General features: G+C 69.4%; 45 protein-coding genes (1 of these 45 running past the window's edge). 33 read left to right on the forward strand and 12 right to left on the reverse strand.

Annotated elements, in window-relative coordinates; genetic code table 11:
- Window positions 1-206 precede the first annotated feature (206 nt).
- Complete coding sequence (locus tag ASE43_RS18735) at window positions 207-3,899, reverse strand: indolepyruvate ferredoxin oxidoreductase family protein (RefSeq protein WP_057161536.1); 3,693 nt, start codon at window positions 3,897-3,899, stop codon at window positions 207-209.
- A gap of 263 nt (window positions 3,900-4,162) precedes the next feature.
- Between ASE43_RS18735 and ASE43_RS18740 the strand changes: the two genes are divergently transcribed.
- The 4 genes from ASE43_RS18740 to ASE43_RS18755 all read left to right on the forward strand — a co-directional run bounded on the left by ASE43_RS18740 (window position 4,163) and on the right by ASE43_RS18755 (window position 5,821).
- Entirely contained in the window at window positions 4,163-4,489 is a 327-nt protein-coding gene (locus ASE43_RS18740; RefSeq protein ID WP_056177237.1) for a cyclic-phosphate processing receiver domain-containing protein, read from the forward strand.
- 63 nt (window positions 4,490-4,552) lie between these two features.
- Window positions 4,553-4,867 carry a zinc ribbon domain-containing protein gene (locus tag ASE43_RS18745; RefSeq protein ID WP_157500099.1) on the forward strand — a complete coding sequence of 105 codons (315 nt, stop codon included), beginning with the start codon at window positions 4,553-4,555 and terminating at the stop codon, window positions 4,865-4,867.
- Window positions 4,868-4,870: 3 nt separating this feature from the next.
- Window positions 4,871-5,209, forward strand: a complete 339-nt coding sequence (locus ASE43_RS18750; protein ID WP_235568821.1) for a hypothetical protein — start codon at window positions 4,871-4,873, stop codon at window positions 5,207-5,209.
- Between the two features lie 93 nt (window positions 5,210-5,302).
- Complete coding sequence (locus tag ASE43_RS18755; RefSeq protein WP_157500103.1) at window positions 5,303-5,821, forward strand: hypothetical protein; 519 nt, start codon at window positions 5,303-5,305, stop codon at window positions 5,819-5,821.
- 215 nt (window positions 5,822-6,036) lie between these two features.
- On the opposite strand, the gene nagA is transcribed toward ASE43_RS18755, so the two are convergent.
- The 3 genes from nagA to ASE43_RS18770 are packed head-to-tail and all read right to left on the reverse strand — an operon-like array spanning window position 6,037 to window position 8,977.
- Window positions 6,037-7,179, reverse strand: coding sequence for an N-acetylglucosamine-6-phosphate deacetylase (nagA, locus tag ASE43_RS18760; RefSeq protein WP_056177226.1), 1,143 nt, complete (start codon window positions 7,177-7,179; stop codon window positions 6,037-6,039).
- Window positions 7,179-8,189, reverse strand: a complete 1,011-nt coding sequence (locus ASE43_RS18765; RefSeq protein ID WP_057161594.1) for an SIS domain-containing protein — start codon at window positions 8,187-8,189, stop codon at window positions 7,179-7,181. Before ASE43_RS18765 ends, nagA begins: the two co-directional genes overlap by 1 nt.
- Before the next feature lie 35 nt (window positions 8,190-8,224).
- Window positions 8,225-8,977: a GntR family transcriptional regulator gene (locus ASE43_RS18770; RefSeq protein WP_056177222.1), complete on the reverse strand. Its 753-nt coding sequence runs from the start codon at window positions 8,975-8,977 to the stop codon at window positions 8,225-8,227.
- Between the two features lie 148 nt (window positions 8,978-9,125).
- Between ASE43_RS18770 and zwf the strand changes: the two genes are divergently transcribed.
- The 5 genes from zwf (at window position 9,126) to eda (ending at window position 15,238) form a co-directional block, all read left to right on the forward strand.
- Window positions 9,126-10,643: a glucose-6-phosphate dehydrogenase gene (gene zwf, locus ASE43_RS18775; protein ID WP_057161540.1), complete on the forward strand. Its 1,518-nt coding sequence runs from the start codon at window positions 9,126-9,128 to the stop codon at window positions 10,641-10,643.
- The gene (pgl, locus tag ASE43_RS18780) at window positions 10,627-11,382 is read left to right on the forward strand and encodes a 6-phosphogluconolactonase (protein WP_057161541.1); all 756 of its coding nucleotides are present in this window, start codon (window positions 10,627-10,629) and stop codon (window positions 11,380-11,382) included. Before zwf ends, pgl begins: the two co-directional genes overlap by 17 nt.
- A gap of 130 nt (window positions 11,383-11,512) precedes the next feature.
- Complete coding sequence (edd, locus tag ASE43_RS18785; protein ID WP_056177216.1) at window positions 11,513-13,345, forward strand: phosphogluconate dehydratase; 1,833 nt, start codon at window positions 11,513-11,515, stop codon at window positions 13,343-13,345.
- 396 nt (window positions 13,346-13,741) lie between these two features.
- Entirely contained in the window at window positions 13,742-14,422 is a 681-nt protein-coding gene (locus ASE43_RS18790; protein WP_057161542.1) for an HAD family hydrolase, read from the forward strand.
- A gap of 168 nt (window positions 14,423-14,590) precedes the next feature.
- Window positions 14,591-15,238: a bifunctional 4-hydroxy-2-oxoglutarate aldolase/2-dehydro-3-deoxy-phosphogluconate aldolase gene (eda, locus tag ASE43_RS18795; RefSeq protein ID WP_056177212.1), complete on the forward strand. Its 648-nt coding sequence runs from the start codon at window positions 14,591-14,593 to the stop codon at window positions 15,236-15,238.
- Window positions 15,239-15,492: 254 nt separating this feature from the next.
- Here eda and ASE43_RS18800 read toward each other — a convergent pair whose 3' ends face one another.
- The 3 genes from ASE43_RS18800 to ASE43_RS18810 form a co-directional block, all read right to left on the reverse strand.
- On the reverse strand, window positions 15,493-16,536 hold the full coding sequence (locus tag ASE43_RS18800; RefSeq protein ID WP_056177210.1) for a LacI family DNA-binding transcriptional regulator: 1,044 nt from the start codon (window positions 16,534-16,536) through the stop codon (window positions 15,493-15,495).
- A 136-nt stretch (window positions 16,537-16,672) separates the two neighbouring features.
- A complete protein-coding gene (locus ASE43_RS18805) occupies window positions 16,673-17,380 on the reverse strand; it encodes a class I SAM-dependent methyltransferase (protein ID WP_057161543.1) in 708 nt (235 codons plus the stop codon).
- Between the two features lie 97 nt (window positions 17,381-17,477).
- Window positions 17,478-18,797 carry a sugar MFS transporter gene (locus ASE43_RS18810; RefSeq protein ID WP_056177206.1) on the reverse strand — a complete coding sequence of 440 codons (1,320 nt, stop codon included), beginning with the start codon at window positions 18,795-18,797 and terminating at the stop codon, window positions 17,478-17,480.
- 432 nt (window positions 18,798-19,229) lie between these two features.
- Here ASE43_RS18810 and ASE43_RS18815 point away from each other — a divergent pair, with 432 nt between their 5' ends.
- From ASE43_RS18815 to ASE43_RS18855, 9 genes are all read left to right on the forward strand, one after another.
- A complete protein-coding gene (locus ASE43_RS18815) occupies window positions 19,230-20,237 on the forward strand; it encodes a glucokinase (RefSeq protein ID WP_056177204.1) in 1,008 nt (335 codons plus the stop codon).
- 137 nt (window positions 20,238-20,374) lie between these two features.
- A complete protein-coding gene (locus tag ASE43_RS18820; RefSeq protein ID WP_056177202.1) occupies window positions 20,375-23,110 on the forward strand; it encodes a TonB-dependent receptor in 2,736 nt (911 codons plus the stop codon).
- A gap of 315 nt (window positions 23,111-23,425) precedes the next feature.
- Window positions 23,426-25,819 carry a family 20 glycosylhydrolase gene (locus ASE43_RS18825; protein WP_157500105.1) on the forward strand — a complete coding sequence of 798 codons (2,394 nt, stop codon included), beginning with the start codon at window positions 23,426-23,428 and terminating at the stop codon, window positions 25,817-25,819.
- Between the two features lie 138 nt (window positions 25,820-25,957).
- Window positions 25,958-26,605 (forward strand): tetratricopeptide repeat protein, encoded by a 648-nt coding sequence (locus tag ASE43_RS18830; RefSeq protein ID WP_235568823.1) that lies wholly within the window; start codon window positions 25,958-25,960, stop codon window positions 26,603-26,605.
- A gap of 267 nt (window positions 26,606-26,872) precedes the next feature.
- Window positions 26,873-28,066 (forward strand): EAL domain-containing response regulator, encoded by a 1,194-nt coding sequence (locus ASE43_RS18835; RefSeq protein WP_057161545.1) that lies wholly within the window; start codon window positions 26,873-26,875, stop codon window positions 28,064-28,066.
- A gap of 10 nt (window positions 28,067-28,076) precedes the next feature.
- Complete coding sequence (locus ASE43_RS18840) at window positions 28,077-30,962, forward strand: ATP-binding protein (protein WP_057161546.1); 2,886 nt, start codon at window positions 28,077-28,079, stop codon at window positions 30,960-30,962.
- Between the two features lie 228 nt (window positions 30,963-31,190).
- On the forward strand, window positions 31,191-32,921 hold the full coding sequence (gene ggt, locus ASE43_RS18845) for a gamma-glutamyltransferase (RefSeq protein WP_056177194.1): 1,731 nt from the start codon (window positions 31,191-31,193) through the stop codon (window positions 32,919-32,921).
- 70 nt (window positions 32,922-32,991) lie between these two features.
- A complete protein-coding gene (locus tag ASE43_RS18850) occupies window positions 32,992-34,677 on the forward strand; it encodes a putative 2OG-Fe(II) oxygenase (RefSeq protein ID WP_057161547.1) in 1,686 nt (561 codons plus the stop codon).
- Between the two features lie 29 nt (window positions 34,678-34,706).
- Window positions 34,707-35,069, forward strand: a complete 363-nt coding sequence (locus tag ASE43_RS18855; protein WP_057161548.1) for a gamma-glutamylcyclotransferase family protein — start codon at window positions 34,707-34,709, stop codon at window positions 35,067-35,069.
- Between the two features lie 210 nt (window positions 35,070-35,279).
- On the opposite strand, the gene ASE43_RS18860 is transcribed toward ASE43_RS18855, so the two are convergent.
- Window positions 35,280-36,545, reverse strand: a complete 1,266-nt coding sequence (locus ASE43_RS18860) for a TCR/Tet family MFS transporter (RefSeq protein ID WP_057161549.1) — start codon at window positions 36,543-36,545, stop codon at window positions 35,280-35,282.
- 80 nt (window positions 36,546-36,625) lie between these two features.
- On the opposite strand from ASE43_RS18860, the gene ASE43_RS18865 reads away from it, so the two are divergent.
- Window positions 36,626-37,249 (forward strand): TetR/AcrR family transcriptional regulator C-terminal domain-containing protein, encoded by a 624-nt coding sequence (locus ASE43_RS18865; protein ID WP_056177185.1) that lies wholly within the window; start codon window positions 36,626-36,628, stop codon window positions 37,247-37,249.
- Between the two features lie 233 nt (window positions 37,250-37,482).
- Here the strand turns inward: ASE43_RS18865 and ASE43_RS18870 are convergent, their stop codons facing one another.
- Window positions 37,483-38,973: an AAA family ATPase gene (locus tag ASE43_RS18870; RefSeq protein ID WP_057161596.1), complete on the reverse strand. Its 1,491-nt coding sequence runs from the start codon at window positions 38,971-38,973 to the stop codon at window positions 37,483-37,485.
- Window positions 38,974-39,091: 118 nt separating this feature from the next.
- Between ASE43_RS18870 and ASE43_RS18875 the strand changes: the two genes are divergently transcribed.
- Window positions 39,092-40,000, forward strand: a complete 909-nt coding sequence (locus ASE43_RS18875; RefSeq protein ID WP_057161550.1) for an AEC family transporter — start codon at window positions 39,092-39,094, stop codon at window positions 39,998-40,000.
- A gap of 73 nt (window positions 40,001-40,073) precedes the next feature.
- Here the strand turns inward: ASE43_RS18875 and ASE43_RS18880 are convergent, their stop codons facing one another.
- A complete protein-coding gene (locus tag ASE43_RS18880; protein WP_057161551.1) occupies window positions 40,074-42,509 on the reverse strand; it encodes a S8 family serine peptidase in 2,436 nt (811 codons plus the stop codon).
- A 482-nt stretch (window positions 42,510-42,991) separates the two neighbouring features.
- Between ASE43_RS18880 and ASE43_RS18885 the strand changes: the two genes are divergently transcribed.
- The 13 genes from ASE43_RS18885 to ASE43_RS18945 all read left to right on the forward strand — a co-directional run bounded on the left by ASE43_RS18885 (window position 42,992) and on the right by ASE43_RS18945 (window position 56,387).
- On the forward strand, window positions 42,992-44,140 hold the full coding sequence (locus ASE43_RS18885; protein WP_057161552.1) for a hypothetical protein: 1,149 nt from the start codon (window positions 42,992-42,994) through the stop codon (window positions 44,138-44,140).
- 165 nt (window positions 44,141-44,305) lie between these two features.
- Window positions 44,306-45,484 (forward strand): hypothetical protein, encoded by a 1,179-nt coding sequence (locus ASE43_RS18890; RefSeq protein WP_235568824.1) that lies wholly within the window; start codon window positions 44,306-44,308, stop codon window positions 45,482-45,484.
- 52 nt (window positions 45,485-45,536) lie between these two features.
- Window positions 45,537-46,166, forward strand: a complete 630-nt coding sequence (locus tag ASE43_RS18895; RefSeq protein WP_056177175.1) for a ParA family protein — start codon at window positions 45,537-45,539, stop codon at window positions 46,164-46,166.
- A gap of 185 nt (window positions 46,167-46,351) precedes the next feature.
- Entirely contained in the window at window positions 46,352-46,828 is a 477-nt protein-coding gene (locus tag ASE43_RS18900) for a histidine phosphatase family protein (RefSeq protein ID WP_056177173.1), read from the forward strand.
- Complete coding sequence (locus ASE43_RS18905; RefSeq protein WP_235568826.1) at window positions 46,825-47,442, forward strand: YceI family protein; 618 nt, start codon at window positions 46,825-46,827, stop codon at window positions 47,440-47,442. Before ASE43_RS18900 ends, ASE43_RS18905 begins: the two co-directional genes overlap by 4 nt.
- Window positions 47,439-49,373 (forward strand): phospholipase D family protein, encoded by a 1,935-nt coding sequence (locus tag ASE43_RS18910; RefSeq protein WP_057161554.1) that lies wholly within the window; start codon window positions 47,439-47,441, stop codon window positions 49,371-49,373. Before ASE43_RS18905 ends, ASE43_RS18910 begins: the two co-directional genes overlap by 4 nt.
- Window positions 49,374-49,838: 465 nt before the next feature.
- On the forward strand, window positions 49,839-50,030 hold the full coding sequence (locus ASE43_RS18915) for a hypothetical protein (RefSeq protein ID WP_056177169.1): 192 nt from the start codon (window positions 49,839-49,841) through the stop codon (window positions 50,028-50,030).
- 234 nt (window positions 50,031-50,264) lie between these two features.
- Window positions 50,265-50,699 carry a hotdog fold thioesterase gene (locus tag ASE43_RS18920; RefSeq protein ID WP_056177167.1) on the forward strand — a complete coding sequence of 145 codons (435 nt, stop codon included), beginning with the start codon at window positions 50,265-50,267 and terminating at the stop codon, window positions 50,697-50,699.
- 67 nt (window positions 50,700-50,766) lie between these two features.
- Window positions 50,767-51,573, forward strand: a complete 807-nt coding sequence (locus ASE43_RS18925; protein WP_056177165.1) for a lysophospholipid acyltransferase family protein — start codon at window positions 50,767-50,769, stop codon at window positions 51,571-51,573.
- 77 nt (window positions 51,574-51,650) lie between these two features.
- On the forward strand, window positions 51,651-52,640 hold the full coding sequence (locus tag ASE43_RS18930) for an alpha/beta fold hydrolase (protein ID WP_056179725.1): 990 nt from the start codon (window positions 51,651-51,653) through the stop codon (window positions 52,638-52,640).
- Between the two features lie 284 nt (window positions 52,641-52,924).
- The gene (locus ASE43_RS18935; protein WP_057161555.1) at window positions 52,925-54,997 is read left to right on the forward strand and encodes a tetratricopeptide repeat protein; all 2,073 of its coding nucleotides are present in this window, start codon (window positions 52,925-52,927) and stop codon (window positions 54,995-54,997) included.
- 82 nt (window positions 54,998-55,079) lie between these two features.
- The gene (locus tag ASE43_RS18940; RefSeq protein WP_057161556.1) at window positions 55,080-55,703 is read left to right on the forward strand and encodes a YbhB/YbcL family Raf kinase inhibitor-like protein; all 624 of its coding nucleotides are present in this window, start codon (window positions 55,080-55,082) and stop codon (window positions 55,701-55,703) included.
- 90 nt (window positions 55,704-55,793) lie between these two features.
- Window positions 55,794-56,387, forward strand: a complete 594-nt coding sequence (locus ASE43_RS18945; protein ID WP_057161557.1) for an RDD family protein — start codon at window positions 55,794-55,796, stop codon at window positions 56,385-56,387.
- A gap of 53 nt (window positions 56,388-56,440) precedes the next feature.
- Here ASE43_RS18945 and ASE43_RS18950 read toward each other — a convergent pair whose 3' ends face one another.
- Both ASE43_RS18950 and ASE43_RS18955 read right to left on the reverse strand, forming a co-directional pair.
- A complete protein-coding gene (locus ASE43_RS18950) occupies window positions 56,441-57,253 on the reverse strand; it encodes an META and DUF4377 domain-containing protein (protein ID WP_082607381.1) in 813 nt (270 codons plus the stop codon).
- Between the two features lie 114 nt (window positions 57,254-57,367).
- On the reverse strand, window positions 57,368-57,671 hold the 3' end of the coding sequence (locus tag ASE43_RS18955; protein ID WP_056177151.1) for an undecaprenyl-diphosphate phosphatase. The gene runs 503 nt beyond the window's last position; the window shows 304 of its 807 coding nt (coding positions 504-807); its start codon lies off the right edge, out of view — the gene reads right to left on this strand; the stop codon is at window positions 57,368-57,370.

The following is a 57,671-nucleotide window of genomic DNA, read 5'->3' on the forward strand; positions in this document are numbered from 1 at the left end:
GTCGCTTCGGTCTGCCGCTGCTGGAGCATCTGGATCGCTTGTACGGGCAGGCCGACGACCCGTTGAGCTACTACGCGCCGCCGAGGCTAACCAGAGCGCCGCCCCTGGTCAAACCGGCGCAGGAGCCATGGGCGTGGCCGTCGCCCCACGCCCAAAAGAAAACCCCGCAGCGCGGGGTTTTCTTCTGTTCCGGTGGTGACGACCGCTTATGCCGCCTGCACGATCCGCAGCGGATTGCGGTACTGCTTGATCAGCTCCGCTTCGCGCTCCTTGGCCTTGTGCAGGTGCGCTTCCTTGACGTGACCGTAGCCGCGGATGTGTTCCGGGATCGAGGCGATCTCGGCCGCCAGATCGGCGTTGCCGCTGTCCAGGGTGCCCAGCAGTTCGCCCACGGTGCGCTCGTAGTCGGCGATCAGCTGGCGCTCCATCTTGCGCTCCTCGGTGTAGCCGAAGATGTCGAGCTTGCCGCCGCGCAGCTTGCGCAGCTTGGCCATCCACTTGAACGCGGTGAACACCCAGGGGCCGAACTCCTGCTTGATCAGGCGGCCCTGCGCGTCCTTCTTGGCCAGCAGCGGCGGGGCGAGGTGGAACTTGAGCGTGTAGTCGCCGTCGAACTGCTGCTGCAGGCGGCGTTGGAACTCGCCGCTGGTGTACAGGCGCGCCACTTCGTACTCGTCCTTGTAGGCCATGAGCTTGAAGAAATAACGCGCGACCGCCTCGGTCAGGTCGGTCGAACCCGGCGCCTTGCGCTGCTCGGCCTCGCGCACCTTGGCGACGAAGTCGGTGTAGCGCTTGGCGTAGTTGGCGTCCTGATAGTCGGTGAGGAAGGCGACGCGGCGCGAGATCAGCTCGTCCAGCGAACGCGACAGGCGCAGGTCGTCCAGCGGCAGGAAGGCGACGTTGTCGCTGTCGGCCTGGGCCGGCACGTGGCGCAGTTCGTCTTCGTTGCGGGTCGCGCGCGGGGCCGAGGTGGCGCCCCATTCGTTGCCTTCCCACTCGCCCGGCGCCAGGTGCGGCAGGTCGTGCGGGGTGGCTTCGGCGCGGGTCTGGGCGTTGCGCACCAGGCCGGCGGCCTCGGCCACGGCGGCCGGATCGACCACCGCCAGACGACCCCAGGCGAAGGCGGTCTTGTTCATCTCGATCGCCGCGCCGTTGAGCTCGACCGCGCGCATCAGCGCGTCGAACGCGATCGGCACCAGGCCGCGTTGCCAGGCGTAGCCGAGGATGAACAGATTGGTCGCGATCGCATCGCCCATCAGCGCGGTGGCCAGCTGGGTCGCGTCGACCACGTACGGGTCCTGGCCGCCCAGCGCCAGCTTGATCGCGGCGACGATGTCGGTGGCCGGGAACTGCATGTCCGGACGCGTGGTGAAGGTGCCCGGCATCGCTTCATAGCTGTTGAGCACGACCGCACTGCGGCCGGCACGCACCTTGGACAGCGCCCAGTAGTCGTTGACCACGACCATGTCGCAGCCCAGCACCAGGTCGGCCTCGCCGGCGGCGATGCGCACGGCGTGGATGTCCTGCGGGGTCTTGGCGATGCGGATGTGGGTGGTGACCGCGCCGCCCTTCTGGGCCAGACCGGTCTGGTCGAGCACGGACGCGCCCTTGCCTTCCAGGTGACCGGCCATGCCCAGCAGCGCGCCGATGGTGACCACGCCGGTGCCGCCGACGCCGGTGATCAGGATGTTCCAGGGCTGATCCAGCGCGGGCAGCTGCGGCAGCGGCAGATCGCTGAGGCGGTCCTTGGCGTTGCTGCTCTTCTTCTTCTTCAGGCCGCCGCCGTGCACGGTGACGAAGCTGGGGCAGAAGCCGTTGACGCAGGAATAGTCCTTGTTGCAGTTGGACTGGTCGATCTCGCGCTTGCGGCCGAACTCGGTTTCCTTGGGCAGCACCGACACGCAGAACGACTTCTTGCCGCAGTCGCCGCAGCCTTCGCAGACCAGGCTGTTGACCATCACGCGCTTCTGCGGATCGACCATCTTGCCGCGCTTGCGGCGACGGCGCTTCTCGGTGGCGCAGGTCTGGTCGTAGATCAGCACGCTGACGCCCTTGACCTCGCGCAGGCGCTTTTGCACCTCGTCGAGTTCCTTGCGGTCGTAGAACTCCATCTCGCCCGGGAAGATCTCGCGCTTGCTCCACTTGGCCAGATCGTCGGACACCAGCACGATGGTCTGCACGCCTTCGCTGCGCACCTGGTGCGCGATCTGCGGAACCGACAGGGTGCCGTCGACGGGCTGGCCGCCGGTCATCGCGACCGCGTCGTTGTAGAGGATCTTGTAGGTGATGTTGACGCCGGTGGCGACCGACTGGCGGATCGCGAGCGAGCCGGAGTGGAAGTAGGTGCCGTCGCCGAGGTTCTGGAACACGTGCGGCGTTTCGGTGAACGCCGCCTGGCCCGACCAGGTCACGCCTTCGCCGCCCATGTGGGTGAAGGTGTCGGTGCTGCGGTCCATCCAGGTCACCATGTAATGGCAACCGATACCGCCCAGCGCGCGCGAGCCTTCCGGCACCACGGTGGAGGTGTTGTGCGGGCAGCCCGAGCAGTAGTGCGGCACGCGCGGGAACGCGGCGCGCGGCAGGGCCAGTTCGGATTCCTTCTCCTCCATCCAGCGCAGCACGTCGCGCATGTGTTCGCTGTCGTGGAAGCGCTGGATGCGGCGCGCGATCACGCCGGCGATGCGGGCCGGGGTGAGTTCGCCGGTGGACGGCAGGATCCACTCGCCGCTCTCGTCGTACTTGCCGACGATCGACGGACGCTGGCCGCCGTCCCAGTTGTACATCGACTCCTTCATCTGGCTTTCGATGAAGGCGTGCTTCTCCTCGACCACCAGGATGTCCTGCAGGCCGCGCGCGAACGCGCGCAGGCCGACCGGCTCCAGCGGCCAGGTCATGCCGACCTTGTAGACGCGGATGCCCAGCTCCGAGCAGGCGCGCGCGTCCAGACCCAGGTATTCCAGGGCCTGCAGCACGTCCAGGTAGCTCTTGCCGGTGGTGATGATGCCCAGGCGCGCATTCGCCGAATCGATGACCAGGCGGTCGATCTTGTTGGCGCGCGCGAACGCCTGCGCGGCCTTGACCGCGTACTGGTGCAGGCGCATTTCCTGATCCATCGGCGGATCGGGCCAACGGATGTTGAGGCCGCCCGGCGGCAACTGGAAGTCGTCGGGGGTGACGATCTGCAGCGCCAGCGGATTGACGTCGACCGAGGCCGAGGACTCGACGGTCTCGGCGATGGTCTTGAAGCCGACCCAACGGCCGGTGTAGCGCGACATCGCCCAGCCGACCAGGCCCATGTCGAGGATGTCCTGCACGCCGGCCGGGTTCAGGATCGGCATCATCGCGCTGACGAATTCGCCTTCCGAGCCGTGCGGCAGGGTCGAGGAGCGGCAGGCATGATCGTCGGCCGCCAGCGCCAGCACGCCGCCGTACTTGCCGGTGCCGGCCGCGTTGGCGTGCTTGAACACGTCGCCGGTGCGGTCCACGCCCGGGCCCTTGCCGTACCACATGCCGTACACGCCTTCGACCTTGGCGCCCGGGAACAGATTGGTCTGCTGGGTGCCCCAGACCATGGTCGCGCCCAGGTCCTCGTTGAGGCCCGGGGTGAACTTCACGCCCGCCGCCTCCAGATGCTTGCGCGCGCGCCACAGCTCCAGGTCGAAACCGCCCAGCGGCGAGCCGCGGTAGCCGGAGATGAAGCCGCCCGTGTTCAGGCCGGCGGCCTGATCGCGCAGTCGCTGCATCAGCGGCAGGCGCACCAGCGCTTGCACACCGGACAGGTAGATGCGGCCTTCCTGACGGGTGTACTTGTGGTCCAGTCCGTAGTCCGGGTCGAGGACGCTGTTGGTCAGGGCGGTGTTCGCCGACGAGGGCGAGCTGAGTTCTGCGGTGCTGGTCATGGCGGGCTCTCGCGGCGGTGCCGCGGGTGGGCTGGCGGGGGAGGGACGACGGCGTCCGGCCGGGAGCCGGCGACCGCCGGGTCCGAGCAAAGACTCGGAATTATAGCCTTTGTGCGTATGGCGGCCGCGAGGCGGCCCGCCGCGGCCGCAATGGCCGAGGCGAAGCGGGCCTGCAGGCACGCGCAATGTGGCGGTGGTTTCAACTGAAACCGATTCCGCCCGGCCGCTCGCGTTCGCCGCGCCCTGTCGCTAAGGTCGCGGCCATGCGCGTGTACCTCGACGACGAACGAACGACGCCTGACGGCTGGGTACGGGTCTATTGGCCCGACGAGGCGATCGCCTTGCTGCGCCAGGGCACGGTGACGCAGATCAGCCTGGACCACGACCTCGGCGACGACGCCCGCGGCACCGGCTACGACGTGATCGCCTGGATCGAAGAAGCGGTGGCGCTGGACGGTTTCCGCCCGCCCGCGATCGCGGTGCACTCGGCCAATCCGGCGGCGCGCTTGCGGATGGAGGCGGGGATCGCGGCGATCGTCAGGTTGGCGGCGCAGGCTACGCCCTCATCGAACGACGTGGCGAACCATTGATCGAACCGGACTCGCGCCATGCCCCAAGACCTCTATTGCTGGCGTTGCGACAGGGTCCTGCCGATGCTGACCGACGAAGAGTGGCAGTCGATGGAGCCGTTGCTGATGCGGGTCATCGAGGATGTCCAGCGCCACCGCGTCATTACCGGCGACGGCCTCGCGGCGGCGATGCAATCCGTCGACAGCCTCCGCGCGTTGAGTTTCTACGAGCGTTTGACCGGCTTCCGCGAGGCTAACCCGAATGCGCTATGGCATCACCGCGCGTCGCTGTACGGCCCGCCATGTACGAACTGCGGAAAACCCTTGCGTACGCCGCAAGCGAGTTACTGTCCGGCCTGCGGCGCGAAGCAGTCCAAGCATGTATTCGAGAAGGGCTAAGCCATGAGTCGTCCGCCCATGCCCGCTCACGCAACCGTGTTGTTCGAACTGACCGCGCGCACGCACGCCGGTAACGTCAAGCGCGTGTTGTCCGGTTACCGGCCGCTGTACGCGATCGGGGCCGACGAGTGGACCTCCAGCTATCACGAATTCATCGATGTGCCACATGTGGAAACCGGCGGCCGTGCGCGTGCGGACGTGTGGTTTCTCGCGCCGGAGCAATATCCCGGCACGCTATGGGTGGGTCGCGTGCTGAAAGTGGCGGAGGGCTCACGCGATGTGGGCGTGGCGACGGTGTTGGCGGTGCATCATTCGGTGCTCGTGCGCGATCGCCCGCTGTAAAGAGTAGGCGCTCGGTTCGGCCGCGACGTGGCGCGCGATGGACGGCCGACGTAAGATTCGAGTCGCACGCCGTCTTCGGGGAACGTCTGCGTTATGTCGATACTTGCGACTGTCCTGTTGGCCGCGGGTGCGCTGCCGGCACATGGTGAACTGCCTTCGGGTTGGCGCCCGCCGAACGCCCGCGAGCTTGCCGATCCGATGCTCCAGCAGTCGCCGAACAAATTCACCCGTGCGATCGCCGACTTCAACGCGGATGGCCGGCAAGATACAGCCTTGCTGCTCATCCGCCGTAAGTCCGGCGACGAAGCGCTCTGGGTTCATTTGTCGGATCGGGATGGCGGTTACCACTGGATCAAGCTTGATCACATCAAAGGCAGCGCAAGCCATCCGGATGCCTCCCTGGCGATGGCGATAGACGTGGAGCCGCCGGGCGTCGTCGCGTACGCTTGTTTCGATTACGCGGAAGATTGCAACTTCGGTCCTGATTCGGGCCGACCAAAACTGAAGTTGTCCTCCCCAAGTCTCATGTACTTCAGGCCAGAAAGTGCCGCCTCGCTCTACTTCTGGAGCAACTCGAAACAAAAATTTCTGCGGGTCTGGCTCAGCGACTAATACGCAGTGGTTGGCTTATGAGCATTCCGTCCTGCCGTGAACTTGCGTCGGGTACAAACGGTCTCGTCGTGGGGCCATAGACATCGAGGAACCGCATCCTGCGGGTGCTTGAGGTGCTGGGCCTCTAGCCAATCGAGGCGAGGCGCCGGGTAGGGCGATAGTGCGTTTCGCTGCGCTCAACGCACCCTGCATTCGTCGATCTTGCGCGCGGACGCTTAGGCGCGGCCGCCGATCCAGGTGCCGGTAACCCGCAAGGCTTCGTCCAGCACCACCAGATCCGCGCGATAACCCGGCGCGATTCGGCCCAGTTCGTGGCCCAGGCCGAGGAACTCGGCCGGATAGGTCGAGGCCATGCGGCAGGCCTCGTCCAGCGGCAAGCCCAGGCGCTGCACGGTGTTGCGCACCGCGCTGGCCATGTCCAGCGCGGAACCGGCCAGCGTGCCTTCGGCGGTGCTGCACTTGCCGTCGCGGCAGGTCATGGTCTGGCCGTAGAGCACGAAGTCCTCGCGCTCGCCGCCGACCGGCGGCATCGCGTCGGTGACCAGCATGATCTTGCCGCGCGGCTTGGCGGCGATGGCGATGCGCAAGGATGCATCGTGCACGTGTTCGCCGTCGACGATCACGCCGCACCAGCTGTTCGGGTCCTCGATCGCCGCGCCGACGCCGCCGGGTTCGCGGCTGCCCATCGGCGTCATCGCGTTGAACAAATGAGTCACGCCGCGCACGCCGTGGGCGAAAGCCGCGCGCAGGCGTTCGTAGTCGGCGGCGGTATGGCCGGCGCAGACCAGCACACCGCGCGCGGCCAGGGCCTGCAAGGTGGCATCGTCGAAACGTTCCGGCGCCAGCGTGAGCATGGTCTTGCCGACGCCCAGCGAGGCGATGCGGTCGAGTTCGTCCGCATCCGGGGTGTGGAACTTGTCGGGGTTGTGCACGCCCTTGCGCGCGCTGGCCAGATAGGGGCCTTCGAGGTGGATGCCTAGAATGCCCGGCACGCCTTGAGCGATCGCCTCTCGCACCGCCGCGATCGCGCGCAGCATCACCGCGACGTCGTCGCTGATCAGGGTCGGCATCAGGCCGGTGGTGCCGTAGCGGCGGTGCGCCTCGGCGATCCGGTGCAATCCTTCGACCGTGGGCGCATCGTTGAACAACACGTCGCCGCCGCCGTTGACCTGGGTGTCGATGAAGCCGGGCACCAGATAGCGGCCCTGCAGATCGACCACCTGCGCGCCGGCAGGCGCGGCGCCCGGGACCACGGCGACGATGTGGCCGTCCTCGACGATCACGCACAGATCGGATTCGAAACCGCGTTCGCTGAGCACGCGGCCGTTGACGAAGGCGGTGGCGACGGAAGCCGACATCAGACGGTCTCAGTGACCTTGTTCAGATGCGGCGGCAGATCCGGATTGTGCCCGCGCGCCACCGACAGCGCATTGGCCGCCTTGTAGAAGCTGGCCACGGTCAGCAGCGGCGTCATCGCCGGGTGCTGCGAGCGCGCCAGGGGCAGGCTGCCCGCGCCCGAGCGTCCGGGCGCGGCCAGCCATACCGGCGCGCCGCGCGCGCGGAACTCCTCGGCCACCGCTACCGTGCCGTCGCCGGTGCCGTCGTCCTGGGCGAAGGCCAGCACCGGAAAGCCGGGGCCGACGATCGCCATCGGGCCGTGCTTGACCTCGGCGCTGCTGAAGGCCTCGGCGTGCAGGCCGCAGGTTTCCTTGAACTTGAGCGCGGCTTCCTGCGCCGCGCCCAGACCCAGGCCGCGACCGACTACGAACAGATTGCGCGCGTCGACCAGGCCTTCGACCAACGGCGACCAGTCCTGTTCGAACGAGGCGCGCAACGCCTCGGGCAGGGCATGCACGGCGTTGAACAGGGTGGCGTCGTTGCTCCAGCGCGCGGTCAGCTGCAGCAGCGCCGACAGCGAGCACAGATAGCTCTTGGTCGCTGCCACGCTGGTTTCCGGGCCCGCGTGCAGGCCCAGCACCGTGTCGGCGATACCGGCCAGCGGCGAATCGAGCACGTTGACCAAGGCCACCACATGCGCGCCGGCGGACTTGGCGATCTCGGCGTTGCGCAACAGATCCGGGCTCTTGCCCGATTGCGAGATCGCCACGAACAGGGCGTCGTCGAGCTTGGGCCGGATCGCGTAGACCGAACCCACCGAGGGCGAGGCCGAAGCGGTGATCAGGCCCAGCTGGGTCTCGAACAGATACTTGCCGTAGGTCGCGGCGTGATCGGAGCTGCCGCGCGCGCAGGTGACGATGAAGCGCGGCGGGCGCTGGCGCAGGCGATCGCTGAGGTCGTCGATCGCGTCGGCGTTGGCCGCGAACTGGCGCGCGACCGCGTCGCCGGCTTCCTGCGCCTCGGCGTACATGCGCGTGCTCGTCGGGTCCAGCAGGGTCTGTGTGCTCACGGCGTGGTTTCGCTCTGCAGTTCGGCGACGAAGTCGTAGGCGTCGCCGCGGTAGAAGGATCGGGTGAATTCGACGACGCGGCCGTCGTCGAGGAAGGTGCGACGTTCGATGAACAGACCGGGCGCGCCCTCGGGCAGGCCCATCAGCCGCGCCTGCTCGGCGTCGAAGGCAATCGCGCGCAGGCGCTGCAGCGCGCGCGCCGGGCGGATGCCGAGCTTGGAGAAGGCTTCGTACAGCGAGTTCTCGACCAGGCCGGGATCGGGCAGCACCGCCAGCGGCACCACCGTGCGCTCCAGCGCCAGGGCCACGCCGTCGGCGGTGCGCAGGCGGTAGTAGCGGATCACCGAGGCGCCCGGCGACAGGTTCAGCGCCATCGCCTCCTCGGGCGTGACCTCGCCGACGCCGCGCTCCAGGAAGGTCGAGCGCGGGTCCAGCCCGCGCGCGCGCAGGTCGTCGGTGAAGCTGGTCAGGCGCGAGAAGGATTTGACGATGCGCTCGGCCACGAAGGTGCCAGCGCCCTGGCGCTGCACCAGCAGGCCGTCGGCGACCAGGCCGGCGATGGCCTTGCGCACGGTCACCCGCGACAGGTCCAGCAGCTTGCCCAGTTCGCGTTCGCCGGGCAGGGCCTGGCCGGCGGTGATCTCGCCGTTCTCGATCGCGTGCTGCAGGGTCCGGCGCAGGTGCTGGTAGGCCGGCGCGCGACGCGTCTGGGCCTGGCGGCGGAACTCGCTGACGAGGTAGGGCTCCATGGGGAAAAGATACCAGTCACAGACCACTGGCGGCAACCTGGGGCCTCTATCTCATTATAAGCGATTGATTTATCGTAAATTTGCGTAACTGGTATCTCACTGGTATCTTTACCGGTATGGTTTTGCCCATACCAGTCCGAGCCCGTCCATGAGCGTGTACTCCGTGCCGTCCCCGTCCCAGGCGCCGCATTCGGCGCCGTTGTCTCCCTTCGACCTGGTGATCTTCGGCGGCACCGGCGACCTGGCCATGCGCAAGCTGCTGCCGGCGCTGTTCCACCGCTATGCCGACGGCCAGATCGTCGCCGGCACCCGCATCGTCGCGATCGCGCGCGACAGCCAGAGCGACGACGACTACCGCGGCCGGGTGCGCGAGGCCTTGGCCCAGTTCGCCAATCTCGATGCGCGCGAGTCCGACGCCATCGACGGCTTCCTCGCATTGCTGCTGTACCGCCGCCTGGACCTGAGTTCGGACGCGGCCTGGCCGGAGTTCGCGGCCGAGTTCGCCGGCGACGAACGCGTACGCGTGTTCTACCTCGCGGTCGGGCCGGACCTGTTCGGCATCGTCGGCGACCGTCTGCAGTCGCACGGCCTGGTCGGCCCGAAGACGCGGGTGGTGGTGGAGAAGCCGCTGGGCAAGGACGGCGCCAGCGCCGACGCGATCAACGACGCGCTCGGGCGCGTGTTCGCCGAAACCCAGATATTCCGCATCGACCATTACCTGGGCAAGGAGACGGTGCAGAACCTGACCGCGCTGCGCTTCGGCAACGCGTTGTTCGAGCCGCTGTGGAAGGCCGAGCACATCGATCACGTCCAGATCACGGTGGCCGAAACGGTGGGCGTGGAATCGCGCGCGCCGTACTACGACAAGTCCGGCGCGCTGCGCGACATGGTCCAGAACCATCTGCTGCAGCTGCTGTGCCTGGTGGCGATGGAACCGCCGTCCTCGCTGGCCGCCGATGCGATCCGCGACGAGAAACTGAAGGTGCTGCGCGCGCTGCGCCCGATCGAGAACGGCAACGCGGCCCAGTACACCGTGCGCGGCCAGTACAAGGCCGGCGCGGTCGACGGCCGCGCGGTGCCGGGCTATGCGCAAGAGCTGGGTGCGCAATCGCACACCGAAACCTTCGTCGCGCTCAAGGCCGAAGTGAAGAACTGGCGCTGGGCCGGCGTGCCGTTCTATCTGCGCACCGGCAAGCGCCTGGGCGAGCGGGTGTCGGAGATCGTGGTGACCTTCCGCCAGGTGCCGCATTCGATCTTCGAAGAGCTCACCGAACAGGACCCTTCCAGCCGCCTGGCGCCGAACAAGTTGGTGCTGCGCCTGCAGCCCGACGAGGGCGTGAAGCTGTGGCTGATGAACAAGGTGCCGGGCCCGGGTGGCCTGCGCCTGCGCCACGTGCCCTTGGACATGAGTTTCGCCGCGGCCTTCGGCGGCCGTCAGGCCGACGCCTACGAGCGTCTGCTGATGGACGTGGTGCGCGGCAATCCGATGCTGTTCATGCGCCGCGACGAGGTCGACGCGGCCTGGACGTGGATCGACCCGATCCGCGCCGCCTGGGCCGCGGGCGCCGAGGCGCCGCGCCCCTACACCGCCGGCAGCTGGGGCCCCAGCGCCGCGGTGGCCCTGATCGAACGCGACGGGAGGACCTGGCATGAAGATGCAGGCTGAGCGCTTGACCGTGATCGAACCGCTGCCCCTGCCGCTGCACGAGCGCCTGTTCGAGGATGCCGAACAACTGGCGCAGGCCTTGGCCAAGCAGGTCGCGGCCGATCTGCGCGGCGCGCTCGCGCGCCACGGCGAGGCCTGCATCGCGCTGTCCGGCGGCAACACGCCCAAGCGCTTCTTCGAGGCCTTGGCGACGCAGACGCTGGATTGGGCGCGGGTGACCGTGCTGCCGGTCGACGAGCGCTGGCTGCCGCCGGAGCATCCGCGTTCCAACGAGAAGCTGCTGCGCGATCATCTGCTGCGCGACAACGCCGCCGCCGCGCGCCTGCTGCCGATGTACCGTCCCACCGAAACTCCGGAAGCGGCGCTGATGCCGGTGCTGACCAAGATCGCCAACGAAGGCCTGCCGCTGGACGTGGCGGTGCTGGGCATGGGCGAGGACGGCCATGTCGCCTCGCTGTTCCCCGACCTGGGCCGCGACAACCCGGCGCTGCGCGAGATCGGCCTGCAGCCGCGCGGACGCGCTCCGGTGATGGCGGTGCGCACCGAGGCCATGCCGGAGCCGCGCATGAGCCTGACCCTGAGCGCGATCTTCACCGCGCCGGCGCTATACCTGCATATCGAAGGCGCGAAGAAGCGTGCCTTGCTGGACGCCGTGCAGCGCGATCCGCGCAGCGTCCTGCCGATCCGCTCGGTGCTGGCGGGCGCGCCCTCGCCGCCGACCCTGTATTGGAGTCCGTGATCGCTGCGGGCTTCATAGGCAGCGCCGCCGCGGAGTTCGCCCCTCCCACCCGCGGCGCGCTGTCGCCCTATGCTGGACGACGTACCGACCCGGACCTCCATCGCCCGCGCTTCGCAGCCAACGAGTCCCCGTGAACACCTCATTGCATCCCGTAGTCGCGCAAGTCACCCAACGTATCGTCGAACGCAGCCGCGTCCGTCGCGACGCCTACCTCGCGCGCATCGACGCCGCCCAGGGCGGCGGACCGCAGCGCCGGCGCCTGTCCTGCGGCAACCTCGCCCACGGCTTCGCGGCCTGCGCGCCCGGCGACAAGCAGGCGCTGCGCTCGGGCCACGCGCCCAACCTGGGCATCGTGACCTCCTACAACGACATGCTCTCGGCGCATCAGCCGCTGGAGCGCTTCCCCGATCTGCTCAAGGCCGCCGCGCGCGAGGCCGGCGCGACCGCGCAGGTCGCCGGCGGCGTGCCGGCGATGTGCGACGGCGTGACCCAGGGCCGCGAGGGCATGGAGCTGTCGCTGTTCTCGCGCGACGTGATCGCGATGTCGACCGCGATCGCGTTGTCGCACGACATGTTCGATGCCGCGCTGTACCTGGGCGTGTGCGACAAGATCGTGCCGGGCCTGCTGATCGGCGCACTGCACTTCGGCCACCTGCCCGGCATCTTCGTGCCGGCCGGGCCGATGACCTCGGGCCTGCCCAACGACGAGAAGTCGCGCGTGCGCCAGCGCTACGCCACCGGCGATGCCACCCGCGACGAACTGCTGGAAGCCGAGGCGCGCAGCTACCACGGCCCCGGTACCTGCACCTTCTACGGCACCGCCAATTCCAACCAGATGCTGATGGAACTGATGGGCCTGCACCTGCCCGGCTCCAGCTTCGTCCATCCCAACACGCCGCTGCGCGACGCGCTGACCGCGTCGACCGCGCAGCGAGCCGCGCAGATCACCGCCCTGGGCGAGGACTATCGCCCGATCGGCCGCATCGTCGACGAGCGCGCGATCGTCAACGGCGTGATCGGCCTGCACGCCACCGGCGGCTCCACCAATCACCTGCTGCATCTGATCGCGATCGCCGCGGCGGCCGGGATCGAGCTGAGGCTGGAGGATTTCGACGCCCTGTCCTCGGCGATCCCGCTGCTGGCGCGCGTGTACCCCAACGGCAGCGCCGACGTGAATCATTTTCACGCAGCCGGCGGTTTGGCGTTCCTGATAGGCGAGCTGCTCGACGCCGGTCTTCTGCATGGCGATGTCGAGACGGTGGCCGGCCCCGGCCTTAACCGTTACCGCGTCGAAGCGCGGCTCGAAGGCGATGGGCGCATCGCCTACGTGCCGGCGACCGGCCGCAGCGGCGACCCCTCCGTACTGCGTCCGGTCGCCGAGCCGTTTCGCGCCGACGGCGGCCTGCGCGTGCTGGTCGGCGAACTCGGCACCGCCGCGATCAAGGTCTCGGCGGTGCCCGAGGACCGCTGGGTGGTCGAGGCGCCGTGCCGGGTGTTCAGCGAGCAGTACGAGGTCAAGCAGGCCTTCGAACGCGGCGAGCTCGAGCGCGACGTGGTGGTGGTGGTGCGCTTCCAGGGCCCGCGCGCGAACGGCATGCCGGAACTGCACCAGCTCACTCCCACGCTGACCGTGCTGCAAAAGCGCGGCCATCGCGTCGCCCTGGTCACCGACGGCCGCATGTCCGGCGCCTCCGGCCAAGTGCCGGCGGCCATCCACGTCACTCCCGAAGCCGCCTGCGGCGGCCCGCTGGCGCAGCTGCGCGACGGCGACGTCGTGCGCGTGGACGCTATCGCGGGCACGCTCAGCCTGCGCACCGAGGACGATTGGACCCAGCGCGAACATGCGCGCGCGGATCTGTCCTCGCACCACGTCGGCATGGGCCGCGAACTGTTCGCCGCGTTCCGCGACTACGCTGCGCCGGCGGATCGGGGGGCGGGGGTGTTTGCGCGGGAGGAGGGATAGGACCGCGTTGATGCATTAACCCTTGTCGCTATCGCACCGTTATCGCGACGTCACTACGGCCGTCATTCCCGCGAAAGCGGGAATCCAGTGACTTGGCTGTTGCGGCAATCGTGATGAGGTCGAACGCAGCCATGATGGATCTGCCGCGCTACTTCCGCCGTCATTCCCGCGAAAGCGGGAATCCAGTGACTTAAGCGCCATGTAGCGTCAACGGCGAGTGCTACGAAGAACGGCAATGCGAGCCACCTCCGTTCGAATCCATCGCAATCGCTACGACAACCCAGTCACTGGATTCCCGCCTTCGCGGGAATGACGGCAAAAAAAGCAAAAGAGATTTCGCAGCAGTCGCAGCCCCGCAAAACTGAAGCCCCCTTAGCCCCCACCTCTGGAGCCCCCATGCCCGCCCCCGTCCGCACCGCCTTCCTGTTCGACCTGGACGGCACCCTGGTCGACAGCGTCTATCAGCACGTGCTGGCGTGGAAGCAGGCCCTGGATGCCGACGGCATTCCGCTATCGGTGTGGCGCATCCACCGCAAGATCGGCATGAGCGGCGGGCTGTTCACCAACATCCTGCTGCGCGAGACCGGTATCGACATCACTGCGGAGCGGGTCGAGCGTCTGCATAAGCTGCATGCCCAGGCCTACGGCGCGCAGGCCGCGCAGATCCGGCCGCTGCCTGGCGCGGTCGAGCTGCTGGCCTACCTCAGCGAGAACGAGATTCCGTGGTCGATCGCGACCAGCGGACGCATGGAGACCGCGCGCCACAACCTGGTCGCGCTGGGCGTGGATCCGGAGAAAGTGCCGGTGATCACCCGCGACATGGTCCGCCACGCCAAGCCCGATCCCGATCTGTTCCTGGCCGCGGCCGACAAGCTGGGCGCCGACATCGAGCATTCCATCGTGGTCGGCGACAGCATCTGGGACCTGCTGGCCGCGCGGCGCGCACGCGCGCTGGGCGTGGGTCTGCTATCGGGCGGCTACGGCCAGGACGAGCTCGAGCGCGCCGGCGCGTTCCGGGTCTACGAGGACCCGGCCGACCTGCTCAAGCACATCGACGAAGTCGCCGCGCGCGCTTGAGCGTCGGCGGCGCTCGCGCGGCGACCAGCGCAACGCGCAACGAGCCGGGTGACCGCCGGGTGTGCAGCCTCTACGATGCGGTTCGCTGCGCTCACCGCATCCTGCGCCGTCGACACCGCCGCATTGCGTTTCGCTATACCAGCCGTGCATCTATCCATGGAGCTTGCAATGAACTCGATCCACGATCTGCAGGAACGCATCGCCGCCGTGCTGGCGCTGGCGCCGGTGGTGCCGGTGCTGGTGATCGAGGATCTCGCGCACGCGGTGCCGCTGGCGCGCGCCCTGGTCGCCGGCGGACTGCCCGCGATCGAGGTGACCCTGCGTACCCCGGTCGCGTTGGACGCGGTGCGTGCGATCGCCAACGAAGTCGAGGGCGCCGCGGTCGGCGTCGGCAGCGTGCGCCGGCCGGCCGATTTCGCCGCCGCGCAGAAGGCCGGGGCGACCTTCGCGGTATCGCCGGGCGCCTCGGCCAGTCTGATCGCGGCCGCGCAGTGCACCGATCTGCCGTGGCTGCCGGGCGCGGCGACCGCGTCGGAGGCGATGACGCTGGCCGATCACGGCTACCGTTATCTGAAGTTCTTTCCGGCCGAGTCCATCGGCGGCACCGGCGCCCTGCGCGGCCTGGGCGGACCGCTACCGGACCTGCGCTTCTGCGCCACCGGCGGCATCGGCCCGGACAACGCGCCGCAGTACCTGGCCCTGGCCAACGTGCCCTGCGTGGGCGGCTCCTGGGTGTGTCCGCCGGCCGCGGTGAACGCCGGCGACTGGGCCCGGATCGAAGCCCTGGCGCGCGTAGCCTCGCAACTGCGCGGCTGATCGCACGACCGCATTCCGCCTTGGGGTAGGAGCGGCGTGAGCCGCGACCGCGCAGGCCGCCGAAGATTCGCAATCGCGGCTTACGCCGCTCCCACACGAAGCCAGCGCATCGCGCATGGATAGCGATGAAACGTCGTGCTCTCTGTGGGAGCGGCGTAAGCCGCGATTGCGCAGTAGCCGTAGTTTCGCGGTCGCGGCACGCGCCGCTCCTATGGGCCCGAGGCTGTGAGGCGGGGCGTCGCTGATTGGCGCGCTCAAGCCTGCGGCGGACGCGGCGGCGCGGTCGAACCGCGCACCACCAGGATCGGGCTGAAACCTTCGTTCGCCGGCACCTGCAAGGGCTGGTCGGTCTCGCGGCGCAGGTCGGCGATCAGGCGATAGGCGGCGTGGCGCGCGATTTCCTCGGTGGCCTGGCGCGCGGTGGTCAGGGTCGGCCAGGACTGCTTGGAGAACGGGCTGTCCTCGAAGCCGGCGATCGACAGGTCGTAGGGCACATGCATGCCGCTGGACTTGGCCGCCGCCAGCACGCCGGCGGCGATCTCGTCGTTGCTGCCGAAGATCGCCGTAGGCCGGTTGGGCAGGGCGAACAAACGGCGCGCGCCGCGGAAGCCGTCGTCGAAGGAGTAGTCGCCCGGCAGCACCAGGTCCTCGTCCTCGCCGATACCGTAGTCGGCCAAGGCTTGCGCGTAACCCTTGTAACGTTCCCAACTGGAGCGGTGCGACTTGCCGCCCCAGAGGAAACCGATGCGCTGGTGGCCGAGCTGGATCAGATGCTCGGTGATGTCGTAAGCGGCGTCGCGGTCGTCGACCCAGACGCAGGGCGAGCCGTCCTTGGGGTCTTCGGCGGCGGAGACGATGCGCACCAGGCGTATCCCATGCGCGACCAGTTCGCTGACCAGCTCCATGCGTTCCGACATCGGCGGCGCCAGCACCAGTCCGGCCAGGCGCGCGCCCTGGACCAGGTCGATCAGGTCGGCGGCCAGCAACGGCGAGGACGAATCGCAGGGATGGATCTGCAGCCCGTAGCCGGTTTCGCGGCAGGCCGCGAGCACGCCGTTCTGCACGCTGATGATGTAGTAGGGGTTGGGGTTGTCGTAGACCACGCCCAGCGCATACGGCATCGCGCTGCGCAGGCTGCGCGCCGACGGGTCGGGGCGGTAGTCGAGTTCGGCGATCGCCTGGTTCACCCGCGCGCGGGTGCGGGCGCGCACGCTGGGTTCGTCGTTGATGACCCGCGATACGGTTTTCAGCGAGACCTGCGCGCGTTCGGCGACATCTTTGATCGTGGGTCGGCGCACCGCTGCCTCGGGGTAGTCGATCGGAGTCGCCGCCGCGTTCGCACGCGTGGGCGTTGCGCCTAGCCTACTCGGGCGCCGACGCGACGCAAGCGGCGCGCGCGGTCGGCCGGTTTCGGCACAGGCGCGCGCCGGCGGTTCAGGTGTCCAGTTCCAGGGTCACGTCCTCGAACGCCCGGGTCTTGCGGATCGCCAGCTGGTAGCCGCGCTCGACCAGTTCGTACTGGCCTTCCAGCGTGCGCAGCAGACCGTCGATGCCCAGCTTGGGCGTCTGCGCGGCGATGCGCGCGATCGCGCGGTCCTGCCAGCGCTTGCCCAGCGCGCGCCAGAACTCGCGCACCAGCTTGTTGGGCTTGCTGGCCTCGTAATAGGCCGGCGGCATCCACAGGTAGTCGTCGAAGATCATCAGCCCGCCGACCTTGAGCAGCGGCCAGGACATCACGCCGTCGGCGAGCGCGCCGAACGCGGTATGCCAGCCGTCGACGTAGATCATGTCGTAGGGGCCGGTCACCCGGCCCAGCTGCTCGGCGCTGGGACCGGCGTACTCGGTCACCCGCTGCTTCCACGGCGCGACGTTGGCGCGGAAGCGCTGGTGGTAGTCGCCCTGCAGCGGATCGGGGCGGAACAGGTCGATGCAGTCGATGCGGCTGTCGGGCTGGGTCAGCACGTTTTGCAGCAACCACACCGTCGAGCGGCCCTCGAAGCTGCCGATCTCGAGGAAGCGCAAACCCGGGCGATCGCGGAAGCCGTCCAGCCAACGCTCCCAGTTGCGCACATGGGCCTGGAACCAGTCCTTGGTGTACTGGGTATCGCCGCTGACGATCGAACGGGTATCCGCGTGCTGCATAAAGTCCTGGCTGACCCTGGCGCCGGTATCGGCCGCCTATGGTATCGGCGTTCGCGACGGACCGGAGGCATCCCCGGTCCGTCGCGTCGCGTCGCGCTCAGCCGCGCTGAGCCGCCGCGGCGCCGACGTTGGCGTTGCGGCGCAGCCCGACGCGATAGCCGCGCAGGGCGAAGTACAGGATGTAGAGGTAGCAGGGGATCATCAACAGCGCGAACACGGCTTGGAAGTCGTAGTGCTGCTTGAGGTGCACGAACAGCTGCGGAATCACCGCGCCGCCTGCGATACCCATGATCAACAGCGCCGATCCCTTTTCGGTGAGACGGCCCAGGCCGCGGATCGCGAGCGGGAATATCGCCGGCCACATCATCGCGTTGGCGAAGCCCAGCGCGGCGACGAAGCCGACCGAGACCATGCCGTGGGTGAGGTAGGCGCCGATGGTCAGGGCCACGCCGAGCACTGCCGACAGGCTGAGGTAGCGTTCCTGCGAGATGAAGCGCGGGATCGTGACGAGGCCCACCAGGTAGCCGACCAACATCGCGCCCAGAGTGAACGAGGTGAAGAACTTGGTCTGGTCCAGTGGCAGGCCGAAGCCGTGGCCGTAGGTGCCGATCGCATCGCCGGCCATCACCTCCGCGCCGACATACACGAAGATGCACAGTGCGCCCAACCAGACATGAGGAAACTGCAGCAGTCCGGCCGGCCTGCCGCCGGACTGGGCGTCCGAACCGTCGGCATTGACTTCTTCGGCGCGAATTTCCGGCAACGGCGAGAACAGGATGCCCACTGCGAGCAGGGCCAGCAGTCCCGCCATCACCATGTAAGGGGTATGAATGCGAGCGGCGAACTCGTTGAGCACCGCCGCCTTCGTTGCGGCATCCGCGCCGTCGACCTGGCTGGCGACGTCGCCCATGCCATGCATGACGAGCGTGCCGATGACGAAGGGGGCCGCCCAACCGGCGAGTTTGTTGCAGATGCCCATGACCGCGATGCGCTGCGCCGCACCCTCGATCGGTCCCAGGATGCTGATGTAGGGGTTTACCGCGGTCTGCAGAATCGCCAGACCCGCGCCGATCACGAACACGCCCGTCACCGCGCCCGGATAGATGCGCTGCGTCGTGTAGTGGCCGAACACGGCCGCGCCGACGGCCATCAGGAACAGGCCCAGCGCCATGCCCTTCTTCATGCCCGTCTTCTTGAGGATCGACGACGAAGGCAGGGCGAGGCAAAAGTACGAGATGTAGAAGGCGCTCGGGATCAGGAAGGCCAGCGATTCGCTCACGTCGAACGCCAGCTGCGCGAACGAGATCAGCGGGCCGTTGAGCCAGGTGACGAAGCCGAAGATGAAGAACAGCGCGCCGACGATCGCGATCGAGCCGAGATAGCGCTGCGGCGGGCCGCCGGTATTGGGCGTGGACATGTGATCAGGACTCCCCTCCAGGAACGCGGGGAGCGCCCCGCGGCGTTACGGCACTGTCGCATTTGACTTGCACGACATCCGTTGGCTCAACGGTGTCACAACTTTGTCCGACAAGCCAGAAGGCAGCCCGAAACCCAGCCTGGGCCTGGGCCGCGCGAGCGCGTCCCTATGCTGCGTCGCATCATGGAAAATGCCGCTAGTTCGCAGTTTTAGTGCCTTTGTTAGGGCTGCGTGACCGCGAGTTGACAACGTTGTCAAATGGTGGGCAATCTCGGCACCGCCAGCGGGGGCTGGCCGGGATCAATGGAGGGAAGCGATGCAGTGGGATTCCAAGCGGACGGCGGTTTCGCCCCGTGCAGCGCAGCCGATGCGCGCCGAAAGGGCGGGCGGTCAAAACGCCGTTGCCGCAACCACCGTCCCGGAGTGGACCGCATGAGCGCTGCCAGCAAGCTGGCTCCGGCCGCGTCCCCGTTCATCGCCGCCGACGTCGGCGGCACCCACACCCGGGTCGGCCTGGTGCGCGCGGGCGGTCCGGGCGAAAGCGCGGTCGCGGTGCTCGCGCATCGCAAGTACGTGTGCGCCGACTACCCCAGCCTGTCCGCGATCCTGGCCGACTTCCTGGCCGGCGCGGGCGCCGGCGCCGGCGCCGACCGGGTCGCGATCGCCTGTGCGGGCGTGGTCCTGGACGACGCGGTCATCAATTCCAATCTGCCCTGGCGGATTTCGCTGTCCGAGCTGCGTCGCGAGCTGGGCCTGCGCGAAGTGCTGTTCATCAACGATTTCCAGGCCGCCGCCCACGCCGCCCAATGCATGGCGCCCGCCGACTCCACCCTGCTCACGCCCGGCGTCAGCGATGCCGCACCGGGTCCGGTGCTGGTGATCGGCCCGGGCACCGGTCTGGGCGCGGCGGTGCGCATTCCGTTCCGCGACGCCACCGTGGTGCTGCCGACCGAATCCGGCCACACCGCGTTCGCGCCGGGCGGCGCGCGCGAGATCGAGATCCTGCGCTGGATGCAGCAGCGCGGCGCGCACGTATCCACCGAACACCTGGTCTCCGGCCCCGGCCTGGTCAACCTGTACGACGCGCTGTGCGCGATCGACGGCGTCGAACCCAGCCTGCGCGCGCCGGCCGCGATCACCCAGGCCGCGCGCCGCGGCGACGCGATCGCGCGCGAGGCGGTGCTGACCTTCTGCGCGCTGCTGGGCAGCGTGATCGGCGACCTGGCCGTGGTCAGCGGCGCCAAGGCGGTGTTCATCGCCGGCGGCATCCTGCCGCAGCTCAAGGATTTCCTCGACGCCAGCGCTTTCCGCGAGCGCCTGCTCAACAAGGGCGCGATGCGCCCGGTGTTGGAGCGCGTGCCGGTGCGCCTGATCGAGAACGAACAACTCGGCGTCATCGGCGCCGCCAGTTGGTACCTGGAGCACGCCAATGAGGCCTGAGCCCGGCAGCGCGCTTCGCGTTATCCGCTGAATTGCCGGCGCCGGCCACCAACGGCGCTGGAACAGACGTACCAGGCTTCGCCCAATCGACGCAGATCGAGCGGCGGAGAGGACCATAGCCCGAGGGAGAGAACCCAATGAAAGTTCGCAAGACCATTCTGTCCGTCAGTATCGTCGCGGCCCTCGGCTTTGCCGGCCAGGCCGTGGCGCAGGACGCAAGCAGCGCATCGCCGGACGCCAAGGACCTGGATACCATCGTGGTCAAGGGCATCCGCGGCGCGATCGAGCAGTCGCTGGACACCAAGCGCGACGACGTCACCCGCGTCGAGGTCATCACCTCCGAAGACATCGGCAAGATGCCCGACAAGAACGTCGCCGACTCGCTCGCGCGCGTGCCGGGCGTGAACATCTCGGCGGCCAGCGCCAACGAGGGCGCGTTCGACGAGAACGACCGCGTGTCCATGCGCGGCACCAGCCCCAGCCTCACCCAGACCCTGATCGACGGCCACAACATCGCCACCGGCGACTGGTTCGTGCTCAACCAGACCGGCACCGTCGGCCGCAGCGTGAGCTATTCGCTGCTGCCGTCCGAACTGGTCGACAAGGTGGTGGTGCGCAAGTCGTCCGAGGCCAAGCTGGTCGAAGGCGGCGCGGTCGGCAGCGTCGACATCGTCACCCGCAACCCGCTCAACTTCGAGAAGGGCTTCAGCATCTTCGGCTCGGTCGGCGGCGTGTACGCCGAGCAGCCCAGCAAGACCGATCCGCAGATCTCGGTGCTGGGCAACTGGAAGAACGAGGACGGCACGTTCGGCATCACCGTGCAGGCCTTCAGCGAAGAGCGCCATCTGCGTCGCGACGGCCAGGAGCTGCTGGGCTACGAAGCGATTGGCGCCAACACCGCTGCCGGCGTTGCCCATCCCGATCTGGTCGGCGTGTTCTTCCCGACCCTGCTGGGCTCGGCGCTGTTCGAACAGGAGCGCAAGCGCACCGGCGGCATGTTCACCGCGCAATGGAAGCCGGCCGACAACTTCGAGCTGGAAGCGAATTACTTCCGCTCGGACATGAAGGCCGACAACTACAACCGCAACTACATGATCTGGGGCAGCCGCATCATCAACGGCCTTGACGGCACCAACGGCCAGGTGCCGCTGCCAGGCTACGTGGTGCGCAACAACACCCTGGTCTCGGCCAACTTCGCGCCGACCCCGGGCGCCACGCCGTCCAACGCCTTCGGCATCTACGACCAGATCTCGCGCCCGGGCGCCAAGTCCAGCACCGAGTTCTTCAGCCTGGAAGGCAAGTGGGACGTCAGCGACAAGCTGCGCTTCTCGGCCCAGGCCGGCACCTCCGAAGGCCACGGCGAAACCCCGGTGCAGGACGTGGCCGAGTGGGACGTGGGCCTCAACAGCGGCGGCGGCTGGGGCCTCAACGGCGTCGGCGCGGCCAACTGGCACCTGGGCAACGCCAACACCGGCGCGCCTGGCATTCCCAACACCGACTACCGCCTGGACTGGATCTTCGGCTTCCAGGACATCGACGTCGAAGACAAGGAGGACTGGGGCCAGATCGACGGCACCTACTTCTTCGACGGCGGCCTGGTGACCTCGATCGATTTCGGCGTGCGCCAGGCGCGTCACGAGCGCAATCTCGACCAGGTTACCGCGCAGGGCCCGAACTTCGCTCTGCCGCAGGATCCGTTCAATCCGGCCAACTGGCCGCAGGGTTTCAGCAACTACCCGGGCGATTTCGCCAACGGCATCGGCGGCAACTTCCCGCGCAACATCTGGTACTTCTCGCCGGAAAGCCTGGCCGCGTTCAACCGCCTGGCCAACCGCGATCCGGTCTCGCGCTTCTACTACCTCGGCGCCTACGGTCTGGAGGAAAAGAGCACCGCGGCGTACGGCCAGCTCAACTTCCAGGGCGAGCGCTGGACGGCCAACGTCGGTCTGCGTTACGTGGAGACCCAGGAAGACGTCACCAACTACGTGAGCACTTCGGCCACCGATCCGGCCGCGATCACCACCTCGGCCTTCGGTCCCTACAAGACCGTGCTGACCAAGAACACGTACAAGGATTGGCTGCCGAGCGCGAACCTCAAGCTCGACATCACCGACGACGTGGTTCTGCGCCTGGCCGCTTCGCGCACCCTGACCCGCCCGGATTTCTCGGCCATCGCCGGCGCGGTCTCGCTGCTCCCGCCGGCCGCGGCAGGAGGCGTGGGCAACGGCACAGGTGGCAATCCCAACCTCGCCCCGATCCTGTCGACCAACCTCGACGCGACCGTGGAGTGGTACTACGGTGAGCGCGCGCTGTTTTCCTTCGGCGTGTTCAGCATGAACATCGACAACTACGTTTCGCTGGCCAACGTGCGCCGTCAGTACTTGACCATCGATGCGCAGCGTCCCAATGGCGCCATGGTCGACTACGACGTGACCATCCCGGTCAATTCGGGCGCCAAGGTCAACGGCTTCGAGCTGGCCTGGGAAGGCCCGATCGGCGACTACTTCGGCGCGTTCGCGAACTACACCTACGCCGAGGCCGACACCGACGACGGCACGCCGATGCTGGGCACGTCCGAGAACACCTACAACGTCGGCCTGTGGTTCGAGAACGATCGCTTCAACGCCCGCGTCAACTACACCTACCGCTCCGAGTTCTACAGCGGCCTGGATCGCAACTCGGCGTTCTATCAGGACGAAATCGACACCGTGTCGGCTTCGTTCGGTTACAAGATCAACGACCACATGGCGTTGAGCCTGGACGCGATGAACCTCAACAACCCCAAGACCACGTACTACGCCACCAAGGACCGTCCGCGTTCGGTCTACGAGAACGGCCGCCAGTACTACTTGAACTTCCGCTTCAACTACTAAGGTCCGGATGTAGGGTGCGGTGCCAACCGCACCGTCGCGGAGGTTCGGATTAGCGCGATGGTGCGGTTCGCCTATGGCTCACCACACCCTACGATCCGTTGGTTTCAGGTGCGGGTGTAGGGTGCGGTGCCGACCGCATCGTCGCGGAGTTTCGGATCGACGCGATGGTGCGGTTCGCCTACGGCTCACCGCACCCTACGATCCAGGCACTACCGCGCCTTCGGGCGCTCCGGTAGCTTTCAGCTGCGACAACGGGCCCGGTTATGCCGGGCCCGCTTGTTGTATGAGTGTCGGACGGACAACGAGGGGTCGGGGATGAGCGGTAAACGCATGCGCGCGGCGGTGGCCGCGACGGTAGTGCTGTCCATGGTGACGGCGATCACATTGTCGGCCTGCCAACGCGGCGGCCAGGACGCCACGGCGGAAGTCCCCGCCGCTCAGGCGTCGCAGATCACCCCGGTGATTCCGTTGCCGGCCAAGGTGCAGGCCCGCGAGGGCGCGTTCGTGCTGGACGTGAGCACGCGATTGCAGGCCGTCGGCGGCAACGCCGACGCGGCGCGGATCGCACGCGACTTCGCCGCGCGTCTGCAGCGCCTGCGCGGTTTCGCGCCCAACGTCGACGCCAGCGGCAGCGCCGCCGGCGAGGCCGCGCACACCGTCGTATTCGCGATCGATCCTCAGGCCGCGCTGCCCAACGACGAGGCCTACCACCTCGACATCGGCCCACAGGGCGCGCGCATCGAAGCGCGTGCGCCGGCCGGTCTGTTCTACGGTGCGGTCACGCTGTGGCAGCTGGCCACCGCCGACGGCGGCCGCGGCGCGGCGACCATCGCCGCCCAACGCATCGAGGACGCGCCGCGTTTCGGCTGGCGCGGGCTGATGCTGGATTCGGCGCGCCATTTCCAGAGCGTCGACCAGGTCAAGACCCTGATCGACCAGATGGCGCTGCACAAGCTCAACACCTTCCACTGGCATCTCACCGATGACCAGGGCTGGCGGATCGAGATCAAGAAGTATCCCAAGCTCACGCAAGTCGGCAGCTGCCGGATTCCGGCCGGCGCTTCCGGTCATGACCCGGTCACCGGCGCCGCGCTCCAGTACTGCGGCTACTACACCCAGGACCAGATCCGCGACGTGGTGCGTTACGCCGCCGAACGTTACGTCACCATCGTCCCCGAGATCGAAATGCCGGGCCATGCCCAGGCCGCGATCGCCGCCTATCCCGAGCTGGGCGTGAGCGACGTGCTCAAGGCGCCGCCGCCGGTGTCGCCGGACTGGGGCGTGCACACCTATCTGTTCAACACCCAGGACGCCACCTTCGGTTTCCTGCAGGACGTGCTGGCCGAAGTCACCACCCTGTTCCCCGGTCGCTACATCCACATCGGCGGCGACGAGGCGGCCAAGGATCAGTGGCAGGCCTCGCCCAGCATCCAGGCGCAGAAGACCGCACTGGGGTTGAAGGACGAGATGGCGATGCAGAGCTGGTTCGTGGCCCGCATCGAGAACTACCTGGGCAGCCACAATCGCCGCCTGATCGGCTGGGACGAGATCCTCGAAGGCGGCCTGCCGCCGCGCGCGACGGTGATGTCCTGGCGCGGCATCAAGGGCGCGGTCGAGGCCGCGCGCGCCGGACACGACGTGGTGCTGGCGCCGGCGCCGGACCTGTATTTCGATCACGTGCAAAGCGACAACGACGACGAAGCCACCGGGCGCCTGGCCGCGATGACCTTGAAATCGGTGTACGGCTTCGAGCCGGTGCCGGCCGAGCTCACGCCCGAACAGGCCAAGCACGTGCTCGGCGCGCAGGCCAATCTGTGGACCGAGCACAAGCGCAGCTTCGACGCGGTCGAACGCGCCTACTTCCCGCGCACGGCCGCGCTGGCCGAAGCGGTGTGGTCGCCCAAGGGCGCGCGCGATTGGGACGGCTTCCTGCGCCGGCTGGTGCCGCAGATGGGGCGCTATCAGGCGCAGAAGGTTCAGGCGTCGGATGCGACGTTCGCGGTGCGCTTCGAAGTCGAGCGCGACGGCCAGGGGCAGCCGCTGCTGAAGCTGTCCAATCAGGTCGGTTTCGGTCAGATTCGCTACCTCGAAGGCAAGGGCGAACTGAGCACGCAATCGCCGCTGTATGCCGCGCCGCTGGCGCTGCGCCCGCCGACCGTGTTCCAGGCCGCGACCTATGTCGACGGCCGCCCGCTGTCGGCGCCGCGGCGCTACGCCCCGACCGATCTGGCCGCACTGAGCCAGCGCACCGGCAACCGCCTGCGCCAGTGCAAGGGCGGTCTGAACCTGCGCATGGAGGACGACGCGCCGGCTGACGGCATCGGCGGGCGTTCGCCGCGAGCGACTCTGCTGGCCGACGTGTTCGACCCGTGCTGGATCTATGAAGGCGCGGCCCTGGACCAGGTCGGCGCGATCGAGGTCCGGGTCGGCCAGGTGCCCTTCAATTTCCAGCTCTGGCACGACACGCCCAAGGTCGTCACCCGCGCCGCCAACGGGCCGGAAGGCGCACTGGAAGTGCGCGCCGACACCTGCGAGGGCGCGCCGATCGCGGTGCTGCCGCTGGGCTCGGCGCGGCGCACCGCCGGTCTCACCACGCTGCGCGCCAAGATCGCGCCGACCGCGGGCACCCATGATTTGTGCCTGGTGTTCGCCAGCGGCAGTCACGACCCCTTGTGGGCGATCGAGCGGGTGACCCTGCAGCCGCGCTGAGGCCGGCCCCCGGTCTGCACGCCCCGGCCCGCGCCGGGGCGTCGCCCTGCCCGATTCAGCGCAGAAAGCGTGATGAACGGCGCGATCCGGACTCCGCTCGGGTTAGCATGGCGGGGTATTACGGGGGATTCATCGATCATGCGTATTCGTAGTGTGTTGTTGTTGACGGCCCTGCTGGCCGTGTCCGGAACCGCCGCGGCCCAGACCGCCGCCACTCAGCCGCTGCCCAAGCCCGCCGAGTTCTATTTCGACGCCGACGCCAACACCACCAAGCCGGTGGTGGTGGTGCGCGATACCGGCGAAGCGGCGATGCAGAAGCTCAGCCGCATCATCGAACGCAAGGCCGGCGCCGACGCCGAGGCTGCGCAGCTCGCCCACCTGGCCATGGAAGCCGGCCGCGTCGAGCTCGGCCGCCAGCTCTACGCGCGCGCGCTGTCCGGCCTGGACGCCACCGACGGCATCTGGCGCTCGGTGATGTGGAACTACGGCTGGGACCTGTATCGCGCCGGCGACGACAAGGGCGCCTTCGAACAATGGCGCACCCTGGCCACCACGCGCGGCGTGACCGCCAGCTGGATGCCGCCGACCTTCGCCCTGGTGCTGTGGTCGATGGGCCGCAAGGACGAGGCCGTGCAGTGGTACGCCGCCGCCGTGCGCACCGAGCCGCTGCAGTGGAACACCACCGCCCAGTACGCGCGCCTGCTGCCGGCCTGGACCGAGGCCGAGCGCAAGATGCTGACGGAAGTGCAGGCGGCCTGGGCCGCCAATCCGCCCAAGTATCCCTGAGCGCGGACCTACCTGGGACCTAAAAAAGCGGAGCCTCGGCTCCGCTTTTTTTATGCGCCGCAGGCGTCAGCGTCCGCCCGACGACCGGTATCCCCGCCCTGAGAGGCAGGCGGGGCGGGCCTGCGGGCCCTGCGCCCTCGTCCATGCCGGAGCCGCGACCGTTCGTCGGCGTCGTTCCCGTTGAACGCTATGCACGGATACAGTCGGGCCGTTGCGATCGCGCCGCCCCGCATCGTGGCCACGGCAGGGCTCTCACCAGGGAACGGCATGTCGATTACGACGCTTAGCGTGATGGTGGTGGAGGATCACGGGTTCCAGCGCCGCATGGCGCTGCGCCTGCTCGCCGAGCTGGGCGTGGTCAACGTGCTCGAAGCCGCCGACGGCGCCGGCGCGCTGCGCCTGCTGGAGGAAGTGCGCACGCCGCCGGACGTGATCCTGGTCGATCTGGACATGCCCGGCATGGACGGCATCGAGTTCATCGACCACGTCGCCCAGCGCAGCCTGGCGCGCTCGGTGGCAGTGGTCAGCGCGTTGGATCCGGCCCTGCTCAACACCGTGCAGACCATGGCGCGCGCCTACGGCCTGCGCGTGCTGGGCAATGTCGAAAAGCCGCTGACCCTGGCCAAGCTGCAGCAGGCGCTGGAAGGCTACGAGCACGCCCTGCACGCGGCCGAGGCCGACGAGCCGGTCGAGGTTACGCCGCTGGCGGTACGCGAAGCACTGGCGGCGGGCGAGATCGGGCCGTGGTTCCAGCCGCAGGTCGAGTTCGGCAACGGCAAGCCGGTCGGGGTGGAGGCGTTGGCGCGTTGGCGCCGTCCCGACGGCCGCATCGTGCGCCCGATGCATTTCGTGCCGATGATGGAGCGCGAAGGCCTGGTCGATCTGCTCACCGATCACATGCTGGTCGAGGGTTGCCGCTGGAAGCGCAGCTGGGATCAGCAGGGCATCCGCCTGAATCTGTCGGTCAACGTCTCGCCCGCGACCCTGGCCGACAGCGGCGCGGCCGACCGCTTCCAGCACCTGGTGCGCGAGGCCGGGGTGGAGCCGGAGGAAGTGGTGCTGGAGATCACCGAGAGCTCGCTGATGAGCGACGCCGCGCGCGGCCTGGGCGTGCTGGCGCGCCTGCGTCTGAAGGGCTTCGGCCTGTCGATCGACGATTTCGGCACCGGCTATTCCTCGCTCTCGCAGCTGTCGCAGATTCCGTTCACTGAACTCAAGATCGACCAGGGCTTCGTCTCCGGCGCCAAGGAGCAGCCGCGCAAGCGCGCGGTGATCGAGGCCAGCCTGGACCTGGCGCGCAAGCTCGGGCTGGACGTGGTCGCCGAGGGCGTGGAAACCGTCGACGACTGGCAGATGCTGGCCGAGCTGGGCTGCGGCATGGCCCAGGGCCATCTGATCGCCGAACCGGTGCCCGGCGAGGATCTGCCCAGCGTGCTCGGTCGCTGGCGGCGGCCGGAGTAGAGCGCGCCGCATGCGCGCCTGGCTGGGCACGCTCAGCATCCGGCGCCAGCTGTGGGCGCTGTTCGGCCTGCTGCTGCTGACCGGCGCGGCGGTGCTGGTGATCGACGAGGTCGCCCAGTACCGCGCCCGCGAATCGCTACTGACCCTGCGCGACGATTCCCTGCGCGGCCTGCGCCGGATCAAGATGGTCTCCGATGCCTACGGCCTGGACGTGGTCGACACCACCTTTCGCGTGCGCAACGACCTGGTGCCCTGGCGCGAGGGCGTGGCCACGATCGACGAGGCGCGCAAACGCATCGACGAAAGCTGGGCGGTGCTGGCGCAGCTGCCGCGCACGCCCGAGGAGCAGGTTCACTTCCGCGCCGCCGCCGACGCGCGCGTGGCCGCCGACGCGGCCGCGGCGGAGTTGCGCGCGATCCTGGTGCGCGAGGATATCGACGCCCTGGGCCGTTTCGCCGACACGCGTTTGTACCCGGCCATCGATCCGGTCACCCAGCGCCTGAAGCTGCTGTCGGACCTGGCCATGGTCGAGGCCGACGGCGTGGTTCGCAACGACATCGCGCGCAGCCGCCAAGCCAGCATGCTGCGTATCGGGCTGTCGGTGTTGGCGCTGCTGATCGCGGCGGTGGTCGGGCGCCGGGTGTTGCGCAACGCCTACCGCGGCGTCGAAAGCCTGACCTGGCTGGCGCGGCGCATGCGCGAGCACGATTACACCGCCACGCCCAAGCACGAGCCGCGCGGCGAGCTGGCCACGGTGATGCAGGCCTTCATGGAAATGCGCCGCGACGTGCTGGGCTTCGAGAACGAACTCACCGGCCAGCTGATTCGCAACGAACGCACGCGCGCCGAGCTGGAGCGTCGCGAACAGTTCCAGCGTTCGCTGCTGGACGCGGCCCAGACCGCGATCGTCGCGGTCGACGCGCGCGGCCAGTTCAGCCAGGTCAATCCCTTCGCCGAGCAGTTGCTGGGCTGGCACGCCAGCGATCTGCTCGCGCGCGAGCGCTTGCACGCGCTGTTCGAACCCAAGGCCTTGCAGACGCTGGCGTTCGAACTCGGCGACCGGCTGGGGCGGCCGGTGCAGGCCGATTGGACCGCGCTGCGCGAGCTGGCGCGGATGCGCGCCGCGCCGCGCGAGATGATGCTGCGCCATCGCAACGGCACCTGGGTGCCGGCGCTGGTGGCGGTGTCGGCGATGAACGAGCCCGACGGCGGCGACGGCGGCTTGTTGCTGGTCGCCGCCGACCTCAGCGCGATCCGGCGCCTGGAACGCGAGCTGCGCGCGAGCGAGGCGCGCGCGCAGGAGGCCAGCCGCGCCAAGTCCTCGTTCCTGGCCGCGATGAGCCACGAGATCCGCACCCCGATGATCGGCGTGACCGGCATGATCGAAGTGCTCGCGCACTCGCGCCTGGATCCCGATCAACGGCGCGCCTTGAACGTGATCCAGCAGTCGTCCGCCTCGCTGCTGCAGATCATCGGCGACATCCTGGATTTCTCGAAGATCGAGGCCGGCCGTCTGGAGTTGTCGCCCAGCGTGGTCGCGCTGCCGACGCTGTTGCGCAGCACGGTCGCCAACTACGCCGGCGCCGCCTCCAGCAAAGGCCTGAACCTGCTGTGCGAAATCGATCCGCGCGTCGGCCCGGCGCACCGCGCCGACGGACTGCGCCTGCGCCAGGTGGTCGGCAACTTCCTGTCCAACGCGCTCAAGTTCACCGCCGAAGGCCTGGTCCAGGCGGCGCTGGAATGGCAGTCCAGCGCCAAGGACGCCGACGGCACGGTGCGCGACACCTTGTGCTTCCGCGTCACCGACACCGGCATCGGCGTGGGCGAAGAGCAGCAGCGCCATCTGTTCCAGCCCTTCAGCCAGGCCGAGGGCGACACCACGCGCCGTTACGGCGGCACCGGCCTGGGCCTGGCGATCTGCCGTCGCCTGGCCGAGCTGATGGGCGGCGAGGTGAGCATGGAAAGCCGGCCCGGCCTGGGCACCAGCATGCGTCTGACGGTGAGCCTGGCACGCGCGCCGGAATCGGAACTGCCCGCCGAGCCCGACGGCGCCGAGGCGCCGGCCACGATCGCGCCGCGCCCCATGCCCAGCCTGGAGCAGGCCGAGCGCGAGCGCAGCCTGGTGCTGCTGGCCGACGACCATCCGACCAACCGCATGGTGATCGCGCGCCAACTCGCCCTGGCCGGTTACGCCAGCGAGGCGGCCGAGGACGGTCTGCAGGCGCTGGAGCGTTGGCGCAGCGGCCGCTATGCGCTGCTGTTGTCGGATGTGCACATGCCCGGCCTGGACGGCTATGCCCTGGCGCGCGCGATCCGCGCGGCGGAGGTCGAGGAAAGCTTGGAGCGCACGCCGATCGTGGCCCTGACCGCCTCTGCCTTGAAGGGCGAGGCCGAACGCTGCCTGGCCGCGGGCATGGACGATTACCTGAGCAAGCCGGTGTCGGTGCCGGTGCTGGCGACCTGCCTGCAGCGCTGGCTGCCGCATACGCTGCCCCACGGCATCGATACCGCGACTGCCGAGATGGGCGCGACGACGGCCTTGCCGCAAGTCGATCAGGCCCAAGCCTTGGACGCCGAGGTGCTGGGCGCGCTCACCGGCGGCGCGCCCGCGGAAGCGCGTGCCCTGCTCGAGGAATTCCTGGCCGCGACCGCGCAGGACGCGGCGGGGCTGCACGCGGCGCGCGAGGGCGGCGATACCGTCGCGCTCACGCGCCAGGCGCACAAGATCAAGGGCGCCGCGCGCATGGTCGGCGCGACCGAACTGGCGCAGGCGGCCGCGGCGCTGGAAACGGCCGGCCGCCACGGCGACTGGCCGGCGATCCTGCCGTTGGCGGCCGATCTGGACACGGCCTTGCAGCACCTGCGTCTGCTCGCGGCGCAACTGCCGTCGAGCTGATCTCGGCGCGGGCGACCGAGCCCGCGTCGCCGCGCTTTGGGGGTGGGAGCGGCGCGCGCCGCGACCACGTAAGCCCGAACGCTCGCGCCATACGCTCGCACTCCAGACCACAGGTTCTGCGCGTGCTCCCCCGCATACGCCGCCGTCGGGTCCCCCTCCGCGCGACCGTGCCGCTCCCTCCCGCGCCGGTCTGCGTTATCGTCGCGGTCCGATCCGCGGAGCCGCGCCATGACCTCACGCCTCGTGCCCCACCGCTTGCCGCTGCTCCTGCTCGGCGTGCTGCTCGCCGCCGGCCACGCCGCGCCGGCCGCCGCCGCCGACCGCGTCACCGGCAAACCCTTCGCGACCCGCAGCGAGGTCTACGCGCCGCACGCGATCGCCGCGACCTCGCATCCGCTGGCCACCCAGATCGCGCTGGACGTGATGAAGCAGGGCGGCAGCGCGGTCGACGCGGCGATCGCCGCCAACGCCGCGCTCGGTTTGATGGAGCCCACCGGTAGCGGCATCGGCGGCGACTTGTTCGCGATCGTCTGGGACCCCAAGACCAAGCAGCTTTACGGCTACAACGGCTCCGGGCGTTCGCCCAAGTCGCTCAGCCTGGCCGAGTTCCGCAAGCGCGGCCTCAGCGACGTGCCGTCCTACGGCCCGTTGCCGGTGACCGTGCCCGGCGCGGTCGATGCCTGGTTCGCCCTGCACGGCCGCTTCGGCCGCAAGTCCATGGCCGACGACCTGGCCCCGGCGATCCGCTACGCGCGCGAAGGCCATCCGGTGCACGAGGTGATCGCCTACTACTGGAACGCCTCGGTGCCGCGCCTGTCGAAGTGGCCCGGCTTCAAGGAGCAGTTCACCATCGACGGGCGCGCCCCGCGCACCGGCGAGACCTGGAAGAACCCCAACCTGGCCGCGACCCTGGAGAAGATCGCCAACGGCGGCCGCGACGCGTTCTACAAGGGCGATATCGCGCGCACCATCGACGCCTACTTCAAGGCCAACGACGGCTACCTCAGCTACGACGATCTGGCCTCGCACCAGGGCGAGTGGGTCGAGCCGGTCAGCAGCAACTACCGCGGCTACGACGTCTGGGAACTGCCGCCCAACGGCCAGGGCATCGCCGCGCTGCAGATCCTCAACATCCTGGAAGGCTACGACCTCAAGGGCTACGGCTTCGGCAGCCCGGAGCACGTGCATCTGTTCGCCGAAGCCAAGAAGCTGGCCTTCGCCGACCGCGCGCGCTGGTACGCCGATCCGGCCTTCGGCAAGCTGCCGGTCGAACAGCTGATCTCCAAGCGTTATGCCGAACAACGCCGCAAGCTGATCTCGATGGACAAGGCCGCGCGCGAAGTGCAGCCGGCCACGCCCAAGGAACTGGACGAGGGCGACACCATCTACATGACTGTGGCCGATGCCGACGGCATGATGGTCTCGTTGATCCAATCCAACTACCGCGGCATGGGCAGCGGCATGGCCGCGCCGGGCCTGGGCTTCATCTTCCAGGACCGCGGCGAGCAGTTCGTGCTCAAGGAAGGCCACCCGAATTCGTTCGCGCCGGGCAAGCGCCCGTTCCACACCATCATTCCCGCGTTCGTGACCAAGGACGGCAAGCCCTGGCTGTCGTTCGGCGTGATGGGCGGCGCGATGCAGCCGCAGGGCCATGCGCAGATCGTGATGAACCTGATCGACTTCGGCATGAACCTGCAGGAAGCCGGCGATGCGCCGCGCATCCAGCACGACGGTTCCACCGAGCCGGCCGGACAGGCCACGGTGATGAGCGACGGCGGCGAGCTGGATCTGGAAACCGGCTATCCCTACGAAACCGTGCGCGAGCTGATGCGCAAGGGCCATAGCGTGCGTTTCGCCAACGGCCCTTACGGCGGCTACCAGGCCATCATGGTCAATCCCCACGGCGGTTACGTCGGCGCCAGCGAATCGCGCAAGGACGGCCAGGCGGCGGGCTACTGATGAGCGATCGCAGGCCGCTCGCGCTACGGCGTTCGGGCGATCGTGCCGCGGTCGGCGGCGGCACGCCGGCATGAACGCCGTTGCAGGTCTGCTGCGCGAAGCCTACGCGGCCTTGCAACGCGGCGACGCGGCGCAGGCGCGCCTGCGTTGCGAAGCGGTGCTCGCCCAGGATCCGAACAACTTCGATGCCTGGCGCATGCTCGCGGTCGCCGCGCAGGCGCTGGGCGACGCGCCGCGCGGGCTGGCGGCGGCGACGCGCGCGCAGCAACTACGCCCGGACGACGGCCCGGCCGCCTTGGACCTGGGCACGCGCCTGCTGCACGCCGGCCAGGCCGCGGCCGCGGCGCCCTTGCTGCAACTGGCCATGCAGCGCCTGCCGCAGGACGCGCGCGCGGCGTTCCGCTACGCCAACGCGGCTTTCCAACTGGGCGACTACGCCGCCGCCGCCGCCGGCTTCGCTGCCGCGACCGAGCGCGATCCGAACTGGCCCGAGGCCTGGAACAACCTGTCCGCGGCGCACAGCCGGTTGCAGGAATATCCGCAGGCGATCGCGGCCGCGCGCAACGCCTTGCGGCTGGCGCCGCAGGACCCGGAAGCGCACCAGGCCTTGGCTGTGCTGCTGTCCAATCTGTTCGATCGGCCTTCCTTGCTGGAGGGCCTGCGGTCGGCCGAACGCGCCCTGCAACTGGACCCGAACCTGGCCGCGGCGCATCGCAACGCCGCGGTGCTGCTGCGCAAGCTCGGCGAGCCGGTACGCGCCGAAGCGCATGCGCGCCGGGCCTTGCAGTTGCAGCCGGACCATCCCGCCAGCGTCGAAATCCTCGGCGATCAGTTGATCTTGAACGGCCGCGGCAGCGATGCCGCCGCGATCTACGCCGACGCGATCGGTCGCGGCCTGGACACGCCGGTGCTGCAACGCCAGCACGGCATCGCACTGCTGCACGCCGGCCGGGCCCAGGCCGCGCACGAGCAGCTGAGCGCGGCGCTGCGGCAGCAAGGCGACGACCAGCGCAGCATCGCCCACCTCGGTGTGGCGCTGGCCGCCGATGGCCGCGTCGCCGACGCGGTCGACCTGCTGGGGCTGCAACGTCACATCCACGCGATCGATCTCGCGCCGCCGCCCGCGTATGCCGATGCCGCCGCCTTCCATGCCGAGTTGGCCCAGGACATCCGCCGCCACAGCCAGCAGCGTTGGGAGCCGGCCGGTCTGGCCGCGCGCCAGGCCTATCTCAGCGGCGATCTGCTCGCCGATCGCACCCCGGCCATCGTCGGCTTCGAGCAGCGCCTGCGCGCGGCGATCGACGCCTTCATCGCCGATGCGCGCCAGCGCCAGGCCGGCACGGACGCGCACGACGACGTCTTCCTGCGCAACGTGCCGCTGCGCTACCGCCTGCACGTGTGGGCGACCCAGGCCGCCGAGAGCGGCTACATCGACACCCACATCCACGAGGATTCCTGGCTGTCGGGCGCGTACTACGTCGAACTGCCCGAGGCGATCGTCGACGCCGCTCCCGATCAAGACGATCCCGATCAAGCCGATCCCGATCCCGATCACGCCGCTCCCGATCACGCCGGCTGGATCGAATTCGGCCGGCCCTACGCGGGCCTGCCGCAATGGCCGGCGGCCGCGTTGCGTCTGGTGCGCCCGCACGTGGGCCGCCTGCTGCTGTTCCCGTCCTATGTGTTCCACCGCACCTTGCCTTACCAGGGCAGCGGCGAACGCATCAGCATTTCCTTCGATCTCGCGGCCGCCTAGGACGGCGCCGCGCTCGTCCAGAACGCAAGATGAGCACCGACGACGCCCGCGACCGGGCCCTGTTCTCCTACGGCACCCTGCAGGACGCAGGCGTGCAGCGCGCCACCTTCGGCCGCCTGTTGCACGGCGAGGCCGATGCCCTGGTCGGTTATCGGCGCAGCGCGTTGAAGATCGAAGACGCGCAGGTCGTGGCCATCAGTGGCCAGGCCCACCACCCCATCGTCGAGCGCAGCGACGACCCGGCCGACCGCGTTAGCGGCACGGTGTTCGCGATCACCGCCGAAGAGCTGCGCCACGCCGACGCCTATGAAGTCGACGCCTACCAACGCGTCGAGGCGCCGCTGGCCTCGGGGCGACGCGCCTGGGTGTACGTGAAACGCAACGGCGGCTGATCCGGTCCCCAGCTTCGATCACCGCTCTGCCTCCCCCTTTGGAAAAGGGGGATCGAGGGGGATTTGCTTCTCAAGCCGCGACTCCAGCCGCGTAGGATGCGATGAGCCCTAGGCGAACCGCATCGTCGCGCCATTACGAGCGCCCGCGCTCCCCATCCGCCGACATCGTCGCGCAAGCTCGCAACTGCACGCCGCCACACGTCACCGGCCTCAGCCCGTCGCGGCGTCGGCGCTAACGCCCCGTGCGGCCACCCCGCGCGCGCCACGCAAGAGCGCGCGCAAAGCCGGAATGCACGGCAGATACAGCGCCGCACCCACGACCCAGGCCCAGCCGTTCCAATGCCCGGCGCCGGCGACGTAGACCGCGCCGAACACCAGCGGGCCGATCACCGCGGCCAAGCTGGCGAGGCTGGCCAGCACGCCTTGCAACGCGCCCTGGCGGGCTTCGTCGGTGTGCGTGCTGGACATCGCCAGCAAGGCCGGCCCGCCGATGCCGCCGCCGGCGGCCAGCAGCAGGCCCGGCGCCACGGTCCAGCCGCTGCGCGCGAACGCGAAGGTCAGGTAACCCAGCACATCGCTGACCACGCCGCCGACCAGGCTGCGCGCGGGGCCGAAGCGTTCGCTGATGCGGCCGGTCGCCAGCGCCTGGAACAGCGCGTGCATCACCCCGAACGCGGCCAGCGACAGGCCCACCGCGGTCGGATTCCAACCGAAGCGGTCGTGGCCGTAGATCGCCCACAGCGTGCCCGGCACCTGGCCGGCCAATTGCATGGCCAGGTACAGCCAGAGCAGCGGCGCCAGGTCCGGCAGCCGGCCCAGTTCGCGCAAGGAATGCCACGGCACCAGTTCGCGCAGCGCCGGCGCGCGGCCGCGTTCGCGCGCCGGCTCGGGCAGCGCCAGCCAGGCCAGGCAGAAGTTCAGCGCTGCCAGCACCGCCGCCGCCACGAACGGCGCCCGCAACCACATCGCACCGAGCAGGCCGCCGATCACCGGCCCCGCGATCAGGCCCAGGCCGAAGCTCGCGCCCATCCAGCCGTAGCGGCGCGCGCGCTGGGACGCGTCGGAAATGTCGGCGATGTAGGCCCCGGCGACCGAGCCGCTGGCGCCGCTGATGCCGGACATGGCGCGGCCCAGATACAGCAGCGACAGCCAGGGCGCACAGGCCATCAGCAGGTAGTCCAAGGCGCTGCCAAGCAGCGAGAACAGCAGCACCGGGCGGCGGCCATAACGGTCGCTGAGTGCACCCAGCGCCGGCGCGCACACGAATTGCATCAGCGCGTACAGCGCGGTCAGGGCACCGGCGTGCAGGGCCAGATTGCGCTGCAGGCCGAAGGAGTCGAGCAGCTGCGGCAGGACCGGCGCGATCAGGCCCAGGCCGATCGCGTCCAGCGCGACCGTGGCCAGGATCAGGGCCAGGGCGTAGCGGGCGGGGGACCGGGTCGGCGGCGCAGGCCGGCCGGAGGGTAGGGTGCTCATGGCATCTCCCTATCAGTGATAGATTGCGCGCATGCTAATCTATCGTCGATAGGGGGGGCAAGGCCCATGGCCGGAGCGCAATGAAACTGCAACGGGACAAGGTGGTGGCCGCCGCCCTGAAGCTGCTGGACGAGGTCGGCATGGACGGCCTGACCACGCGCCGCCTGGCCGAGGCGCTGGGCGTGCAGCAGCCCAGCCTGTACTGGCATTTCAAGAACAAGCGCGAGCTGCTCGACGCCCTGGCCGACGCGATGCTGGCCGAGCAGCGTCCGGTGGACCGCGCCGCTTACCCGGACTGGCGCGATTGGATGACCGCCCAGGCGCACGAGTTCCGCCGCTGCCTGCGCGCGCACCGCGACGGCGCGCGCGTGCACATCGGCACGCGCCCGCAGGCCGGCGAATTCGGCGACGGCGAGGCACAGCTGGCGTATCTGGTCGCGGCCGGCTTCGCTCCGGCGGACGCTTTGCGCGCGATGATCTCGCTCAGCTACTACACGATCGGCTGGCTGCTGGAGGAACAGGCCGCGACCGAGGCCGGACGCGGCCCCGGGCAGGCGCCGATGGCGCCGGATCCGCAGCGCTATCCGCTGCTGGCGCAAGCGCAGACGGTGTTGAGCCAGAACGACACCGAGGCCGATTACGACTACGGCCTGCGTGCGCTGATCGCGGGGTTCGAGGCGTTGATGGTGCGGCCGCAGGCGTAAGCGCTCACCGCGTCGCATCGCCAAGCGCCACGTAGGATGCGCTGAGCCAAAGGCGAACCGCATCGTCGCGCGAATTCGTAGCGATGCGACGGTGCGGCTACCACCGCACCCTACGACACACACGTTTCTCACGAACCACTCGAAGAGCGCCCGCCTCAAGCCCAGCTTCGTAGGATGCGGTGAGCCCTAAGCGAACCGCATCGCCGCGACACCACGATCGCCCGCGCCGCCGATCAATCCGCCGGCACCGTCCGCGAACGCGCCCACTCGCGCAAGCCCTCGACCTGCTCGGCCATCATCACCGACAAGGGCCGGGTCTGCTTGAGCTCGGCGCGCAGCTGGAAATCCGCCATCGGCGCGCCGGCCGCGTGCGCGGCGTACAGCGCGGCGACGATGGCCTGCTCGATCTCGGCGCCGGAAAAACCGTCGCTGGCCGCAGCCAGCGCAGGCAGGTCGAAAGCGTCCGGTTCCAGCGAACGCTTGCGCAGATGCAGGGCGAACAATTCGATGCGCGCCGAGGCGTCGGGCAGGTCGACGAAGAAGATCTCGTCGAAGCGGCCCTTGCGCAGCAGCTCCGGCGGCAGCGCGTCGATCTGGTTGGCGGTGGCCACCAGGAACACGCGCGACTTGCGTTCGGCCATCCAGGTCAGCAGATAGCCCAGCACGCGCCGCGACACCCCGCCGTCGCCGTCGCCGCCATCGCTGGCCAGGCCCTTCTCGATTTCGTCGATCCACAGCACGCAAGGCGCGAGCTGTTCGGCCGAAGCCAGGGCCGAGCGCAGGTTCTTCTCGGTCTCGCCGTGGAACTTGTCGTACAGGGTGCCGAAATCCAGCCGCACCAGCGGCACGCCGAAGCCGGCCGCGACCGCCTTGGCCAGCATGGATTTGCCGCAGCCCTGCACGCCCAGCAGTAGCACGCCCTTGGGCGGGTCCAGGCCCGGCGGCGGCTCGCCGCCGGTGAACACCGCACGGCGCTGCTCGACCCAGCGCTTGAGCCGGCGCGCGCCGGCGACGTCGCTCATGCGCGCGCTGTCGTATTCGTAATGCAGGTGCCCGGAGCGGTTGAGCAGTTCGAACTTGAGCTTGGCCAGCTCGGGCAGGTCGTCGGCGGCGATCGCGCCGTCGCGGAAGATCAGATGGCGCGCGATCCGGCGCGCGTCGACCGGGTCCAGGCCCTGCAGGTTGCGCACGATCTGCTGGACCACCTCGGCATCGGCCTCGACCCGGCGCCCGCCGTGCTCGCGCATGTAGTTCGCCGCTTCCTCGCGCACCAGCTTGAGCAGGGCGTTGGCGTCGGGCAGGCGCGGGGTGTAGCGCACCGCCAGCGAGTCCAGATCCGGCGGCAGCTCGACCTTATGCCCGATCAGCACCAGCACGTGCGGCTGGCAGCCGCGCCGCTGCACGATCTCGCGCAGCTGGCGCTGGGTGCTGGCATAGCCCAGGTAGGGGTGGGCGTCGAACAGCAGGTAGATGCCGCGCTGGTCGGCGTCGCGGATCGCCTGCAACGTCGCCGAGATGTCGGGCGCGACCCGGGTCTCCTCGTCGTCGCGGTCGAAATCGACCCGGCGCAGGCCTTCGGTGATCGACCAGCGGTACAGCGCGCGCCACACCTGCATCAGCGCCTGCCGGAACAGTTCGACCACGCGGGTTTCGTCGCGGGTCTCGATCACGATCAGGGAGGTATTGGCGCGAATCAGCGCGGTCAGGTCTTGCAGGTCGGTCATGGAGGGATCTTCGAGGTCGCCGCCATGATATCGGCGCGCGCCGCCGAACGCTTGAGCGCGCGGGCCGCAACCGCGACCATGGCCCATCGCGCCCTGCGGCGCGCCGACCGCGAACGCGATGGCCTTCGACGCCTTTGCCCTGGTGCTGGCGCTGCTGGCGCTGGGCTATCTGTTCCAGCGCCTGCGGGCGCTGCCCGACAACGCCGCCCAGACCCTGAACCTGGTGGTGCTGTACGTCTGTCTGCCGGCCGCGGTGCTGCGCTACGCGCCGCGCCTGCAGCTGGAGCCGGCGCTGCTGGGCGTGGCCGCGGTGCCCTGGCTGCTGCTGGGCGCGACGGTGGCCCTGGTCGGCGCGCTGTCGCGCTGGCTCAAGTTCCGCCGCGACGAACACGCGGTGCTGCTGCTGACCGCGGCCCTGGGCAACACCAGCTTCCTCGGCTATCCGCTCACCCGCGCCCTGATCGGCGAGCACGCCTTGCCCTATGCGGTGGTCTACGACCAGTTCGGCGCCTTCCTGATCCTGTCCACCTTCGGCCTGTGGGTGCTCGCGCGCTACGGCGGCGACACCCCACCGAACGCGCGCGACATGCTGCGCCGGGTGCTGCGCTTTCCGCCGCTGTGGGCCTTGCTGATCGGCTTCACGGTGATGCCGGCGCAGCCGCCGAGCTGGATCGCCGGCGGCCTGCAACGCCTGTCCGACGCGCTGCTGCCGCTGGCCATGCTCACCATCGGCCTGTCGGTGAAACTGACCTTGCCGCGCGACGAACTCAAGCCGTTGCTGTCGGGGCTGGCCTTGAAACTGGCGGTGATGCCGGCGCTGGCCTGCGTGCTGGTGCCGCTGCTGGGCCTGCACGGCGAGATGGCGCGCACGACCGTATTGGAATCGGCGATGCCGCCGATGGTCACCGCCGGCGCCCTGGCGATCGCGCAGCAGCTGGCGCCGCGCCTGGCCGCGGCCATGGTCGGCTACGGCCTGCTGCTGTCGCTGGCGACGCTGCCGCTGTGGGCGCGGGTGGCGGTGGGTTAGCGAAAAAAAAACGGCGCCGGATCGCTCCGGCGCCGTCGACCTGCCCGCGCACGGGCCGCGGACTAGGTCTGGCTCAGTTCACGGTCGAGCAGGTCGCGCTGTTGTTGGTGCGCAGCTGGTCGTAGCTCAGCTGGCCCGCGGGCAGCGGCGAGGCCTGTGCCGGCAGCAGGCTGCGATAGGCCGGCGCGTACAGCGCCGACAGGAAGCAGGCTTGCGACTGGGCGTGGAACTTCAGGCGCCCGTTGCCGAAACTGCTGTCGAACCCGACCGCGCCCAGATCGTTGCCCTGGGTGCCGGACACCTGCACCAGCGCGTCGTAGGTCGCATCGGCCAGCAGGCTGCGACGCTGGCTCAACAAGGCGGCACGGTCGGCCTTTTGCTGCGTGGTGGCGTTCGCGGGCAGCGCCGCCGGCTCGGTGGCGTTGCTGCGCTGGCGCTGATGCTGCAGCCCCAGCGCCGCCAGCGCGGCGATGTGCGGAGCGGCGGCGGAGGTGCCGTTGAACGCGTTGTCGCCATAGGACACCGTGTCGACATTGGCGAAGCTGCCCATGTCCGGCTTGGCGTTGCCCGCCGCCTGACCGGCCGGGCGCGCGCCGCCCGCGGCCAGTACCGGCCCGCGCGAGCTGTACGCTTCCAACGCCGAATCGGCCGCGTTCAACGCCGCCACCGTGATCACGCTGGCCGAGTCGGCCGGATGCAGGATCGAGCGCTCGTTCTGGGCGTACTGCAGCGGCAGCTTGCCGGTGGTGATGCGCAGGAAGTTGGCCGCGCCGGCGCTCTTGCGTACCACGCGCAACGCGAACATGCCGCCGCCGGAGATGGCCGCGCCGCCCAGGCTCAGGCCGCGGTAGGCGTCGACGCAGCGTGCGGTGGCCATGTTCGAGGACGGCACGAAGCTGAAGCCTTCCAGCGGCTCCTGTCCGGCACCGCCGTTTTGCGACTGATCGGACTGCGTGGCCGCGACCCAGCCGGCCGGCGTGACGATGTTGCCCCAGCGGCCGGTGACCGGATCGCGCCCAAAGGCCTGGGTCTGGTCGCGCCAGCGCACCAGTTCCAGACGGTAGTCGGTATCGACGAGGTTGCCGTTGGACGCCCAGTCGTTCCAGCTCAGGTAGGCGGTGATGGGCAACTGGTTGGCGACGGCCGCGCCGGCCGCGGTGAAGAGCGGGTAGCACTGAGCGAAGGCGGCGCCCTGGCCGACATTGATCGAGAGGATGTTGGTGTCCTGGACGCCCGCGGTGGCGGTGTCGAAGTCCTGCGCCACGTTGGCGATGGCGGCGCCGCCGCTGTCGCCGTCCCAATGCGCCTGGGCGTGGTTGCCGGCGGCGTTGATCACGATCACGCCGTTGCGGCTGGCCGCGTCGATCGCGTCGTACAGGCCCTTGTAGACGCCCGAGGTGGCGGTGCCGTCGCCCGGCGCGCCGGCGATGCCGCCCTGCGAGGCGGTGATGACCTGGGCGCGCGGTTCGCCTTGCGGCTGGTTCTGCGCGTTGAGATTGGCTGCATTCTGGATGCCCCGGACCCAGTCGGCATTGGCGCCGGCGTCGTAGACCCTGAACTTGGCCTTGGGGGCGATGTCGTAGACGATCTCGGTGACCGCGTTGCCGTGTTTCGCGCCGCCCGCGCCGAAGGCTTTGCCGGTCGGCGGGGTCATCACCAGGTTGTCCGGCTCGGCGGCGGTGTTGCTGGGCCACTCGTTCGCGGTCTGTAGCGCCGCGATTTCGCCGGCGGTATTGCCGAACTGGTCCATGATCGCGATGGTCAGGCCTTCGCCCTGCAGGCTCTTGCGCAGCGCTTGCGGCAGTTCGGCGGCATTGCCGAGCGCGCGCAGCTGGTCGATGCCGCTGGCGGTGGCGCCGTCGGAGAACGCGACCGTGTCGGCCATGTGCATCAGGCCCACGCCCGCGACGGCGTCCTGGCCGGCCACCCATTCCAGTTGCGCCAGCGGCACCAGCGCTTCCAGCACCGGCGAGCCCGGGATGTCCTGGGCCTGGATGCCGCCGGCGCGCAGCACAGCAAGCAGTGCGCCCGAGGCTTGGGCCAGCAGGTGCGGGTTCTGGATGGCGGCGTAGTCCAGCGCCAGGTCGACGTTGACCTTGACCTTCTCGCCTTCGCGCCAACGCTGCGGGATGCCGGCGCGGTCCAGCGCGGCGATCTGCGCGCGCACCGAAGCGGCGGTCGCGGCCTGCGCGGACGGGGTGCCCTGCGCGGCCGCGGCAAGCGCCTGCGCGCGCAGCTCCGGCGGCAGCGTCTGCACGGCTTCCAGCAACTGGCCGGCGCCCAGCTTGGCCTGCGCGGGCGTGCGCGGCGTCGGCGCGGTGTAGGCCACGCGCAGCGAGGCCGGCGGTGCGGCGATGCCGCTGGCGTAGGTGCTGCTATTGGCGTTGCCGTTCGGCTGCGATGCGGCGTCGGGGTTCGGAGTCGCATCGCGTTGCGTCCACAGCAGCACGGCGGCGCAGGCCGCCGCCAAACCGATCGCTGCGTTCTTCTTCAAAATCGCCTTCTTCATTCGAGGTGTTCCTGATGACGGGCCGTAGGGGATCGCTGCGCCGCACGTTCGTGCGCACATAAGGGAGACGGCGGATGGGCGTGGGCGATCGTTCGTGCCGAGCGCGACGCTCTTCGTCGCGATCGAAGGGCGGCGCTGTCGCTCGGCACACTTTGTTCAACGCGATGAGGTCGGCTACCCCTACCCGAAAATTTCTCTACTGGAAAATTTTTTGCTGGGATGTCGCGTCGCATGGGGTGCTACTGCGGCCAATGCACATAAAAACTGTGTAGAAAGTGCGCCACGAAAGGGCATCGACGAGCGCTTGCGCACGCCGCGATGTGCGCCACCGGTTCAACGCAGCGCATGCCGACGGGCGGGGCTGGCGCCTTGGCCGCGCGCGGCGGCTGTGCTTTGCTGCGGATCGCGGTGGACGCGATCAGCGGCATACAGGGACGAGGTCGATGAAGGAACGGGGACGAAGGTCGTGGATAGGGATCGCATTGCTGGCGGGCTGCGCGATCCTGGCCGTCGTCGGCCTGCGCCTGTTCTCATCGCCGCCTGCGCAAGCGCGCGGCGCGAGTGTCGCGGTCCAAGACTCGGCCGCGCCGGAATCGCCGCCCGCGACGGCGGTTCATGCCGCCACACCGGCGGCTGCCGCGTGCGATCCCGGGGTCTGGATCGACCAGTACCGGGAGGCCAGCGAGGCCTACGCGCGCGGCCTGCTGACCCAACCCGACGCGCGCGCCCGCCTGATCGCGGCTAGCCTGCTCGGTCACTACGCGGACGACACGGAGGCCCGCATCCAGGCCGCCGCCGCTTACGCCGATGCCGTGCGCTTCGGCGCCGACGACCCGCTGGTGCGTTGGGTCGAAGCGTTGCGTTGTCCGGCCGCGTCCGCCGACTGCGACCCCGGTCCGGCCTTGCGGCGCCTGCAACAACTCGAGCCCGACAACGCCGCGGTCTGGTTGCTGGCTTTGCAGGCGCGCAATCGCGACGACGCGGCGGCTGCGGACGCCGTGCTGCAGCGTGCGGCCAGCGCGCGCCAGTACCGGCTGTTCAATACCGAGTACGCGCAGGAGACGACCCAGCTCCTGCGGCGCGTGCCCGGCCCGGCGATCGGCGCCTGCACCGCCGCGCGCATGCGGCCCGAGACCGGCTTTGCCGGCACCCAGGCCGGTGCGATCGGTTTTTTGGCGCAGGACTTCGTAAGCGCCCTGCCGACGCCCGTATTCACCGAGTTGTCCGAACTGTGCGCGCAGCCTCCGCCGCGGCGTCGCCAAGCCTGCATCGATGTGCTGAGCCGGATGGCGACCGACGCCGACGACGTCGCCAGCCGCGGCCTGGCCACGGCGCTACTGGTGGGCTCGATCCCCGACGATTCCGATGCGCTCTGGCGTGAACGCCTGCGTCGCCATCGCTGGCTGGCCCTGCGCCTGTCCGAGTCCGCCGATCGTTTGCGCGCGGAGCAGCCCCTGCGTCTGCTGCGCGAGGGCGAGATCCCCGGATTCGAATCCTGGCTGGCCGAAACCGGCCAAGCCGGCGTTCCGCCGCCGGACTGGCTGCCGCCCGATCCCGGCAGTCGTGCCTTGATCCTCACCGGCCGAGCGGATTCCGGCGCCGCGGACGGGTACCGCTTGGCACCGCGGTAGGTTCGTGCAGCTCCGCTGAGCGGCGACGCGCAGGCGGCCGTCGCGCGCGATCCGACTGCCGAGGGCGCCGATGCCGGTAGGCTGGCCCTGCGGCCGGTCGCCGGTAAGGGAGTGGGGATGCGGAAGGTTTGGGCGACGGTCGTCGCGTTGATCGCATTGGCGCTGGTGTCGTTCGTCGGCGCGCGCCGGGCCGGGTGGTGGGAATCGGCGCAGCTCGCGACCGTGGCGCCGCCGCCGAGCGCGACGGCGCAGCGAGACGAGGCCTCCGCGGCGCGACTCGGCGACGCGGCCACGAAGACCGCGTCAGCGGCCGCGTCGGCCGACTGCGACCCGATGCAATGGAAACGCGCGTTCGCCGCCGCCACCAGCGAGCGGGCGCGACGCACCATGGTCGATCCGGATGCGCGCACGGCGCTGACCGCGGCGTTCTTGTTCACGTCGGGGAGCGCGGTACTGAACGACTCCCTCTACAAGGAAGCGCATGGCGAAGGCGCCGCCGCGATGACCACGGCCTTGCGCCTGGGGGCGGACGAGCCGTTGGTACAGTGGATTGCAGCCAGCGGCGGTTGCGCCGGCATAGGGGAGGATTGCGATCCGGACCGCGCCGTGGCTCGACTGCAACAGCTGGACCCCGACAACGCGGCCGTGTGGCTGGCCAGCCTCGCCCGCGCCATCGAGCGCGGCGACGACCTGCCCACTCAGGAAGCCTTGCTGCGGCGCGCCGCGCGCGCCGATCACTACCGCATCCATTTCCGTGAGCTCGGTAGCGTCATGTACGCGGCCCTGGACGAACTGCCGCCACTGGCGGTGTCCGCATGCGCACAGAAGGCGTACGCCGCGGCGTCCGATGTGCCGGCCACGCGCGAGAACCTTATCGGCGTTGCGGCAATGAATACCGCTATGGCCAACGGGTTTCCATCGATCTCGCCGATCGCGGAACTGTGCGAACAACCGCCGCCGTCCAGGCGCGAGTCCTGCATCGGCTTGCTCGCTCACATGGCCAGCGGCAGCGAAATGATCGATCAGGTGATCGGCCTGCACTTCGGCGTGCCGCTGGTCGCCAATACCTCCGAGGGTGTCGCCTGGCGCGAGCGCCTGCGCCGCCTGAGCTGGCTGCGCCACCACTTCCCGGGAGAGAACGGCCAGCCGACGCCGCCGGACTGGCCACTGCGGGTGTTCGCACAGGGCGAAATGCCGGCCGCAGAGGCTTGGCTGGTCGAGCGCGGCCAACGCGTCGACCCGCCACCGGGCTGGCTGCCGGACAATCCCATGCAGCGTGCGCTGATCCAGACCGGCCGCCGTCCGCCCCGGGCCACGCCGCCGCCGGCCCCCGACCCGCGATAGCTCCAACCCCACCCCCGGTGTACGCTGCGGCTTCCGCCTAGAGGGAGCTCGCATGAAGACCGTGCTGGTGGCCAGTTCCAAGGGGGGCGTGGGCAAGACGACCATCGCCACCCATCTCGCCGCGCAGTCGGCGCTAGAAGGCCTGCGCACCGCGCTGGTCGACGCCGATCCGCAAGGGTCCTCGACCCGATGGGCGCAGCGCCGCGCCACCCTGGACAGCGCGGTCCTGCCGTTGGACGGCACCCGCCGCAAAGCCTGGCGCAAGGGCCTGCCCGAGGACACCCAACGGGTGGTGATCGACGCCCCGGCCGGCGCGATGGCCGAGGACCTGGAGGCCTTCCTCGAGGTCGCCGATGCGGTGATCGTGCCGGTGCAGCCCTCGACCCTGGACATCGAAGCGACGGTCCCGTTTCTGGACACCCTGGCCAAGCACCCGCGCGTGCGCCGCGGCCAGCTGCGCGTGGGCCTGGTCGGCAACAAGCTCAAGCCCTGGACCAACGCCTCCCAGCAAGCGGTGGAGCTGCTCAGCGAATGGCCGTATCCGGTGGTCGGGCAACTGCGCGACAGCCAGGCCTATGTGGTGATGACCGCGCTGGGCAAAAGCCTGTTCGATTACCACTCCGCGCAGATCCGCGAACACCAGGCCGACTGGCAGTCGCTGCTGAAGTGGTTGAAGAAGTAGGCCCGAGCGGCGGCGCGCGCACCCCATGAAGGCAGTGGCGTATTGAGCGTGCCTCGCATCGCTGCGTTCACATGGCCGGCGCAAGCCGACGGCTACCTTTCTGCGTCGCCGACAGGCATCCTCCTTCCCAAGTGCTGCGCGTTTGCGCGCCGCGCGTCCCCTTCCACTCGTTAGCGGCCTAATCCATGCGCGAACTGATCCTGCTCCGCCACGCCCATGCCGAGCCGGCCGCCCAAGGCCAGGCCGATCTCGACCGCCCGTTGTCGGCCGAGGGCTTGGCCGAGGCCGAGGCCGCCGGCCGCTGGCTGGCCCAGAACAAGCTGGTGCCCGACTGCGTGCTGTGCTCGCCCTCGCGCCGCACCCGCGAAACCCTGGAGGCGGTGCTGGCCGCGATCGGCTACGTCGATCAGCGCATCGAACCCTCGATCTACGAAGCCACCCCGGGCACCCTGATCGCCCTGGCCGATCTGCATGTCGAAGCCGAGCGGCTGATGCTGGTCGGCCACAACCCCGGCCTGGAGCGTCTGGCCGCGCTGCTGCACAGCGGCCAGTCCGGCGACTACCGCGGCATGCCGCCGGGCGGCATCGCGGTGCTGAACGTGCCGGCCGAAACCAGCCTGGAGCCGGGCGTCGCCCAGCTCAGCGCCTTCTGGTGGCCGTGAGGCCGCAGCGACCTAAGGCCGCACGCACCTCCGCCGCGATCGGCTTCCTGCTTTGCGCCCTGGTCTGCGCCCCGCTCGCGGCGCAGACGCCGGCGCCGTCGTCGTCCGGCTTCGATCCGTTCTACACCCGCTTCGGCTTCGAGCTGCGCACGCGCTGGGGCCAGAAAGTGGAAGGCGCCTTCCCCAGCTACGAGGGCGAAGTCGCGGTGCTGCCCGACGGCCGCCACCAGGTCCGCATCGCCCTGGCCACCGGCGCGGTCCAGGTCGGCGATTCGACCCGCTACACCGAACTCGCGCGCGGCCGGCGCTTCTTCGACTCGGCGCGTTTCCCGCGCATCGAGTTCCTGTCCGAGCCGCACCCCGCCGATTTGGTGCGCGCAGGCGGTAAGCTGCGCGGCCGTCTCACCCTGCACGGCGTCAGCCGGATGGAAACCTTCGTGTTGGCGCCCTCGACCTGTTTGCGACCCGGCAAGGACTGCGACGTGCTCGCCCATGGCAGCGTCAGTCGCGACGATTACGGCCTGGACGGCTGGCAGCTGGCCTTGAGCGACCGCGTGCGCTTCACGTTGCGCGTGCGCCTGAAGCAGGACCTGGCCGGGAGCGCGACGCCGTGAAGCGCTGGCAACGGATCGCGATCGCCGCACTGGCGCTGAGCCTGTCGGCCTGCGCCGGCCTGTCGCGGGTGCAGCGCGATCGCGCCTCGCAGATCGCCCTGGCCGCGCGGCCTACCCAGATCGACTGCGCGGCGCCCCACGCCTGCGCCCAGGCTTCGCCGCTGCGCGACCTGGCCACGCGCGCGCTGGACGAGTCGAGCGCGGACGCGCCGCGCCATTACGCCCTGATCCTGGACCACGGCCAGGACGCCTTGCTGGCGCGCATCAACCTGATCCGCAGCGCGACCACCGCGATCGACCTGCAGACCTATATCTACGACGAAGACGACGCCGGCCGGCTGGTGCTGGACGAGCTGATCGCGGCCGCGCGCCGCGGTGTGCGCGTGCGTCTGCTGCTGGACCAGCTGGCCGCGCTCAAGCATCTCGATACCCTGGCCGCGCTGTCCGGCGCGCACGCCAACTTCGAAGTGCGCCTGTACAACCCGGTGCTCAAGCGCGCGCGCATCAGCTACCCGCAATACCTGTTGGCCGCGGCTTGCTGCTGGCGCCGCCTCAACCAGCGCATGCACACCAAGCTGCTGCTGGTGGACGGCGCGGTCGGTATCACCGGCGGGCGCAATTACCAGGACGACTATTACGACTGGGACGACGAATACAACTTCCGCGACCGCGACCTGCTGGTGGCCGGCCCGACCGCGCAGGTGATGGATCAGGACTTCGTGCGCTTCTGGGACGACCGCCGCAGCGTGCCGGTCGAGCGCCTCAAGGACGTGGGCACCTATCTGCTGCGCAGCGGCGTGCCGGCGCTGCCGCCGGCCAACTTCGAGCGCCCCGAGCGCGCCCAGGCCATGCGCCGCGACGCCAGCGACGTCGAACTGGTGCGCGCGCGCCTGGTCGCGCGCGCGCTGCCGGTGGGCGCGGTGAGCTACATCGCCGACTCGCCGGACAAGCACCGCGGCAACGGCATCGACGGGTCTCAGTCCTCCGCCTCGCTGCGCGGCCTGATCGAATCGTCGCAGCGCGAAGTGTTGCTGCAGACGCCCTATCTGGTGCTGTCGGACGCGGCCCAGGACCTGTTCCGCGACCTGCGCAAACGCCCGCAGCCGCCGCGCGTGATCGTGTCCACCAACAGCCTGGCCGCCACCGACGCCTTCATCGCCTACGCGCTGTCGTACAAGTACAAGCGCCGCTACCTGCGCGAGTTCGGCTTCGACATCTACGAGTACAAGCCGTTCCCGGCCGACGCGCCGATCGACATCGCCGCCACCGGCGCGCCGCTGCCGGACCTGGGGCTGGACCTGCCGCCGCAGCCCGAGCCCGCGGCGCTGCGGCGCGAGCGCCTGGACCGCTCCAGCGTGATCTCGCGCGCCCAGTACCGCACGCCGTTGTCGCGCGAGTACGCGGCCATGCGCTACGCGCGCCGGCGCGCCAACGAACCGGTGCCGCTCAAGCGCGCCGGCGTGCGCATCGGCATGCACGCCAAGTCGATGGTGATCGACGAACGCATCGGCGTGGTCGGCACCCACAACTTCGATCCGCGCGGCGACCGCTACAACACCGAGAGCGCGGTGGTGATCGACGACGCCGCGTTCGCCGCCGAACTGGCCGCCAGCATCCGTCGCGACATCGCGCCGGCGAACTCGTGGGTGATCGCGCGCCGCGACAAGCCGCCGGTGTTCTCCGGCTTGGAGTACTCGATCACCAAGGTGTCCGAGCATCTGCCCTTGTTCGACCTGTGGCCGATCCGCTACGCCACCAGCTACGAATTCGTGCCCGGGCCGAACTGCCCGCATCCGCTGTACCGCAATCAGCCGGGCTTCCGCGCCTGCTACCGCCCGGTCGGCGACTTCCCCGAGGTCAGCCTGGGGCCCAAGCGCCTGATCACGCGCATGTTCACCGCCTTCGGCGCGGGGCTGGCGCCGATTCTTTAGTCGGCTGGGGCGGCCTGCGGCCGCTAAAAGCAAATCCCCCCTAGCCCCCCTTTTTCAAAGGGGGGAAGCAAAGCCTGTGGCCGCTTAGCGCCGCCACGGGCTCCGAAACGCTGCGCCCCGACGCGCGCCCCCACCCGCCGCGAATCAGTTCCCCCCTTTGAAAAAGGGGGGCTAGGGGGGATTTGCTTTACCGCGACGACCGTGGAGCCCCATTCGGCCCCAGCCCCCGCCACAGCCCCTCCCGGCCCGTCACATCCGCCGGCATAGGTCGTCAGTCATGGGCGGATCGATGCAACCCCTGGCCCGCAAACCTCATCTCTATCAGCAAGTTCCAGTGTTGCAGCCCCGCCGCAGGTGCTAGGTCTTAGGTGGGGTGACTTCCGGCATATGGAACAAGAGCTCAGGTGTTGTACTCTACCAACACACCGAAGCACTGTCACTCCCCCACCGACCAAGGACACCGCCATGAACGTCTCCAAGCTCTTCGATCGCAACGTCGCTTCCACGAGTTCCCAGAACCGCACGGCGCCCGCCGCTCCGGTCCGCCACGTCCACCGCGAACGCGATTTCGGCGTCGGCTACGGCAACAGCTCCGGCTACGCCAGCAGCCGTCGTTACACCAACGACTGGGCGCAGCCCCGCTTCCGCTTCGCGTAATCCACGGTGTCCTCTTGGTCGTGTGTCGGTCCGCTCCATAACGCCGGGACCGGCGCGCTGCGCCCCTCTCCACGCAGTGCGCCGGTCAGAAGGCCGAGCCCGCCGACCGTAGTTCCCACCAGCAGCACCGCCCTACCCCCTAAACGCAGGACAGCCCCGATTCCCGGCTAAGGAATCCCCAGGCTGACCCTGCGTTCTTTTTTTCCCGGGCCGCGCCTGGGCTATCGTGGCGGCATGAAAGCCAGCGACCGCCCCGTCTTCCGCAAGCCCAGCACCCTGGAACAGCTCAACGCCAGCTCGCGCAACACCGCGATGGAGCCCTTGGGCATCGTCTTCACCGAGATCGGCCCCGACTACCTGCGCGCGACCATGCCGGTCGACGCCCGCACCCACCAGCCCTACGGCCTGCTTCACGGCGGCGCCTCGGTGCTGCTGGCCGAAACCCTGGGCAGCTCGGCCGGGATGATGGCGGTGGGCGAAGGGCAGGGCGTGGTCGGGATCGAGATCAACGCCAACCACCTGCGCGGCGTACGCGAAGGCACGGTCACCGGCACCGCGCGGCCGCTGCATCTGGGCGGGCGTACCCAGGTCTGGGAGATCCGGATCGAGGACGAGGCCGCGCGCCTGGTCTGCGTCTCGCGCCTAACGGTGGCGGTAATCGCGATCTGAACCGGCGTCTGCCGCGATCGGCGCGCCGCGCTCGCCACGCCCTCGGCGCTTCGGTATCGTGCACACAATGAATGCGCCGTCTCCCCACGCCGGCGCGGCCGCGCGCTCCGGCGCGTCGTCCGCGCGCGCGCTGCGTTACCTGATCCGTGTGCCGCTGTTGTCGTGGCACCTGCTGATCGACCTGCCGCTGGTATTGCTGCTGATCTCGCCCCTGACCGCCGGCATCCGGGTCGGCGACGAGCGCCTGGAACATCGCGCGATCCGGGCCTGGTCGGCCGGGCTGATGCGCATCTTCGGCTTCCGCCTGCGCCGGGTCGGCACGCCGTTGCCGGGGGCGGCGATGTTCGTGGCCAACCACGTCAGCTGGATCGACATCGAGGCCCTGCACAGCCAGCGCATGATGGGCTTCGTCGCCAAGCGCGAGATCTCCAGCTGGCCGGTGGTGGGTTGGCTGGCCGCGCGCGGCGAGACCATCTTCCATCACCGCGGCAGCACCGAGTCGCTGGGCGGCGTGCTGCACGAAATGCTGGCGCGCCTGCGCGCGGGCCGCTCGGTCGGCGTGTTCCCCGAAGGCGGTACCCGCGGCGGCGGCGAGATCGGTCCCTTCCATGCGCGCATCTTCCTGGCCGCGGTCGAAGCCGGCGTGCCGGTGCAGCCGGTGGCGCTGTGTTACGGCGAGGGCGGCGACGCCCAGGCCGTGGTCGCGTTCCAGAACCGCGAAAGCTTCTTCGCCAACTTCGTGCGCCTGCTGGGCGAACCCTCGCGCAGCGCCGAAATCCATTTCCTGCAGCCGATCCTGCCCGGCGAGACCGACGGCCGCCGGCGCATCGCCGACTTGGCGCGCCAGCGCATCGTCGAGGCGATGGGGCGTTGAACGCCGGGGCCGGCGATCCCTACGATGGCGCTGCGCGCAGCCACCGCGCACGCCCACTCGATGCCACCTCCCCGATGCTGACCGCCGCCGACTACCGTCCGCCACGCTGGCTGCGCAATGCGCACCTGCAGTCGGTGCTCGGCTCCAGTCCGCTGCGCCGGCGCCGCGCCGAACGCCGCCTGGCCGAACTCGGCGCGACCACCACCGAACACCTGATCGACGGCGGCGACGGCGTGCGCCTGCACGGCCTGCACAGCGTCGTGCCCGGGATCGAACCGCGCGGACTGGTGCTGCTGCTGCACGGCTGGGAAGGCAGCGCCGACTCCAACTACATGCGCATGACCGCGGCGCAGTTGCTCGGCCGCGGCTTCGAAGTGTTCCGGCTCAATTTCCGCGATCACGGCAACACCCACCATCTCAACGAAGGCCTGTTCCACTCCAACCGCATCGGCGAAGTGCTGCACGCGGCCTGCGATGTCGCGCGCCGCTTCCCGTGCCGGCCGATGTCGGTGGCCGGCTACTCGCTGGGCGGCAACTTCGCCCTGCGCCTGGCCCTGCAGGCGCCCGAGGCCGGACTGGCGCTGACCCACGCGGCCGCGGTGTGCCCGGTGCTGGATCCGGCCCGGACCATGGAATCGATGGAGCAGGGGCTACCGATCTATCTGTGGTACTTCGAGCGCAAATGGCGCGACTCGCTGGCGCGCAAGCGCGAGCTGTTTCCGCAGTTCCACGACTTCGACGATCGCACCCTGGGCCTGCGCATGCGTCCGCTGACCCAGTGGATGGTCGAGCGCCACACCGACTACGGCACCCTGGATCGTTACTTCGACGGCTACTCGGTGGCCGCCGACCGCCTGTCGCGGCTGCAGGTGCCGGTGAGCATCCTGATGGCCGAGGACGACCCGGTGATCCCGGTCGAAGGCTTCCGCGCGCTCAAGCTGCCGGCGAACGCGAGCCTGGAGATCGCGCCCTGGGGCGGACACTGCGGTTTCCTCGAAAGTGCGCGCCTGGACGGGTTCGCGGAGCGCTGGATCGCCGATCGGCTGGAATCCGTCGCTTCGGCCTAGGCACTCCGCGACGGTCCCTGCTCTCGCTTGCGGGAGAAGGCGCCTGACGGACGGGTGAGAGCGGCGCACGAGATTGAAGCCCGCTGCCTGCGTCGACCCTCACAAACCCACGCCCCGGCCCGCCCGCGCCGCGGTCGGGCGTTCCGTGCAGCGCGCGCCTGCCGCTCGCAAGCGCCACCCCTCGCCCCGCAAGCGGGAGAGAGGCCAACAGCGCCCATACGCCGCCGCCCGCCCGGCCCCGATCCTCCCGCTACAATGCGGGTTTGGCCTGAAGTCCCGAACCCATGTACGAGACCACCCTCGATGCCCTGCGCCGCGGCGCGGCGGCAGAGGCACTGTCCGCCGCCCAGGAACTGGTGGCGGCGCAGCCGCAAGACCCGCACGCTCACCGTTTGCACGCCGCCGCGCTGCGCGCCAGCGGCGATCGCGACGGCGCCATCGCCGCGATCGATCGCGCCCTGGCGATCGCGCCCGAGGACGCCAACCTGCATCTGGAGCGCGCCGGTCTGTTGCTGGACGGCCGTCAGCTCGATCAGGCCCAGGCCGCGCTCGCGCAGGCCATCGGCCTGGACCCGAATCAATTTCCCGCCTACATCGTGCAGTCGCAGCTGGCGATCTCGCGCGGCGACCTCGACGAAGCCGAACGCCTGATCCGCACCGCCGCGCGCATCGCGCCGGATCATCCGCAAGTCGCCGCCGTCGAAGGCACCCTGCTGTTGCGTCGCGGCGACGCCGACGCCGCCTTGGCCCTGCTCAGCGGCGCCGCCGAACGCGCGCCGGACGAACCCCAACTGCGCCACGCGCTGGGCTTCGCCTATCTCGCCAAGGGCCACTACGCCTTCGCCGAGCAAGCCTTCCGCGGCATGATGGAGCGCTCGCCCGCGTCCACCAGTTCGCTGCGCGTGCTGCTGGTCGAGCTGATGCGCCTGCAGGGCCGCGCGGTCGAAGCCGCCGACGAACTCGCGACGCTGGTCGAGGCCGATCCCAGCCCCGGCCTGCAGCGCTGGTTGGGCGAGATCGAACTCGAAGCCGGCCGCGCCGACAGCGCGCTGCCGCGCCTGCGTAACGCGCTCGCCGCCGAGCCGCGCGACCGCCGCACCCTGTCGGCGCTGATCGAAGTCTGGCGCCGTCTCGGCGACGCCGACGACGCGCGCGCGACCCTGGAAGCGGCCCTGGCCACGCATCCGCAAACCGACGATCTGTGGCGTGCGCGTCTGCTGTTCGAACCCTTCGCGGGCGACGAAGCGCGCGTCGTGGTCGAGCGCTGGATGGCGGCGATGCCCGACTACATCCCGGCCATGGAAGCGCGCGCCACCATCCACGATCACGCTGGCGAGCGCGAACAGGCCGACGCCATCGCCCATCGCATCGTCGAGCTCAATCCAGGCGACACGCGTTCGGAGCTGCGCATCATCGACAGCCTGATGCAGAGCGATCCCGACGCCGCGGTCACGCGCGTGGAAAGCCTGCTCGCGCGCGCGCCGGACGAACAGGTCAAGCTGACCCTGCGTCACTTGCTCGCGCGCACGCTCGACAACGCCGGCCAGCCCGGCGCCGCCGCCGCGACCTGGGCCGAACTGCAGGCCGAAGCCGCGTCGCAGCGCCTGCCGCTGCCGCCGGTGACCACGCCGCGCACCAACTGGCCGGACCTGACCCCGCTGCCGGAAAACGCGCCCGGCGTGTTGCTGCTGTGGGGCCCGCCGGGCTCGCTGGTCGAACGCATCGCCTTGACCTTCGACCTCGCCCAGGGCCCGCTGCGCGCCGACCGTTTCGGTTCCAACCCGCCCAACGATCCGCTGCAGCGCTACGGCACCGCCGAAAGCTTGCTCAACGGCACGATGGACCCGGCCTACCTGGTCAATCTGTGGCGCGCGGCGCTGCCGACCCGCGGCATCAACGACGGCGCGATCTTCGACTGGCTGCTGTGGTGGGACAACGCGCTGCTGCTGGCGCTGCGCCCGCACTTGCCCGAAGCGGTGCTGATGATCGTGCTGCGCGATCCGCGCGACATGCTGCTGGACTGGCTGGCCTACGGCTCGCCGGCGCCGTTCAAGCTGGAGTCGCCGGAAGCCGGCGCGCGCTGGCTGGCGATGGTGCTCAACCAGGTCGCCGCGCTGCACGAACAGGACCTGTTCCCGCACCGTTTGGTCAAGCTGGACGCCATCTCGCAGGACCCGCAGGCCATGGCCGACGCGATCGCCCAGGCGCTGGACATCACCATCGCGCCGATGCCGCCCGAAGCCGTGGGCCCGCAGCGTTTCGCTCCTGGCCATTGGCGCGCCTTCGCCGAGCCGCTGGCCGAAGCCTTCGCGGCGCTGACGCCGGTGGCCAAGCGTCTGGGGTATCCGGAAGCCTGATCGCCGACGCGTATCGGCGTCGCGTTCGCGCGGCGCCGGTGTCGTAAAACTCGCAGTCATCATCCTTCGCCAGGGAGGCGGTATGCGTATCCACAGCGACAGTTTCGAACGCGGTCAGCGTCTGGCCGCCGAATTCGCCGCCGGCCAGCCCACCGCCGACGGTTTCGGCTTCGCGCCCAATCGCAATCCGCACCTGGCCTGGACCGACGTGCCCGCACAGACGCGTTCGTTCGCGCTGCTGTGCATCGACCCCGACGTGCCCACCGTGGCCGAGATGGTCGGCCGCGACGACGTGCAGATTCCGGTCGCGCAGCCGCGTGCCGACTTCTGCCATTGGGCGATGGTCGACCTGTCGCCGGAGCTGCGCGAGATCGCCGCCGGCAGCTGCAGCGACGGCGTGGTCGCGCACGGCAAGGCCGATCCGAACGGCCCGTCGGGCGCGCGCCAGGGTTTGAACGACTACACCGGCTGGTTCGCCGGCAACGCCGACATGGCCGGCGACTGGCGCGGCTACGACGGCCCGTTCCCGCCGCCCAACGACCTGCGCCTGCACCGCTACTTCTTCCGCGTGTTCGCGCTGGACGTCGAGCGCCTGGACCTGCCGCAGCGCTTCGGCGCCGCCGACGTGCTGCGCGCGATGCACGGGCATGTGCTGGCCGAGGCGGCGACGTATGGCACCTACAGCCTGAATTCCGCGCTCGCGTAACCGACCTGCGTTCGCGCAGGCACGAGGGCGCGTTCCTCTAGCCGCCCCGTATCGGAACTGTTAGTTTCCCCTCATTCCTGGGGGGGAACGATGGACGAGCACAATCCTTACAGCGCCTCGACGGCGGCGATCTCCGACGCGCCGCAACTGCTGGACATCGAGTCCACCACCAAGGTGCGGCGCTTCCTCAACTGGCTGATCGACAAGATCGTGTTTTACGTGATCTGGATCGGCATCGGCGTGGTCGCGGTTCTGATCGGCGGCGAGTCGGCCATGAAGTGGTTCGACGAGCTGCATTGGAGCATGGACTACGCGCTGACCTACGCCACGCTCGTCGTCTACTACACTTTCATGGAAGGTGCGTTCGGCTTCACCATCGGCAAACTGATTACCCAGACCCGCGTCGTCGACCAGTATGGTCGGCAGCCCACGTTCTGGCGCGCTTTTCTGCGCAGCTTGGGTCGGCTGATTCCGTTCGATGCGTTCTCGTTGTTGATGAGCGAGGATCACATCCGCCGGGGCTGGCACGATTCCCTGGCCAAGACTTACGTGATCGACCGTCCGCGCGACGGCATGCCGGCGGGCAAGCCGCGCCATTCGATCAGCGATGAATTCGCCGATGGTGTTCTGCCGCAAGCGGCTCGCCCCAACGCCGTAACCACGACGGCCGAGATTTCGCCTTAGCCGATGGCGCGCACTCGCCCGCACAGGGGCGAGTGCGATCAAGGCGCGCGGACCTACTTCGAAACCAGCTCGCTCTCGACCACCATGTCCAGCACGTACGCCACCGACGAGGCGTCGGCCGGCGGGTTCTTGATGTCGTACTTCTTCACCCGCAGCACGTTGCGCACGCCCGGTTCGTGGGTGTAGCCCTCGATGTCCTGGTACAGCGGCTCCCAGGCGGCGTCGCTCTTGATCGCCACGCCGTTGGCTTCGTAGCGGCGCTCGCGCACCTGCAGGCACTGCATGTTCGGAATCAGCGGATGCGAGCACGGCGCGCGCTGCGGCGCGACCTCGAAGAACACCGTGGTGCCTTCGCCGCCGTAGCGGGTAGCCGGCGTCGGGCTGCCTTCGAAACGCAGCTGGTCGCCGTTGGCGGCGGTCAACTGCAGGCTGGGCGCGTCGTTGCCGCCCTCGATCCGCGCCGGCAGCGCGCCGCGCAAGCGTTCGCCGATCGCGCGATCCAGCTCCATCAGGCGAGTGTCGGGGCAGGCCATCAAGGTCTGCTCCATGTCGCCGAAGCTCAGCGTCTTGGCGTCGCGCGTGTAGCTGCCGCCGAGGCGGTTGCAACCGCCGCTGATGCTGGCCCGGCCGCTGTTGAAGTCCAGTTGCAGCGGACGCTTCGGGTCCGGCGCAAGCGCGGCGATCGCCTTGCCGCTGCTGTCGTTCGCGCTGGTCAGGCGCCAGTGGTAGGCGTCCAGGCTGAGCGCCGCGCTGGCGGTGCTGGTGCCCGCCTCGCTGCCGGTGGCGGCGGCGTTGCCGCCGGGCGCGGTATCGGACGCGCAGGCGGCCAGGGCCAGGCTGAGCAGGGCGGGGGCGAGCATCTTCATGTTTCGGTCTTCCATTGCGATTAACGAGCCGATACCAACGCATCGGCGCGTTGCGCGGGGTTGCGCCTATTCATGATCGTTCAGCTCACGAAAAGGGCGGGTGAAATCCGCCCCTCAGCTACCCGACGGCATCAACAGCAGCAGCGCCGCGCCCAGTGCGAAGCGGTAGTAGGCGAACACGGTGAAGCGGTGGCTCTGGATGTAGTGCAGCAGCCACTTCACCGCCACGAACGCGGTCACCGCCGAGGCCGCGAACGCGACCGCCAGCGCGGTCCAGTCCTCGTTGGCCGCCGCCGGCGTGCCGATCACGTCCAGCAGCTCGTAGGCGGTGGCCGCGAACATGGTCGGAATGCCGACCAGGAACGCGAATTCGGTCGCCGCCGCGCGGCTGGTGGTGCCCGCAAGCAAGGCCACGAAG

Source organism: Lysobacter sp. Root983, from assembly GCF_001429345.1.
Classification (GTDB): Bacteria; Pseudomonadota; Gammaproteobacteria; order Xanthomonadales; family Xanthomonadaceae; genus Lysobacter.

What these genes read in the sequence shown, in the direction of transcription:
- ASE43_RS18735 (WP_057161536.1), bottom strand. Translation starts at nt 3,899, where the DNA reads ATGACCAGCACCGCAGAACTCAGCTCGCCCTCGTCGGCGAACACCGCC.
- ASE43_RS18740 (WP_056177237.1), top strand. Translation starts at nt 4,163, where the DNA reads ATGCGCGTGTACCTCGACGACGAACGAACGACGCCTGACGGCTGGGTA.
- ASE43_RS18745 (WP_157500099.1), top strand. Translation starts at nt 4,553, where the DNA reads ATGCTGACCGACGAAGAGTGGCAGTCGATGGAGCCGTTGCTGATGCGG.
- ASE43_RS18750 (WP_235568821.1), top strand. Translation starts at nt 4,871, where the DNA reads ATGAGTCGTCCGCCCATGCCCGCTCACGCAACCGTGTTGTTCGAACTG.
- ASE43_RS18755 (WP_157500103.1), top strand. Translation starts at nt 5,303, where the DNA reads ATGTCGATACTTGCGACTGTCCTGTTGGCCGCGGGTGCGCTGCCGGCA.
- nagA (WP_056177226.1), bottom strand. Translation starts at nt 7,179, where the DNA reads ATGTCGGCTTCCGTCGCCACCGCCTTCGTCAACGGCCGCGTGCTCAGC.
- ASE43_RS18765 (WP_057161594.1), bottom strand. Translation starts at nt 8,189, where the DNA reads ATGTACGCCGAGGCGCAGGAAGCCGGCGACGCGGTCGCGCGCCAGTTC.
- ASE43_RS18770 (WP_056177222.1), bottom strand. Translation starts at nt 8,977, where the DNA reads ATGGAGCCCTACCTCGTCAGCGAGTTCCGCCGCCAGGCCCAGACGCGT.
- zwf (WP_057161540.1), top strand. Translation starts at nt 9,126, where the DNA reads ATGAGCGTGTACTCCGTGCCGTCCCCGTCCCAGGCGCCGCATTCGGCG.
- pgl (WP_057161541.1), top strand. Translation starts at nt 10,627, where the DNA reads ATGAAGATGCAGGCTGAGCGCTTGACCGTGATCGAACCGCTGCCCCTG.
- ASE43_RS18790 (WP_057161542.1), top strand. Translation starts at nt 13,742, where the DNA reads ATGCCCGCCCCCGTCCGCACCGCCTTCCTGTTCGACCTGGACGGCACC.
- eda (WP_056177212.1), top strand. Translation starts at nt 14,591, where the DNA reads ATGAACTCGATCCACGATCTGCAGGAACGCATCGCCGCCGTGCTGGCG.
- ASE43_RS18805 (WP_057161543.1), bottom strand. Translation starts at nt 17,380, where the DNA reads ATGCAGCACGCGGATACCCGTTCGATCGTCAGCGGCGATACCCAGTAC.
- ASE43_RS18810 (WP_056177206.1), bottom strand. Translation starts at nt 18,797, where the DNA reads ATGTCCACGCCCAATACCGGCGGCCCGCCGCAGCGCTATCTCGGCTCG.
- ASE43_RS18815 (WP_056177204.1), top strand. Translation starts at nt 19,230, where the DNA reads ATGAGCGCTGCCAGCAAGCTGGCTCCGGCCGCGTCCCCGTTCATCGCC.
- ASE43_RS18820 (WP_056177202.1), top strand. Translation starts at nt 20,375, where the DNA reads ATGAAAGTTCGCAAGACCATTCTGTCCGTCAGTATCGTCGCGGCCCTC.
- ASE43_RS18825 (WP_157500105.1), top strand. Translation starts at nt 23,426, where the DNA reads ATGAGCGGTAAACGCATGCGCGCGGCGGTGGCCGCGACGGTAGTGCTG.
- ASE43_RS18830 (WP_235568823.1), top strand. Translation starts at nt 25,958, where the DNA reads ATGCGTATTCGTAGTGTGTTGTTGTTGACGGCCCTGCTGGCCGTGTCC.
- ASE43_RS18835 (WP_057161545.1), top strand. Translation starts at nt 26,873, where the DNA reads ATGTCGATTACGACGCTTAGCGTGATGGTGGTGGAGGATCACGGGTTC.
- ASE43_RS18840 (WP_057161546.1), top strand. Translation starts at nt 28,077, where the DNA reads ATGCGCGCCTGGCTGGGCACGCTCAGCATCCGGCGCCAGCTGTGGGCG.
- ggt (WP_056177194.1), top strand. Translation starts at nt 31,191, where the DNA reads ATGACCTCACGCCTCGTGCCCCACCGCTTGCCGCTGCTCCTGCTCGGC.
- ASE43_RS18850 (WP_057161547.1), top strand. Translation starts at nt 32,992, where the DNA reads ATGAACGCCGTTGCAGGTCTGCTGCGCGAAGCCTACGCGGCCTTGCAA.
- ASE43_RS18855 (WP_057161548.1), top strand. Translation starts at nt 34,707, where the DNA reads ATGAGCACCGACGACGCCCGCGACCGGGCCCTGTTCTCCTACGGCACC.
- ASE43_RS18860 (WP_057161549.1), bottom strand. Translation starts at nt 36,545, where the DNA reads ATGAGCACCCTACCCTCCGGCCGGCCTGCGCCGCCGACCCGGTCCCCC.
- ASE43_RS18865 (WP_056177185.1), top strand. Translation starts at nt 36,626, where the DNA reads ATGAAACTGCAACGGGACAAGGTGGTGGCCGCCGCCCTGAAGCTGCTG.
- ASE43_RS18870 (WP_057161596.1), bottom strand. Translation starts at nt 38,973, where the DNA reads ATGACCGACCTGCAAGACCTGACCGCGCTGATTCGCGCCAATACCTCC.
- ASE43_RS18875 (WP_057161550.1), top strand. Translation starts at nt 39,092, where the DNA reads ATGGCCTTCGACGCCTTTGCCCTGGTGCTGGCGCTGCTGGCGCTGGGC.
- ASE43_RS18880 (WP_057161551.1), bottom strand. Translation starts at nt 42,509, where the DNA reads ATGAAGAAGGCGATTTTGAAGAAGAACGCAGCGATCGGTTTGGCGGCG.
- ASE43_RS18895 (WP_056177175.1), top strand. Translation starts at nt 45,537, where the DNA reads ATGAAGACCGTGCTGGTGGCCAGTTCCAAGGGGGGCGTGGGCAAGACG.
- ASE43_RS18900 (WP_056177173.1), top strand. Translation starts at nt 46,352, where the DNA reads ATGCGCGAACTGATCCTGCTCCGCCACGCCCATGCCGAGCCGGCCGCC.
- ASE43_RS18915 (WP_056177169.1), top strand. Translation starts at nt 49,839, where the DNA reads ATGAACGTCTCCAAGCTCTTCGATCGCAACGTCGCTTCCACGAGTTCC.
- ASE43_RS18920 (WP_056177167.1), top strand. Translation starts at nt 50,265, where the DNA reads ATGAAAGCCAGCGACCGCCCCGTCTTCCGCAAGCCCAGCACCCTGGAA.
- ASE43_RS18925 (WP_056177165.1), top strand. Translation starts at nt 50,767, where the DNA reads ATGAATGCGCCGTCTCCCCACGCCGGCGCGGCCGCGCGCTCCGGCGCG.
- ASE43_RS18935 (WP_057161555.1), top strand. Translation starts at nt 52,925, where the DNA reads ATGTACGAGACCACCCTCGATGCCCTGCGCCGCGGCGCGGCGGCAGAG.
- ASE43_RS18940 (WP_057161556.1), top strand. Translation starts at nt 55,080, where the DNA reads ATGCGTATCCACAGCGACAGTTTCGAACGCGGTCAGCGTCTGGCCGCC.
- ASE43_RS18945 (WP_057161557.1), top strand. Translation starts at nt 55,794, where the DNA reads ATGGACGAGCACAATCCTTACAGCGCCTCGACGGCGGCGATCTCCGAC.
- ASE43_RS18950 (WP_082607381.1), bottom strand. Translation starts at nt 57,253, where the DNA reads ATGAAGATGCTCGCCCCCGCCCTGCTCAGCCTGGCCCTGGCCGCCTGC.